50 protein-coding genes, 1 tRNA gene, 1 pseudogene and 1 riboswitch are annotated in these 56219 nt (G+C 64.2%); of the genes and pseudogenes, 36 read left to right on the forward strand and 16 right to left on the reverse strand.

Features of this window, described 5'->3' with window-relative positions; all coding sequences use genetic code 11:
* Positions 1-174: 174 nt before the first annotated feature.
* The 7 genes from AB5Y72_RS09895 to cbl all read left to right on the forward strand — a co-directional run bounded on the left by AB5Y72_RS09895 (position 175) and on the right by cbl (position 6478).
* A tRNA-Asp gene (locus tag AB5Y72_RS09895) sits at positions 175-251 on the forward strand.
* 434 nt (positions 252-685) lie between these two features.
* Positions 686-1687 carry a sulfate ABC transporter substrate-binding protein gene (locus AB5Y72_RS09900; protein WP_042078603.1) on the forward strand — a complete coding sequence of 334 codons (1002 nt, stop codon included), beginning with the start codon at positions 686-688 and terminating at the stop codon, positions 1685-1687.
* Positions 1688-1726: 39 nt separating this feature from the next.
* On the forward strand, positions 1727-2302 hold the full coding sequence (locus AB5Y72_RS09905) for an RBBP9/YdeN family alpha/beta hydrolase (RefSeq protein WP_368198934.1): 576 nt from the start codon (positions 1727-1729) through the stop codon (positions 2300-2302).
* A 281-nt stretch (positions 2303-2583) separates the two neighbouring features.
* Complete coding sequence (cysT, locus tag AB5Y72_RS09910; protein ID WP_216991654.1) at positions 2584-3423, forward strand: sulfate ABC transporter permease subunit CysT; 840 nt, start codon at positions 2584-2586, stop codon at positions 3421-3423.
* Positions 3420-4313 (forward strand): sulfate ABC transporter permease subunit CysW, encoded by an 894-nt coding sequence (cysW, locus tag AB5Y72_RS09915; protein WP_219142833.1) that lies wholly within the window; start codon positions 3420-3422, stop codon positions 4311-4313. The genes cysT and cysW overlap by 4 nt, the downstream gene beginning before the upstream one ends.
* A 32-nt stretch (positions 4314-4345) precedes the next feature.
* Complete coding sequence (locus AB5Y72_RS09920; protein WP_325783517.1) at positions 4346-5413, forward strand: sulfate ABC transporter ATP-binding protein; 1068 nt, start codon at positions 4346-4348, stop codon at positions 5411-5413.
* Between the two features lie 117 nt (positions 5414-5530).
* Complete coding sequence (gene cbl, locus AB5Y72_RS09925) at positions 5531-6478, forward strand: HTH-type transcriptional regulator Cbl (RefSeq protein WP_209794757.1); 948 nt, start codon at positions 5531-5533, stop codon at positions 6476-6478.
* Positions 6479-6558: 80 nt separating this feature from the next.
* Here the strand turns inward: cbl and AB5Y72_RS09930 are convergent, their stop codons facing one another.
* The 3 genes and pseudogenes from AB5Y72_RS09930 to AB5Y72_RS09940 form a co-directional block, all read right to left on the reverse strand.
* The gene (locus AB5Y72_RS09930; protein ID WP_368198937.1) at positions 6559-7086 is read right to left on the reverse strand and encodes a cytochrome b; all 528 of its coding nucleotides are present in this window, start codon (positions 7084-7086) and stop codon (positions 6559-6561) included.
* A 97-nt stretch (positions 7087-7183) separates the two neighbouring features.
* Positions 7184-8608, reverse strand: a complete 1425-nt coding sequence (gene gbpA / locus AB5Y72_RS09935) for an N-acetylglucosamine-binding protein GbpA (RefSeq protein WP_368198938.1) — start codon at positions 8606-8608, stop codon at positions 7184-7186.
* Between the two features lie 66 nt (positions 8609-8674).
* Positions 8675-8760, reverse strand: a riboswitch (cyclic di-GMP riboswitch).
* A 233-nt stretch (positions 8761-8993) separates the two neighbouring features.
* Positions 8994-10681 (reverse strand): annotated as a pseudogene (locus AB5Y72_RS09940) (methyl-accepting chemotaxis protein).
* Positions 10682-10976: 295 nt separating this feature from the next.
* Here AB5Y72_RS09940 and AB5Y72_RS09945 point away from each other — a divergent pair.
* The 7 genes from AB5Y72_RS09945 to AB5Y72_RS09975 all read left to right on the forward strand — a co-directional run bounded on the left by AB5Y72_RS09945 (position 10977) and on the right by AB5Y72_RS09975 (position 17651).
* The gene (locus AB5Y72_RS09945; RefSeq protein WP_368198939.1) at positions 10977-12821 is read left to right on the forward strand and encodes a M3 family metallopeptidase; all 1845 of its coding nucleotides are present in this window, start codon (positions 10977-10979) and stop codon (positions 12819-12821) included.
* A 211-nt stretch (positions 12822-13032) separates the two neighbouring features.
* Positions 13033-13509, forward strand: coding sequence for a murein L,D-transpeptidase family protein (locus AB5Y72_RS09950; protein WP_081843603.1), 477 nt, complete (start codon positions 13033-13035; stop codon positions 13507-13509).
* A 123-nt stretch (positions 13510-13632) separates the two neighbouring features.
* Complete coding sequence (locus AB5Y72_RS09955) at positions 13633-14346, forward strand: AzlC family ABC transporter permease (RefSeq protein ID WP_209794752.1); 714 nt, start codon at positions 13633-13635, stop codon at positions 14344-14346.
* Between the two features lie 2 nt (positions 14347-14348).
* Positions 14349-14690, forward strand: coding sequence for an AzlD domain-containing protein (locus tag AB5Y72_RS09960; RefSeq protein WP_368198941.1), 342 nt, complete (start codon positions 14349-14351; stop codon positions 14688-14690).
* Between the two features lie 116 nt (positions 14691-14806).
* Positions 14807-16342: a YjjI family glycine radical enzyme gene (locus AB5Y72_RS09965; RefSeq protein ID WP_368198943.1), complete on the forward strand. Its 1536-nt coding sequence runs from the start codon at positions 14807-14809 to the stop codon at positions 16340-16342.
* A complete protein-coding gene (locus AB5Y72_RS09970) occupies positions 16329-17210 on the forward strand; it encodes a YjjW family glycine radical enzyme activase (RefSeq protein WP_368198957.1) in 882 nt (293 codons plus the stop codon). The genes AB5Y72_RS09965 and AB5Y72_RS09970 overlap by 14 nt, the downstream gene beginning before the upstream one ends.
* 117 nt (positions 17211-17327) lie before the next feature.
* A complete protein-coding gene (locus AB5Y72_RS09975; RefSeq protein ID WP_209794749.1) occupies positions 17328-17651 on the forward strand; it encodes a DUF1820 family protein in 324 nt (107 codons plus the stop codon).
* Between the two features lie 18 nt (positions 17652-17669).
* Here AB5Y72_RS09975 and AB5Y72_RS09980 read toward each other — a convergent pair whose 3' ends face one another.
* The 3 genes from AB5Y72_RS09980 to AB5Y72_RS09990 form a co-directional block, all read right to left on the reverse strand.
* The gene (locus AB5Y72_RS09980; RefSeq protein WP_368198944.1) at positions 17670-18602 is read right to left on the reverse strand and encodes a LysR family transcriptional regulator; all 933 of its coding nucleotides are present in this window, start codon (positions 18600-18602) and stop codon (positions 17670-17672) included.
* Positions 18603-18666: 64 nt separating this feature from the next.
* Positions 18667-19863: an amino acid aminotransferase gene (locus tag AB5Y72_RS09985; protein ID WP_219142827.1), complete on the reverse strand. Its 1197-nt coding sequence runs from the start codon at positions 19861-19863 to the stop codon at positions 18667-18669.
* A 170-nt stretch (positions 19864-20033) separates the two neighbouring features.
* On the reverse strand, positions 20034-20309 hold the full coding sequence (locus AB5Y72_RS09990) for a metal/formaldehyde-sensitive transcriptional repressor (protein ID WP_209794741.1): 276 nt from the start codon (positions 20307-20309) through the stop codon (positions 20034-20036).
* Between the two features lie 71 nt (positions 20310-20380).
* Between AB5Y72_RS09990 and dmeF the strand changes: the two genes are divergently transcribed.
* The gene (dmeF, locus tag AB5Y72_RS09995; protein WP_368198946.1) at positions 20381-21337 is read left to right on the forward strand and encodes a CDF family Co(II)/Ni(II) efflux transporter DmeF; all 957 of its coding nucleotides are present in this window, start codon (positions 20381-20383) and stop codon (positions 21335-21337) included.
* Between the two features lie 13 nt (positions 21338-21350).
* Here the strand turns inward: dmeF and AB5Y72_RS10000 are convergent, their stop codons facing one another.
* Positions 21351-21755 carry a hypothetical protein gene (locus tag AB5Y72_RS10000; protein ID WP_209794739.1) on the reverse strand — a complete coding sequence of 135 codons (405 nt, stop codon included), beginning with the start codon at positions 21753-21755 and terminating at the stop codon, positions 21351-21353.
* A 264-nt stretch (positions 21756-22019) separates the two neighbouring features.
* Between AB5Y72_RS10000 and pulA the strand changes: the two genes are divergently transcribed.
* Positions 22020-26054, forward strand: a complete 4035-nt coding sequence (pulA, locus tag AB5Y72_RS10005) for a pullulanase-type alpha-1,6-glucosidase (RefSeq protein WP_368198947.1) — start codon at positions 22020-22022, stop codon at positions 26052-26054.
* Positions 26055-26250: 196 nt separating this feature from the next.
* Here pulA and AB5Y72_RS10010 read toward each other — a convergent pair whose 3' ends face one another.
* Positions 26251-28626, reverse strand: coding sequence for a zinc/cadmium/mercury/lead-transporting ATPase (locus AB5Y72_RS10010; protein ID WP_368198949.1), 2376 nt, complete (start codon positions 28624-28626; stop codon positions 26251-26253).
* A gap of 253 nt (positions 28627-28879) precedes the next feature.
* Between AB5Y72_RS10010 and tpx the strand changes: the two genes are divergently transcribed.
* From tpx to AB5Y72_RS10025, 3 genes are all read left to right on the forward strand, one after another.
* On the forward strand, positions 28880-29380 hold the full coding sequence (tpx, locus tag AB5Y72_RS10015; protein WP_042074074.1) for a thiol peroxidase: 501 nt from the start codon (positions 28880-28882) through the stop codon (positions 29378-29380).
* A 148-nt stretch (positions 29381-29528) separates the two neighbouring features.
* Positions 29529-30749, forward strand: a complete 1221-nt coding sequence (locus tag AB5Y72_RS10020; protein ID WP_368198951.1) for a DEAD/DEAH box helicase — start codon at positions 29529-29531, stop codon at positions 30747-30749.
* An 80-nt stretch (positions 30750-30829) separates the two neighbouring features.
* Complete coding sequence (locus tag AB5Y72_RS10025; RefSeq protein WP_368198952.1) at positions 30830-32314, forward strand: alkaline phosphatase D family protein; 1485 nt, start codon at positions 30830-30832, stop codon at positions 32312-32314.
* Positions 32315-32388: 74 nt separating this feature from the next.
* On the opposite strand, the gene AB5Y72_RS10030 is transcribed toward AB5Y72_RS10025, so the two are convergent.
* The 5 genes from AB5Y72_RS10030 to AB5Y72_RS10050 all read right to left on the reverse strand — a co-directional run bounded on the left by AB5Y72_RS10030 (position 32389) and on the right by AB5Y72_RS10050 (position 38453).
* The gene (locus AB5Y72_RS10030; protein WP_368198954.1) at positions 32389-33177 is read right to left on the reverse strand and encodes a hypothetical protein; all 789 of its coding nucleotides are present in this window, start codon (positions 33175-33177) and stop codon (positions 32389-32391) included.
* The gene (locus AB5Y72_RS10035; RefSeq protein ID WP_325783533.1) at positions 33174-34490 is read right to left on the reverse strand and encodes a sphingomyelin phosphodiesterase; all 1317 of its coding nucleotides are present in this window, start codon (positions 34488-34490) and stop codon (positions 33174-33176) included. Before AB5Y72_RS10035 ends, AB5Y72_RS10030 begins: the two co-directional genes overlap by 4 nt.
* Positions 34491-34713: 223 nt before the next feature.
* Complete coding sequence (locus AB5Y72_RS10040) at positions 34714-36273, reverse strand: PAS domain-containing methyl-accepting chemotaxis protein (protein WP_325783534.1); 1560 nt, start codon at positions 36271-36273, stop codon at positions 34714-34716.
* Positions 36274-36438: 165 nt separating this feature from the next.
* The gene (locus tag AB5Y72_RS10045) at positions 36439-36738 is read right to left on the reverse strand and encodes a hypothetical protein (RefSeq protein ID WP_325783535.1); all 300 of its coding nucleotides are present in this window, start codon (positions 36736-36738) and stop codon (positions 36439-36441) included.
* A 110-nt stretch (positions 36739-36848) separates the two neighbouring features.
* Positions 36849-38453 (reverse strand): ABC transporter substrate-binding protein, encoded by a 1605-nt coding sequence (locus tag AB5Y72_RS10050; RefSeq protein WP_325783536.1) that lies wholly within the window; start codon positions 38451-38453, stop codon positions 36849-36851.
* Between the two features lie 170 nt (positions 38454-38623).
* Here AB5Y72_RS10050 and AB5Y72_RS10055 point away from each other — a divergent pair, with 170 nt between their 5' ends.
* Positions 38624-39331 carry a ParB-like protein gene (locus tag AB5Y72_RS10055; RefSeq protein ID WP_042074086.1) on the forward strand — a complete coding sequence of 236 codons (708 nt, stop codon included), beginning with the start codon at positions 38624-38626 and terminating at the stop codon, positions 39329-39331.
* A gap of 85 nt (positions 39332-39416) precedes the next feature.
* A complete protein-coding gene (locus AB5Y72_RS10060; protein ID WP_318162011.1) occupies positions 39417-39845 on the forward strand; it encodes a DUF2753 family protein in 429 nt (142 codons plus the stop codon).
* Positions 39846-39854: 9 nt separating this feature from the next.
* Here AB5Y72_RS10060 and AB5Y72_RS10065 read toward each other — a convergent pair whose 3' ends face one another.
* Positions 39855-40598 (reverse strand): enoyl-CoA hydratase-related protein, encoded by a 744-nt coding sequence (locus tag AB5Y72_RS10065; RefSeq protein ID WP_325783537.1) that lies wholly within the window; start codon positions 40596-40598, stop codon positions 39855-39857.
* An 89-nt stretch (positions 40599-40687) separates the two neighbouring features.
* On the opposite strand from AB5Y72_RS10065, the gene AB5Y72_RS10070 reads away from it, so the two are divergent.
* The 3 genes from AB5Y72_RS10070 to AB5Y72_RS10080 all read left to right on the forward strand — a co-directional run bounded on the left by AB5Y72_RS10070 (position 40688) and on the right by AB5Y72_RS10080 (position 42588).
* Positions 40688-41128 carry a copper chaperone PCu(A)C gene (locus AB5Y72_RS10070; protein WP_128273763.1) on the forward strand — a complete coding sequence of 147 codons (441 nt, stop codon included), beginning with the start codon at positions 40688-40690 and terminating at the stop codon, positions 41126-41128.
* Between the two features lie 92 nt (positions 41129-41220).
* Positions 41221-41847: a TIGR04219 family outer membrane beta-barrel protein gene (locus AB5Y72_RS10075; protein ID WP_325783538.1), complete on the forward strand. Its 627-nt coding sequence runs from the start codon at positions 41221-41223 to the stop codon at positions 41845-41847.
* A gap of 60 nt (positions 41848-41907) precedes the next feature.
* Positions 41908-42588, forward strand: a complete 681-nt coding sequence (locus tag AB5Y72_RS10080) for an SDR family oxidoreductase (RefSeq protein WP_325783539.1) — start codon at positions 41908-41910, stop codon at positions 42586-42588.
* 195 nt (positions 42589-42783) lie between these two features.
* On the opposite strand, the gene AB5Y72_RS10085 is transcribed toward AB5Y72_RS10080, so the two are convergent.
* Positions 42784-43413 (reverse strand): PolC-type DNA polymerase III, encoded by a 630-nt coding sequence (locus AB5Y72_RS10085; RefSeq protein ID WP_216991678.1) that lies wholly within the window; start codon positions 43411-43413, stop codon positions 42784-42786.
* A gap of 195 nt (positions 43414-43608) precedes the next feature.
* Positions 43609-45333 (reverse strand): proline--tRNA ligase, encoded by a 1725-nt coding sequence (locus AB5Y72_RS10090; RefSeq protein ID WP_325783540.1) that lies wholly within the window; start codon positions 45331-45333, stop codon positions 43609-43611.
* Between the two features lie 202 nt (positions 45334-45535).
* Here AB5Y72_RS10090 and ruvA point away from each other — a divergent pair, with 202 nt between their 5' ends.
* From ruvA to pal, 12 genes are all read left to right on the forward strand, one after another.
* Positions 45536-46150 (forward strand): Holliday junction branch migration protein RuvA, encoded by a 615-nt coding sequence (ruvA, locus tag AB5Y72_RS10095; protein ID WP_042074096.1) that lies wholly within the window; start codon positions 45536-45538, stop codon positions 46148-46150.
* A gap of 75 nt (positions 46151-46225) precedes the next feature.
* Positions 46226-47236: a Holliday junction branch migration DNA helicase RuvB gene (gene ruvB / locus AB5Y72_RS10100; RefSeq protein WP_042074100.1), complete on the forward strand. Its 1011-nt coding sequence runs from the start codon at positions 46226-46228 to the stop codon at positions 47234-47236.
* A 937-nt stretch (positions 47237-48173) separates the two neighbouring features.
* Entirely contained in the window at positions 48174-49730 is a 1557-nt protein-coding gene (locus tag AB5Y72_RS10105) for a cytochrome ubiquinol oxidase subunit I (protein ID WP_325783541.1), read from the forward strand.
* Positions 49731-49742: 12 nt separating this feature from the next.
* Positions 49743-50879 (forward strand): cytochrome d ubiquinol oxidase subunit II, encoded by a 1137-nt coding sequence (gene cydB / locus AB5Y72_RS10110; protein WP_325783542.1) that lies wholly within the window; start codon positions 49743-49745, stop codon positions 50877-50879.
* A 14-nt stretch (positions 50880-50893) separates the two neighbouring features.
* Positions 50894-51010 carry a cytochrome bd-I oxidase subunit CydX gene (gene cydX, locus AB5Y72_RS10115; RefSeq protein WP_005331536.1) on the forward strand — a complete coding sequence of 39 codons (117 nt, stop codon included), beginning with the start codon at positions 50894-50896 and terminating at the stop codon, positions 51008-51010.
* Positions 50997-51308 carry a cyd operon YbgE family protein gene (locus tag AB5Y72_RS10120; RefSeq protein ID WP_042074104.1) on the forward strand — a complete coding sequence of 104 codons (312 nt, stop codon included), beginning with the start codon at positions 50997-50999 and terminating at the stop codon, positions 51306-51308. The genes cydX and AB5Y72_RS10120 overlap by 14 nt, the downstream gene beginning before the upstream one ends.
* 241 nt (positions 51309-51549) lie before the next feature.
* Positions 51550-51957 carry a tol-pal system-associated acyl-CoA thioesterase gene (gene ybgC, locus AB5Y72_RS10125; protein WP_042074106.1) on the forward strand — a complete coding sequence of 136 codons (408 nt, stop codon included), beginning with the start codon at positions 51550-51552 and terminating at the stop codon, positions 51955-51957.
* A complete protein-coding gene (tolQ, locus tag AB5Y72_RS10130; RefSeq protein ID WP_042074107.1) occupies positions 51947-52633 on the forward strand; it encodes a protein TolQ in 687 nt (228 codons plus the stop codon). The genes ybgC and tolQ overlap by 11 nt, the downstream gene beginning before the upstream one ends.
* Complete coding sequence (gene tolR / locus AB5Y72_RS10135; RefSeq protein ID WP_042074109.1) at positions 52633-53079, forward strand: protein TolR; 447 nt, start codon at positions 52633-52635, stop codon at positions 53077-53079. Before tolQ ends, tolR begins: the two co-directional genes overlap by 1 nt.
* 5 nt (positions 53080-53084) lie before the next feature.
* Positions 53085-54212 carry a cell envelope integrity protein TolA gene (tolA, locus tag AB5Y72_RS10140; RefSeq protein WP_042074110.1) on the forward strand — a complete coding sequence of 376 codons (1128 nt, stop codon included), beginning with the start codon at positions 53085-53087 and terminating at the stop codon, positions 54210-54212.
* Positions 54213-54301: 89 nt separating this feature from the next.
* Positions 54302-55627, forward strand: coding sequence for a Tol-Pal system beta propeller repeat protein TolB (tolB, locus tag AB5Y72_RS10145; RefSeq protein ID WP_042074111.1), 1326 nt, complete (start codon positions 54302-54304; stop codon positions 55625-55627).
* 50 nt (positions 55628-55677) lie between these two features.
* Complete coding sequence (gene pal, locus AB5Y72_RS10150) at positions 55678-56202, forward strand: peptidoglycan-associated lipoprotein Pal (RefSeq protein ID WP_010672877.1); 525 nt, start codon at positions 55678-55680, stop codon at positions 56200-56202.
* The last annotated feature ends 17 nt before the right edge of the window (positions 56203-56219 follow it).

Raw genomic sequence — 56219 nt, forward strand, 5'->3', positions numbered from 1 at the left:
TGCCGAACTCAGAAGTGAAACGCTGTAGCGCCGATGGTAGTGTGGCATTCGCCATGCGAGAGTAGGACACTGCCAGGCACCCAATTAAACAGCGATGTGCAAAATAACATCACTGGCTGCGAGGATGACACCTCATAGAAGCGGCAAATGATTTAGCGAAAGCTAACCGAATGCGGAGCGGTAGTTCAGTCGGTTAGAATACCGGCCTGTCACGCCGGGGGTCGCGGGTTCGAGTCCCGTCCGCTCCGCCACTAATTTGAAGGCCTTCCCTGACGGGAAGGCCTTTTTGCTATCCGGCATTTGTGCATGGGAATCGGGAATCAAGGGACAGCAAACAGGGCTTCGCCTCGCCCACTCCTTGTCAAGCCCGTCTCTGCCCACAACCTCCTGAGCCTCGTGCCCTGCCTCTCGCTCACCGCCACTGACAAACCGCCAGAACGGGCGGATCTTGGATGCCCCTTTGGCGCACCGTATTCACTGGCCCGGTCTCTCGACCGGGCTTTTTCATGCCCGGTGTGGCGGTATCTGTGGACTATCTCGGTGGTGGAAAGAGGCCGGGAACAGGCGTCCGCACTCGGAAAAGGTTTGATATACAGTAAAGAGATAAGCAAAGCGCTTTTTCTTTCTTCATGGAATATGAATAAGCGGGCATGCTGTACTCAACCCAACGATATGGAGTATCACCATGAAACTGCGAATGACCGCTTTGACCCTTCTTTCCCTGCTGGCGCTTGGCCAGGCCAATGCTGCCGAAGTGCGCCTGCTGAACGTCTCCTATGACCCGACTCGCGAGCTGTTCCAGGAGTACAACGGCGCCTTCGCCAAGGAGTGGAAGGCCAAGACCGGCGATGATGTGGTGGTGAGCCAGTCTCACGGTGGTTCAGGCAAGCAGGCACGTGCCGTGGTGGACGGGCTGGAGGCTGACGTAGTCTCCCTGGCGCTGGCCTATGACGTCGATGCTGTGGCCAAGGCGGGTCTCACTGCCAGCGACTGGGAAGGACGGCTTGCCAACAATGCCTCTCCCTATACCTCCACCATCGTCTTCCTGGTGCGCAAGGGCAACCCCAAGCAGATCAAGGATTGGGACGACCTGGTACGCAAGGATGTCGCCATCATCACCCCGAACCCCAAGACCTCCGGTGGCGCGCGCTGGAACTATCTGGCGGCCTGGGGCTATGCCCTGAAGAAGAGCGGCAGTGAAGAGGGGGCCAGGCAGTTCGTCGGCGATCTCTACAAGAACGTGAAGGTGCTGGATTCCGGTGCCCGTGGCGCCACCACCAGCTTCATCGAGCGCGGGCTCGGGGACGTGCTGCTGGCCTGGGAAAACGAAGCCTTGCTGGTACTCAATCAGCCGGGGACCAGCGACAAATTCGAACTGGTAGTGCCGTCTGTCTCCATCCTGGCGGAGCCGCCGGTCGCGGTGGTGGACAAGGTGGCCAAGAAGCACGGCACCGAAGCCGTCGCCAAGGCTTACCTCGACTACCTCTACTCCGACGAGGGGCAGCGGATCATCGCCAAGTATCACTATCGCCCGAGCAACCCGGCGATCCTGAAGGAGACGTCTGCCCAGTTCCCCACCCTGAACCTGTTCACCGTCAAGGATCTGGAAGGTGACTGGGACAAGGCGCAGAAGAAGCACTTCGCCCAGGGCGGTCTGTTCGACCAGATTTACCAACCGGGCGGCTAAGGCTGGCCGGCCCCTGTGACAACAGCGAGGAACACCAAGATGAACAAGATCCTTCTGGTTCCCGGTCTGCACAACAGTGGGCCGGATCACTGGCAGAGCCGCTGGCACCAGCAGTTTCCCCAGTGGCAGCGGATGGTGGGTCTGCCCTGGGACAAGCCGGATTTAACGGTCTGGAGCGCCAAGCTGGCGAGCAAGCTCAGGAGCCGGCGCAGCCGGGTACACCTGGTGGCCCACTCCTTCGGTGCCCTGACGGCGATCGCCGCCGCCCGGCTGCAACCGGACAAGGTCTCCTCCATCCTCATCGTGGCGCCTGCCGATCCGGCTCGTTTCGGCATTCCGGACGAGGCGCTGTCGGGATCCATAAAGGTCTCTGCCCAGCTGATCGCCAGCCGCAATGATCCCTGGATGAGCTTCGAGCGAGCCGAGTATTGGAGTCGTCAGTGGCAGGTGCCGCTGTTCGATGCCGGCGAGGTGGGCCACATCAATGCCCAATCCGGTCATGGGGAGTGGAGCCAGGGGCTCAACCTGCTGAGCACCCTTCATCGCCGGGCCGAGATGGTGGTGGAGCCCGCGTCGACCGAGTGGGATAGGCGGGCGGCCCTCAGCTTCCGTTGATATTCCATCGATATGACAAGGAGAGTTCCCGCAAGATGTCAGACAGGCTCGCCACCCTGATCCCATAGTGACGCTCTTTGCAGTTCCGGTTTCACCGCTCCGTTTTGTTAGGTCTTTTATTTATATAAAAGACCTTTTTTTATATTTATCGCTCTAAAAGCCTTGTTCCACCGTGGTTAGATAAAAAAGTGCTTAGCAAAGGCGTTATTGATGTTTGTTGTCCCTGGCCCCAGTGAGCAAAATCGCCATATCTAAAGTTATTTATAACAAACGGATGTGTTATGCGATTAAGTTCTTATTCCGTCCTGCCGGGTCTGGGGCCCACGCTGGGCTTCAGTCTGCTCTATCTGGGCATACTGGTGCTGCTGCCGCTCTCGGCGCTGGTGCTGTTCACCGTGAACCACCTGACCGCCGCCGAGTTCTGGCAGGTGATCGGCTCCCCCCGGGTGCTCGCTTCCTTCCGTCTGAGCTTCGGGGCCGCCTTCATCGCGGCGCTGCTCAACAGCCTGTTCGGCCTGATCCTGGCCTGGGTGCTGGTGCGCTACACCTTCCCCGGCCGCCGCCTGGTGGATGCGCTGATCGACCTGCCCTTCGCCATGCCCACCGCCGTCTCCGGCATCGCCCTGTGCGCCATCTTCGCCCCCAACGGCTGGATCGGCCAGTGGGTCGCCCCGCTCGGCATCGAGCTGGCCTACAACCCCATCGGAGTGGTGATAGCCCTGACCTTTATCGGGCTGCCCTTCGTGGTGCGCACCCTGCAGCCCGTGCTGCGGGAGGCGGAAACCGAGCAGGAGGAGGCCGCCGCCAGCCTGGGTGCCAATCGCTGGCAGACCTTCGCCCGGGTGCTGTGGCCGACCCTGGTGCCGGCATTGCTGACCGGTTTCGCCCTGGCCTTTGCCCGGGCGGTGGGGGAGTACGGCTCCGTCATCTTTATCGCTGGCAATTTGCCCATGGTCTCCGAGATAGCGCCGCTGATGATCATGAGCCACCTGGAGGAGTATGACTACGCGGGGGCCTCCGCCATCGCCTCCGTCATGCTGCTGATCTCGTTTGTCTTGCTGTTGATCATCAACAAGTTGCAGGCCTGGAGCTGGGCCCGCATCGGAGGGAGCCGTATATGAGCGCATCCAGTGCAAGTCTCGATCTGGCCCCGGGTGCCGTCACTGTGACCCAGGTGCGCCAGCCCCCGGTCATCCGTGAGCCGGCCTGGGTCAAATGGCTGCTGATCACCATAGGTCTGGGCTGGTTTGCCGCCCTGCTGTTGTTGCCGCTGGCCACCGTCTTCATCCAGGCCCTGCGACCTGGGCTGGCCTTCTTCTGGCACGCCATCAGCGAGCCGGATGCCCTGAGCGCCCTCGGGCTGACGGCCCTGGTGACGCTCTGCGCCGTGCCCCTGAACCTGCTGTTCGGTGTGGCGGCGGCCTGGGCCATCGCCCGCTTCCGCTTCCCGGGGCGGCAACTGCTCATCACCATCATCGATCTGCCGTTCTCGGTGTCCCCCGTCATCGCCGGCCTGATGTTCGTGCTGATGTTCGGCAGCCGCGGCTGGTTCGGCGAGTGGCTCGGCGAGCACGACATCAAGATCATCTTCGCCACCCCGGGGATCATCCTCGCGACCACCTTCATCACCGTGCCCTTCGTGGTGCGCGAGCTGCTGCCCCAGATGGAGGCGCGCGGCCCGGAGGAAGAGGAGGCCGCCATCATGCTGGGGGCGAGCGGGTTGCAGATGTTCTGGCGCGTCACCCTGCCCGGCATCCGCTGGAGCCTGATGTATGGCCTGCTGCTCTGTACCGCCCGGGCGGTGGGGGAGTTCGGCGCCGTCTCCGTGGTCTCCGGCCATATTCGCGGCCAGACCAACACGCTGCCACTGCACATCGAGATCCTCTACAACGAGTACCAGACCGGCGCCGCCTTCGCGGTGGCAAGCCTGCTGGCGCTGTTCGGGATCTTCACCCTGCTGGGTGAAACCCTGCTGGCCAGGCTGCGCAGTCAGCCGACCCAGTCCCATTGATCTCGAATTAACGGTTATCAAGAGAGGCATCCATGAGCATTCAGGTGCAAGGACTCAACAAGCATTTCAATCAGTACGCGGCCCTGGCCGATATCAACCTCGACTTTCACGACGGTGAACTGGTGGCCCTGCTGGGCCCCTCCGGCTGCGGCAAGACCACCTTGCTGCGGATCATCGCCGGGCTGGAGCAGGCCGACAGCGGCAGCGTCATCATCCGCGGAGAGGATGCATCGGATCTCCACGTGCGCGATCGCAACGTCGGCTTCGTGTTCCAGCACTACGCCCTGTTCCGCCACATGACGGTGTTCGAGAACGTGGCGTTCGGCCTGAGGGTCAAGCCGCGCGCCGACCGACCGAACGAGGCGGCCATCCGCGCCCGGGTCAAGGAGCTGCTGGATCTGGTGCAGCTCAGCCACGTGGCCGGGCGCTATCCTACCCAGCTCTCTGGCGGCCAGCGTCAGCGGGTCGCCCTGGCCCGCGCCCTGGCAGTGCAGCCCAAGGTGCTGCTGCTGGACGAGCCCTTCGGCGCCCTCGACGCCCAGGTGCGCAAGGAGCTGCGCCGTTGGCTGCGCGAACTGCATGACGAGCTGCACGTCACCAGCCTGTTCGTGACCCACGATCAGGAGGAGGCGCTGGAGGTGGCGGATCGGGTGGTGCTGATGAACGCCGGCAAGGTGGAGCAGATAGGCACCCCGGCCGAGGTCTATGACCAGCCCGCCAGCGCCTTCGTGCACAGCTTCCTCGGCAGCGTGAACCTGTTCCGCGGCCGGGTGGCCGGGCAGGGGCTCGGCATCGGCGAGCAGCAGCTGGGGGGCCCTATCCCCTCCCACCTGGCGGAGGGGAGCGCGGCCATCGCCTATGTGCGCCCCCACGAGCTGGAGATACTGCCGGCGGACGCCCCGGGGGGCATTCGCGCCACCATCACCCGGCTGCTGCCCATGGGGCCGCGCATCCGGGTGGAGCTGCGTGGTGACGGGGAGACGGGAGGCGCCCACTACGAGGCCGAGCTGAGCAAGGAGGCCGCCCGGGCCTTCGCCCCCGGCCAGGGGGTACGTCTGGTGGCTAGGCAGGCACAGCTCTACCCCGACTACCAGATTTGAGGGCGCGCCGCCCGGCGCGGCCCCCCTTTCAGGCTTGCAACCGGGCAATGATCCCGGCAATCCATAACAAGAGGACGGTGGCCCGAGCCACCGCCACTCAGCGCAGGAGGCGATGAGGTGAACTTTCAGCAGTTGCGTATCATTCGGGAGGCGGCCCGGCGGGATTACAACCTGACCGAGGTGGCCAATGCCCTGTTTACCTCCCAGTCCGGGGTCAGCCGCCATATCCGCGAGCTGGAGGAGGAGCTGGGGCTGGCGCTCTTCATCCGCTACGGCAAGCGGCTGCTCGGCATGACGGAGCCGGGCAAGGAGCTGCTGGTGATCGCCGAGCGCATCCTGGGGGACGCCGACAACATCCGCAAGCTGGCCAGCACCTTCGCCAACCGCGACTCGGGCCGGCTGCTGGTGGCGACCACCCACACCCAGGCGCGCTACGCCCTGCCCCGGGTGGTGAAGGCGTTTCGCGAGCAGTTCCCCCTGGTGCAGCTGGAGCTGCGCCAGGGCAGCCCGGAGGAGATAGTGCGGCTGGTGCAGACCGGCGAGGTGGACATCGGCATCAGCAGCGAGCAGCTCGACAAGAGCGAAGGGGTGGTGGCCTTTCCTTACTACCGCTGGCACCACAACATAGTGGTGCCGGAGCAGCATCCCCTCACCGCCGAGCGGGATCTGACCCTGGCGGCCCTGGCCCACTGGCCCATCGTCACCTACCAGGCCGGCCTCACCGGTCGGGCACGGGTGGACGAGGCCTTTGCCGAGGCGGGCATAGTGCCGCAGATCCTGCTGACCGCCCAGGACTCCGACGTCATCAAGACCTATGTCGAGCTGGAGATGGGGGTGGGCATACTGGCGGACATGGCGTTCGACCCCCAGCGGGACAAGGGGTTGGTGCAGCTGGACGGCAGCCGGCTGTTCGCGCCGCACACCGCCTGGATCGGCCTCAAGCAGGGGCAGTTCCAGCACAACTTCACCTGGCAGTTCATCCAGCTCTGCAACCCCGAGCTGGCGCTGGCGGAGATCCAGGCCAGGGCCATGAGCAACGAGCCGCTGGTCGACTACCAGATCTGAGCGCTTTGCCGCGTCCGAAAAAACAGGGAGCCATTGGCTCCCTGTTTGCTTATCCGCCTCTTCCCGGTTCCAGAGACAGGCTAGCGGCCGCTCTGGGGGCCCAGCATGCGATACAGGGTGCGATCCCCCTTGATCCTGTGGTGGTAGAGGGCGGCCGCCACGTGCAGCAGGACCAGCGCCGCCAGCGCCAGGCAGCCGACGCGATGGACGCCGAAGAAGAAGGCGTTGACGTCGGGGTCATCGATGGGGTTGGCGACCGGGTAGAGCCAGAACAGGGAGTAGCCCTGCTCCAGCATCAGGAAGCCGCTCAGCAGCACCACACACATCAGGCTGTAGAGCAGGGCGTGAGCCAGCCGGGCGGCGGGGTGGTACCGGGTCCGCTCCTCGGGCAGGGGGGCCCGCCAGTGCCGCCAGCCCCAGCGCAGCAGGAAGAGCGGGGTGATCAGGGTCGCCATCGACATGTTCAGCTCAGACAGAAATTGAAACAGCCTTGGGTGGCTGTCGATCACCAGGTGCATCAGGTAGCCCGCCAGGGTGGCGTAGAGGATGACGGCGGCCATCAGCCAGTGCAGCAGGCGGCTCAGGGGGTCATAGTAGTCTTTCGTCATGGGATGTTTCCGAGAGGGCCACGGCGGCACGAGGCCGCGGCAGCCAGGATGACAGGCACAAAAAAGAGGCCGCTCGGGCCTCTTCTGCTTGCGGGGATCAGTTCACCAGGGTCCAGGCATCCTGCCAGTTGGTGCCCACGCCGGGCTCATACTGGGTCGCGGTACTGGTCCAGATGGTGCACCAGCCGCTGTAGGGGTAGGGCTTGCACTGATAGATCCTGCCGTCCTTGGGCTGCAGCACCTTGGTGCCGGCCTGATAGGAGGACAAGCCTTCCGGGAAGCGGTACTGGTAGTCGCCACCGCTGGCCGGATCCTTGAACATCAGATCCAGGGTCTGCTGCAGAGGGGCGCCGCCCGCCTTCGGCTTGCCCTCGATCACCAGCTGGTGATGACCCGCGCTCAGGCCGCCGACCTCCATGGTGAAGCTCTGGCTGCTGTCCTTGATGTCGGCGCTGGTCTGGCCCTTGGCGGCGCCGCCGTGGTCATACAGGGTGTTGGTGACCGCGAGATCCCCCTCGGCCGTGACGGTGAAATTCAGGGTGACCTTGCCGTTGTCGAGCAGGTATTCGCTCTCCAGGCCGCTCACGCTGATGCTGTCGCTCACCGGGGGTTGCTGCTGCTCGAGCTGGACCTCGACCCGCTGCAGGTTGCTGCCCGCCTTCAGATAGACGGGATTCTGGCCGTAGACCGGGTTGAACTGGCCATCGCTGCCCTGCTGGCCGGCGCGGATCTGGCTCTGCTCGGCGTTGATCCTGGCGGCCAGATCATGGGCCCAGTTGTTCTTCTGACCCTGCTCGGCGGAGCCTATGGTCAGCACTGTCTGCAGATCGGTGCGCTCGCCGTTGGCGTCGAATACCCGGGTCCTGGCCTTGTCGCCGACCGCCAGATCGGTGGAGGGGTAGATGGTCCCGCCCTGGCTCCAGGTCAGCGGCGGCTGGGTGCCGCCATCGAACTGGGCGTCGATGAGGTTGTAGAAGCTGTTGGCAGTATCGCCCACCTCCCAGACACCGAGGATGACCTGGTAGCCGGTGCGAGCCGGCAGGGTGCATTGATGGGTGACCTGCTTGGGCGGCTGCACCATGCCCCCGTCGATGACGCAGAACGGATTGAGATCGAAGGAGTCCCGGGTCAGCGGCTGGTTCGGGTTCCACTCCTGCTTGGTGAGGTAGTAGCGCCAGTTGCGGGTGACGTGGTTGGCGGTGAAGGTCCAGCCGATGGTGAAGGGACCGGCCTGCACCTGGCGCTTGGTCCAGCGGTCGCTGGTCTGGGCGTTGAGCTCACCAAATTGCGGGTGGCCGGCCGAGGCGAGCTGGCCGTCGGCGGGGCCGCCATTGGGGAAGCCGGACGGCGCCTCCAGGCTCTGTGGCTCCCACTGGATGGCGCCGCACTGGCTGTTGCCACCCGTCTTGCACAGATAGTTGCGCGACTCCGGCTGGCTGATGTAGCCGTGGGCGAGCACGCCGCCACTGGCCAGCAGCGCCAGCGCCGCCGCGAGGTGATTGAGTTTGATCGTTGCTGCCATACATTCCTCTGTTCGGTGATGTGGGCAGTCAAGTTGGCAGGGGGAATACCCCGTGACACACCTGAGTGTGGCAACCCCGCTATCCTGGACGTCATGTCTTTAGACCGGAGGCTTTGCGTCCTGGCCTTTCAACCAGTTTGCCAAATGACTACAAAAAGGGTCATGTGCCGCCAATGGCGACCCCTCATCATGACTATATTTTGTTAAAAAATTAAGTGTAAAAATTGACAGGTCTGTCTCATCGGAGCAGCGCAATCCGGGATGCCGTCTTCCCGGGGGCTGTTCTTCGGGGCTTGGGGGAGACAGCCCGTAGCGGGCTCTCAGGGGGGATGATGAGGGTCTGTCCCCTGTCAGCCAGGCTGACAGGGGACGACGAGGTGCCACGTCAGTGGCGTGGCTGAGGGGTGACCCGATGTGCGGACGAGGAGCCCTGAATCGGCCGTGGCGCCAGATCCGGGGCTGTGCTGCCCAGTCTGAACAGGGCCAGGCGCTCGTCCAGACTGCGGGAGAGTCCGGCCAGCAGTTCGCTTTCCCGGGCCAACTGGGAGGCGGCCTGGGACATCTCGAGCGCCGAGTCGTTGATGCCGCTGACGTTGCGGTTCATGTCCTCCGCCACCATGCTCTGCTGCTCCGCCGCCGTGGCGATCTGGGTCGCCATGTCGCTGACGTGCTGGATGTGGTTGACGATGAGGGAGAGATCCTGACCCGCCTTCTCGGACTGGTTGACGCTGCTCTCCGCCAGCTTGCGGCTGGCGTCCATGGCGCTGGCGGCGGTGACCGCCCGTTGCTGCAACTGGGTGATGGTGCTCTGGATCTCCTCGGTGGAGTGACGGGTCCGACTCGCCAGCTGGCGTACCTCGTCGGCCACCACGGCGAAGCCGCGTCCCTGTTCGCCGGCCCGGGCCGCCTCGATGGCGGCGTTGAGGGCCAGGCCAGCAGGTTGGTCTGCTCCGAGATGGCGCTGATGACCGCCGTCACCTCGCCTATCTGCATCACCCCCTCCTTGAGCTGGTTGACCTGCAGGGTGGCCTGCTCCACCTCGGTGGCCAGCGCCTGGATGCCGTGCACGCTGGCATGGACATCCTGGTTGCCGAGCCCGGCCTCGCTGGTGGCGTCCTGGGTGTCCCGTGCCGTGTTCTCGGCGTGGCCTGCCACGTCGGCGATGGTGGTGCTCATCTCATTCATGGCGGTGGCGAGCTGGGCCAGCTGATCCCGCTGGCTGTTGACCGCCTGGTTGGTCTGCTCGGCGGAGGCGGCGATGCGCAGGGCGGCATCCGCCACGTTGCGGGCGCCCTGGCTCGCCTCCAGCAGGGCGTGGCGAATGGCATCCAGCCCCTGGTTGGTCGCGCTGGCGACAGCCCCCAGTTCATCCTTGCCGTGCACCGGGATGCTCACCACCAGATCCCCGGCGGCCACCCGGGCCATGGCCCGGTTGATCTCGGCGAGCGGGGTGACGATGGAGCGGCTGATGGCCAGGCCCAGCAGCCCCATCAGCAGGATCACCAGCAAGGTGGCCCCACCCATCAGCCGGTACTGGGACCAGATGGTGGCCTGGATGTCCTGCAGCAGCACGCCGGAGCCCAGGATCCAGCCCCAGGGCTGGTAACCGGCCACCAGCGACATCTTCTGAGCCGCCTCGCCGGAGGGGGAGAGCCACTGGTACTCCAGGCGCCCGCTGCGGCCACCCTTGCCCAGATCCACCATGCGCTGCCAGTGGGATTCGGCGGGCGTCCCGCCCATCTGCTGGCCGACCAGCTCCGGCTTGGCGGGATGCACCACCACATGGCGGTTCTCGTCCAGCACGAACAGGTAGTTGTCCCCGTCAAAGCGCATGCTGTCGAGCATGGCCTTGGCCTGCGCCTGCGCCTGCTCCGGGGGGAGGGTGGCGGCCAGGGTCTGGATCCGGCTCATGACCAGATCCAGCACAGCCTGCAGCCTGGCTTCCCGCTCGCTCATCAGATTGCGATGCAGGGCACTGGCCGAGATGAGCAGCAGTGCGAGGAAGCCGATCAGTGCCAGTGAGAGCAGCAGCATCAGCTTGCGACTCACGGCGATATCACCGAGCTTGAACATAGTCTTTTCCTTACTTTCCCATGCGGGTCTGGTTATGGCCGGTCTGCCGGCCGGACCTGATCGTTTTTATTGTTAACATCCATTTAACTTTCAAAGTGTTGTGATGGCTGGTTGCCAATTGGGCGTGCCGGCAACCAGTATAGTCAGCAGACAGCAACCCCCGCTTTTGGTAGCGTGATGACGCGCATCCCGTCGCACAATTTGTCCGCTCTATTTGCAAGAAGTGTGAATGAGTCGGCATCTCACCAAAAAGGAGTGGGCGCCCCCGCGGCTGCCCCATAACAAGAGGGAAGTTATGAGTTCCATTGCCAGGAATTATCTCAACCGGCTCAACGCCGACTACCTGCAGGTGCACAGGCGCAAGGAGGATCTGTTCTGGTCCGCCTACATGGGCACCAGCGACGATCAGGCCGGCTTCACCGCCGCCGAGCAGGCCTACAAGGCGTTCTGCGCCGATCCGGCGCGCCTGCCGGTACTGCGTGAAATGCTGGCCCAGGCCGAGGAGGCCGAGCTCAGGCGCGGTCTGGGGGGCTGGATCGCCTTCTTCGAGTGCAACGTCATCGAGGATCCTCAGGCTGCCGCCCTGATGGACGAGCTGGTGGCCGCCGAGGCGGAGCTCTTCGCCCGTCGCAAGGGGTTGAGGCTGACGCTGCTGGACGAGCAGGGTCGCCAGGTGCCCGGCAGTCTGCCCGCCGCCAGCACGGCGTTGGCCGCCAGTAGCGACGAGGCGGTGCGCCAGAGTGCGCTCGCCATGTTCCACACCCTGGAGCAGTGGGTGGTCGGCAACGGCTTTCTCGAGGTGGTGGCCCTGCGCAACCGCTTCGCCCGGGCCATGGGCTATCGGGACTATTTCGACTACAAGGTGCACAAGAACGAGCAGATGAGCCCGGCGCAGCTGTTTGCGGTGCTGGACGACTTCATCGCCCGCACCGAGGAGCGGCTGCACCAGAGCTTGGCCGAGCTGAAGGCCGCCAAGGGGGAAGAGGCCCTGCTGCCCCACAACCTGCGCTACAGCGTGAGCGGCGACGTGACCCGCCGGCTCGACCCCTATGTGCCCTTCTCCCGGGCGCTGCAGGACTGGGTCGAGAGCTTCCGCCGCCTCGGCATCCAGTACCGCGGCGCCACCCTGACCCTGGATCTGCTGACCCGGGAGGGGAAGTACGAGAACGGCTTCTGCCACGGCCCGGTGCCGAGCTTCTGGCAGGAGGGGGAGTGGGTCCCCGCCGTGGTCAACTTCACCAGCCTGGCCAACCCGGCCCAGGTGGGCAGCGGCTGGAGCGGGCTCAACACCCTGTTCCACGAGGGGGGCCATGCGGCGCACTTTGCCAACGTCACCGGCAACGCCCCCTGCTTCTCCCAGGAGTTTCCACCCACCTCCATGGCTTATGCCGAGACCCAGTCCATGTTCTGCGACAGCCTGCTGGACGACGCGGACTGGCTCAAGCGCTACGCCAGGAATGCGGCGGGTGAGCCCATCCCAGACGACCTCATCCAGGCCATGATCGCCGCGCGCCAGCCGTTTCGTGCCTTCAACGAACGCCAGATCGCGCTGGTGGCCTACTTCGAGCGGGATCTCTACGCCATGGCGGAGAGCGAGCGCACACCCGATGCCGTGCTGGCGCTGGCCCGCCGCTGGGAGCGCCAGATCCTGGGGGTGGAGAGCCCGCGCCCGCTGCTGGCCATTCCGCACCTCCTGAACCAGGAGTCGGCCTGCGCCTATCACGGCTACCTGCTGGCGCTGATGGCGGTGGAGCAGACCCGTGCCTACTTCCTCAAGCGCGACGGCTACCTCACCGACAACCCGCGCATCGGGCCGGATCTGGCCGCCCACTACTGGGGGCCGGGCAACGGCATGACCCACGACGAGACACTCAGGAGCCTGACCGGCGAGGGCTTCAGCGCCATCCCGCTGGCGACGGTGTGCAACCAGACAGTGGCCGAGGCGTGGCAGCAGGCAGAAGCCTGCATGGCGGCGGCACGCCAGCGTCCGCCGGCGGGGGAGGGTACCCCGCTCAACGCCCATATCCGGGTGGTGCACGGGGCCGAGCTCATCGCCGACAACCGCGAGTCCGAGGCACGCATGCTGGCGGACTTCGAGGCCTGGATCCGGCGCCAAGAGGCGCCCGCCGGGCAGTCATGACGAGACGAAGCCCCGCCACTGGCGGGGCTTCGTCATTGGGGGCCCGCGTGGCGAACGGGGCTCTCGCCAGGCTGGTCACAGATATGTTTCTCCCGATATATTGAGAATTCATGGCGATCCCATATCATGGCGCTCGCTCGCCACCAGAGAGTGGCGACATTCGGATGATTTGCTAACAAGAGAGCCCTGAAGGCTCGCAGAGGGATGGAAATTGAGAGCCGTATTGCTGTGTTTGCTGGGGCTGTGGCCCGCATTGAGTTTTGCCACCCTGTCTGCCGATATGGTGGTGGTCAAGAAGTCGAGTTATAGCCTGACCCTGATGAAGGATGGCAAGGAAGTCAAACGCTACTGGGTCGCCCTGGGCCCGGCGCCCATGGGGCACAAGCAGCGGGAAGGGGATCAGCGCACGCCGGAAGGCCGCTACACCCTGGACTACAAGAAGAGCAACTCCGGCTTCTACAAGGCGATACACATCAACTACCCGAACCTGGACGACATCAAGCGCGCCAACGAGCTGGGGGTGAACCCGGGCGGCATGATCATGATCCACGGCCAGCGCAACAGCCTGGGGGATCGCAGGGTGCAGCCGTCCAACTGGACCAATGGCTGCATCGCGGTGCTCAACCACGAGATGGACGAGATCTGGAACGCCATCGAGCCCGGTACCCCCATCATCATCGAGCCCTGATCCCGCCCTCCGACGCCCGCAGCCATGCGGGCGTTTCATTTTTGCCGCAGACCATGGCGTGACAGCCAATCCCGCCCCGTGCTAGCTTTTCCGGCTCGCATTGGCAGTGACAAGGATGATCCCATGACGTCAGGAACCCGCCTCCCCGCGCCCGAGCGCACGGGGGGGCTCTGGTGGCGCGCCACCCTGGACATACTCCCGCTCTCCATCTCGGTGATCCCCTGGGGGATCCTGTGCGGCGCCCTGGCGCTGCAGGCGGGGCTGAGCCCGCTGCAGGCCCAGCTGATGTCGCTGCTGGTCTATGCGGGCGCCGCCCAGCTCTCGGCCACCACCTTGTTCGGGGCGGGCACTCCCCTGCTGCCCATCATGGGCTCCACCGTGGTGATCACCTCCCAGCACCTGCTCTATGGCTTCACCTTTCGCCGCGACGTGCTGCCGCTCTCCCTGCGCTGGCGGGCCAGCCTCGCCTTCTTCCTGACCGACGAGATGTTCGCGGTGGCGCTCAAGGAGAGAGAGCGCAGCGGCACCTTCAATCCCGCCTACGCGCTCATCGCGGGCTTCGTCTTCTACCTGTTCTGGAACCTGGCGACCCTGCTCGGCATCGCCGCCGGCCAGTACATCGACGGGCTGGACAGTATGGGGCTGGACTTCGCCATCGCCGCCACCTTCATCGCCATGACCATACCCGCCATGAAGAACCTGCCCATGGTGGCGGCCACCCTGGTGAGCGGCGGCACGGCCCTCGTCACCAAGCCGCTGCTGGCGGAGATCCACATCATCGTCTCGGCCCTGGCCGGCATGGTGGTGGGCTATGTGCTGCACCGGATGAGGAGGTGATCATGGGCTGGCTGATGATAGGCCTGCTGGCCCTGATCACCTTCTTCAACCGCTTCGCCTTCTTCTCCCGGCTGACCCGTTACCAGCCCGGCGCCGAGATGGGAGCCTTCCTCAGCTTCTCGGCCCAGTCGGTGCTGACCGCCATCTGGCTGCCCATCGTCTTCAGCTACGAGCCGGGACACGGGCTGGACTGGGATCCGGACTACCTGGCCGCCACCCTGCTGGTGACCGCGCTGACCCTGCTGCGGCTGCCGACCCTGGTGGTGGTGGTCGTCGGCATGGGGGGCTTCTTCCTGCTGCGCTGGCTGGGGGGCGTGGCCGCGATCCTGCCCTGGCTTTGCTAGGCCCGTGATCCGGCATGGCGGATGTCGTTCTTGGATATCCGCCATGTTGGGAATGTCACTTCAAAAAAGGCCTCCAGAGTGTGAGGATTCTGGCATTCCCCTGTGAGGAGCGAGCCATGTCTTTCACCGACACCTGCCAGCGCATCGTGCGCGACCCCCTGCTCTCGCCGGCCCAGAAGCGCCATGCCCTGGCGCTCGCCGCCGAGAATGCGCTGCCCTATCCCGAGCTGCCCGCCACCGTCCAGGAGGCCATGGCGCGAGGGGTGCTGTGCGACATGTTCGAGGGGCACGCCCCCTACAAGCCGCGCTATGTGCTGCCGGACTATGAAAAGTTCCTGCGCCAGGGCTCGGCCTGGCTGGAGCTGGCGCCGCCAAGGGATTTCGATGAGGCCCTCGACGCCCTGCGCATCCTCTACCACCATGTGCCCTCCGTCACCGGCATGCCGGTCTGGCTGGGCCGGCTCGATCAACTGCTGCTGCCCTTCGTCGGCGCGCTGGATGACGAGACCCTGCATCACAAGCTGAAGGCCTTCTGGATCTACCTGGACCGGGTGCTGCCGGACGCCTTCATGCACGTCAACATCGGCCCCGATGACAACCGCCTCTGCCGCCTGATCCTGCGCATCGACGGCGAGCTCCAGCAGGCGGCGCCTAACCTCAGCCTGTTCCACGACCCGGCGCAGACCCCGGACAGCCTGCTGCTGCAGGGGGTCGAGAACATAGCCCTGTGCAGCAAGCCCCACATCGTCAACTACCCGCTGCACCGCGACACCTTCGACAGGCGCGGCTTTGGCATCGTCAGCTGCTACAACGCCCTGCCGCTCGGGGGCGGCGCCAACACCCTGGTGCGACTCTCCCTCAGGGCGGTGGCCGAGCAGAGCGCAGGGGTCGAGGATTTCATGGAGAGAATGCTGCCTCACCACTGCGAGCAGGCGTCCCTGCTGATCGAGGCGCGGGCCGCCTTCCTGCACCGGGAGTCCGGCTTCTTCGACAGCTTCCTGGTGCAGGAGGGGTTGATCGAGGAGGGGCGCTTCGTGCCCATGTTCGGCATCTTTGGCATGGCGGAGGCGGTGAATCTGCTGATGGAGAAGGCGGGGCTGGCGGGGCGCTATGGCCACGACGAGGGGGCGAACCGGCTCGGCCATCGCATCTCGGCCCGGCTTGCCGAGCTGGTGACCAGCCGGCCCCAGTCCCACGCCTGGGGCGGGCGCGCCCTGCTGCACGCCCAGGGGGGACTCAGCCTGGATCAGGGGGTCACCCCAGGGGTGCGCATCCCCTATGGTGAGGAGCCGGATCCCGCCAGCCACCTGCTGGCCCTGGCCCCCCATCACGGCTTCTATCCCTCCGGGATCAGCGAGATCCTGACCCTGGATCCCACCATTCGCCAGAATCCCCAGGCGCTGCTGCAACTGTGCAAGGGGGCCTTCGCCCTCGGCATGCGCGAGTTCAGCGCCAACGTGGCGGACAGCGATCTGGTGCGGGTGACCGGCTACATGATCCGCAAGCGCGATCTGGCCCGCTTCGCGACCGAAGGCTCGCGACTGCAGACCACCTGCCTCGGGGTCGAGGCGAGCGAGCTGACCGGTATCCGCCGGCGGCAGCCCAGGGTGGTGGCCGTCGAGGCGCTCCTGGATGACCATGGCGTGCGATGAGGAGGGCGTAAGAGGGACGGTCAGCCGCTGGCTGCCCTTCTCCTGCGTGGACGGGCCCGGCAACCGGCTGGTGCTGTTCCTGCAGGGCTGCAACTTCCGTTGCCCCGGCTGCCACAACCCGCACACCATAGGGGGGTGCGATCACTGCGGCGACTGTGTGCCCGGCTGCCCGGGCGGGGCCCTGAGTCTGAAGGATGGGAGGGTGCACTGGCAGGAGGCGCGCTGTACCCAGTGCGATCGCTGCCTGGAGATCTGCCCCCGCAGCGCCAGCCCCAAGACCCACGAGATGTCGGTGGCCGAGGTGCTGGCCCTGCTGCGCCACTACGGTCCGCTGCTCAGCGGCATCACTGTGTCCGGCGGGGAGGCGACCACCCAGCTGCCGTTCGTGATCGCCCTGTTCACGGCCATCAAGGAGGCGCCGGATCTGGCCCACCTCAGCTGCCTGCTCGACAGCAACGGCTCCCTCGCCGAGACCGGCTGGCAGCGGCTGCTGCCGGTGCTGGACGGCGCCATGATCGATCTCAAGGGGTGGCAAGCGCCGGTGCACCGTACCCTGACTGGGCGTGATCGGGATCGGGTGCTGGCGTCGCTGCGGCTGCTGGCCGCCCGGGGCAGGCTCGCCGAGTTGCGCCTGCTCCATGTGCCGGGGCAGAGCGACTTTCTCGACGGGGCGGGCGAGCTGACGGAGGGGCTGGCGGCCTTCCTGGCGTCGCTGGGCCCCGTGCCCATCCGCCTCAACGGCTTTCGCCATCACGGGGTGCGCGGGGCGGCGCTGGCCTGGCCGCAGGCCAGGGGGGATGAGCTGGTGGCCCTGGCCACCGCCTTGAAGGCCAAGGGGTTTGGCCCCGTGATGCTGCCAGCGATCTGAGCCGGCCGGCGCGTCGCTGCCCTGAGACCCGATATGACGCAACTGTGAACTCTGTCTATATGGCACGCCGTCAGTGGCGGCTAGAATGGGAAAACAGCCCACCATCAACAGATACCCATGAGTGAAGCCAACGCCTTATACCGAGTGCAGTTTATTTGTCACAACGAGCGTTACGAAGTCTATGTCAGGGAAGTGAGCCAGGGTCAGCTGTTCGGCTTCATCGAGATCGCCCACTTCGTGTGGGACAACCACACGGCGCTCATCGTCGACCCCAGCCACGAGAAGTTGAAGAGTGAATTCGCCGACGTCAATCGCACCATGATCCCCATGCACCACGTGCTGCGGGTCGACCAGGTATGCAAGCAGGGGGCCGCCCGCATCACGGATCTGGGCAGCAACGTCGCCTCCTTCCCCAGCCCCATCTACACCAAGAAACCCTGATCCCCAGGCTGTCGGGCCTCATCGGGGGGCGTCCATCTCCCGGGCCAGCTGCAGGATCCGCTGGCGGAACCAGCGCAGGGCGGGATCGCCCCCCAGGGGGCCATACCACACTAGGCTGTGGGTGACGGCGCCGTAATCGAAGGGGACGGGGCGGCTCGCCAGCCCCTGGGGCGCGGCCTGATCGGCCCAGCCCTCGATGGCGGTGAGGATGAGATCGCTCTGGCGCAGCAGGGCCGCGGCGCTGCCAAAATCCGGCAGGGTGGCGGCGATCTGCCGGCGCACCTGCAACTGGGCCAGGCTCTGCTCGAAGAAGGGGTCGGCCAGCTCGTTGTCGCGGATGGCGATGTGGCGCCAGCTCAGGTAGGCGTCAAGATCCCAGGACCCGGCCAGCGCCGGGTGATCGTCCCGCAGCAGGCAGACCAGCCTGTCCTCCCTCAGGGTCTCCCACACCAGACCGGGTTGGCCTGGGCCGGGTTGGCTCTGGTCGTGGGGCAGGATCACGAAGTCCAGCTTGCCCGCTGCCAAGGCCGCCAGTCCCTGCTCCTCCTTGTTTCTGATGACGGGCACCAGCCCGGGCACCTCCTGCATCAATTTCCCCAGCACGGGCCCCATGGGCCAGATCATGCTGCTTTCGCGCATGGCGAGGGTCAGCTCCCCCTGCCAGCTGGCCGGTGCAAACCCCTCCTGGCCGGTGAGGCCGTTCAGCTCTCCCAGCAGGCGGCGCAGGCCGGGCCCGATCCGCTCGGCAAAGGGGGTGGGCAGGAGCTGGTTGCCCTGGCGGTAGAGCAACTGATCCCCGAGCAGCTCCCTAAGCTGGTTGAGGGTCTTGCTGACGGTGGAGGGTGTGGTGCAGAGGCGCTCGGCGCTGCGGGTGACGCTCCGGCTGTCCAGCAGCAGGTGCAGGGTGACCAGGTGACGGCCGCCGAGACGGGAGAGGGAGATCAGATCCATGGCACCTCCGGGCAGGATGGCAAGGGAGAAACAAAAAGCCCCGCCTGAGCGGGGCTTGCGGGGATCACCCCTTGAGCACGGCCGCCATGGCGTCGGCCACGTAGTCCACGTTGCGGCTGTTGAGGCCAGCCACGCACATGCGGCCTGAGCGCACCAGGTAGACGGCGAACTCCTCGCGCAGTCTGTCCACCTGCTCCGGCGTGAAGCCGGTGTAGCTGAACATGCCGCGCTGGTTGATGAAGTAGCTGAAGTCGCGGCCCGGCACCTTGGCGCAGAGCACCTCGTAGAGCTTCTGGCGCATGGCCTTGATGCGGGTGCGCATCTCGCTCACCTCGCCGACCCACAGGGCGTGCAGTTCGGGCTGGCTCATCACCGCCGCGGTGATCTGGCCGCCGTGGGTGGGGGGGCTGGAGTAGTTGCGGCGCACGGTGGCCTTCATCTGGCCCAGCACCCGGCCCGCCTCTTCGGCATCCTGGCAGATGACCGACAGGCCGCCGCAGCGCTCGCCGTAGAAGGAGAGGTTCTTGGAGAAGGAGTTGCTGACGAAGAAGCTGACCCCCGCATCGACCATGGCGCGGATGGCGTAGGCATCCTCCTCCAGGCCGTCGCCGAAGCCCTGATAGGCGATATCCATAAAGGGGATGAGGTGCTTCTCGACCACCAGCGTGATGATCCTGTCCCACTGGGCGCGGGAGAGATCCACCCCGGTCGGGTTGTGACAGCAGGGGTGCAGCAGCACTATGCTCTTGGCCGGCAGGGCGCCGAGGCAGTCGATCATGGCGTCGAACTGCACGCCGCCGGTGGCCGCGTCGTAGTAGGGATAGTCGTGCACCTTGATGCCGGCCCCCTCGAACATCGCCTTGTGGTTGTCCCAGGTGGGGTTGCTGACCCAGACCTCGGAGGTCGGGAAGTAGCGCTTGAGCAGGTCTGCGCCGATCTTCAGGGCGCCTGAGCCCCCTATGGTCTGGATGGTGGCGATGCGACCGGCCTTGACCGCCTCATGGTCGGCGCCAAACAACAGGTGCTGCACCGCGGTGCGGTAGTTGGCGGCCCCTTCCATCGGCTGGTAGGGGCGCGGGGCCGGGGCGGCGGCACGGGCGGCTTCGGCCTGCTGTACCGAGGCCAGCAGCGGGATGCGTCCCTGCTCGTCGTAATAGAGGCCGATCCCCAGGTTCACCTTCTGCTCGCGGGCATCTTTGTGGAAGGTCTCGACTAGCGTCAGTATGGGGTCGCCAGCATAGGCATCGACGTGTTCAAACATGGGGGGTCCTTGCGAAATGGAATCCAGGGTATGGCGATCAATGATCGGCAGTCATGATGGCGTAAAGCGGGCGAGGGCTCAAGTCTGAAAGGGGTGGTGGACTGGAGCCGCTCTGCTGTAAAAGGGGGCCGCAGAGTGGGGGCTGCTTATCTGCCCCGCACCTGTCGGCGTTATTTCAGATAGGAACGCAGCACCCGCACCACCTGGTCCAGATCCTCCAGCCGCTCGGCCGGGGTCGCCTCCTCGGCACCCAGATGCTCGCGCATGTGTCCCTCCAGCACCTCCAGCATCAGGCCGTTGACGGCGCCGCGGATGGCGGCGATCTGCTGCAGGATGGCGGCGCAGTCGCTCCCCTGCTCCAGCGCGCTCTCCAGGGCGCCGGTCTGGCCCTTGATGCGGCGCACCCGCGCCAGTAGCTTCTTCTTGCCGTGAATGGTGTGTGACATGCAGGATCCTCTCGCGCAATAAAACTATACTGGGGTATAGTATATTGCATCCTCGTCTTCAGGAGAAATCCATGTCATCCCTCACCTCATGCCACTGCCACCAACCCGTCGTGCACCAGGGCAATCCCCTTGCGGAGCAGAAGACCCGCTGGGCCGTGCTGCTCACCGTCATCATGATGGTGGCGGAAATCGGCGGCGGCTGGTTCTACAACTCCATGGCGCTGCTGGCCGACGGCTGGCACATGAGCTCCCATGCCCTGGCCCTCGGGCTCTCCGTGCTGGCCTATCGCGCCGCCCGCCACTTTGCCCGGGATCACAGGTTCAGCTTCGGCACCTGGAAGATCGAGGTGCTGGGGGGCTTCAGCAGCGCCCTGCTGCTGGTGGGGGTGGCGGGAGTGATGCTGTTCGAGTCGGTGGCCAGGCTGCTGAATCCCAGCCCCATCCACTACCAGCAGGCGATCGGCATCGCCCTGCTGGGCCTGCTGGTCAACCTGGCGTGCGCCTGGCTGCTCAGGGACGATCACGGCCATCACCACGGCCATCACCACGGCCATCACCACGACCACCATGATGATCATCACCACGGCCATGACCATCATCAGGGTCATCAGGATCTGAACCTGCGCGCCGCCTACCTCCACGTGCTGGCGGACGCGGCCACCTCGGTGCTGGCCATAGTGGCGCTGGTGGGGGGCATGCTGTGGGGGGCCGACTGGCTGGATCCCCTGATGGGCATAGTGGGGGCCGTGCTGGTGGCGATCTGGGCCCGGGGGCTGCTGCGGGACACGGGGCGCGTGTTGCTGGATGCGGAGATGGACGCCCCCCTGGTGGCGGAGATCCGCGAGGTGATAGCCGAGCTGCCGGGCGCCGAGATCCGCGATCTGCACGTCTGGCGGGTGGGGCAGACGCAGTATGCCGCCGCGATGTCGTTGCAGATGACGACCCCCTTGCCGGCAAAGGCGATCCGCGAGCGGCTCGCCATCCACGAGGAGCTGGTGCACCTGACCATAGAGGTGGCCGGAGGCTGAGGTCCCGCCGGGCTCAGCGCTGTCCCTCGCTGCCCCCCAGATCCTGCCAGAGGGAGCCCAGCATCAGCCTGAGCAGCAATCCCGGGGGGTCATCGAGCAGTTGGCCTGGCTCCAGCAGCAGGTGGCCGTCGGCGCGAAAACCCAGGCTGGCGTGGACCTTGCCCTCCTCGCCGCACACCTGGATGAGGCCGTTCAGGGCCCCCCGTTCGCCGGGCTGGCAGCGCAGGCGCAGCTCCCGCGGCTCTCCCAGCAGGGTGAAGGCGCGGGAGAGGGGCGGACTCTCCTCGTAGTCCGGCCAGTTGAAGAAGTGGTAGCGCTCGGCGAGCGCACCGGCCTGCTGGCAGAATTGATCGAACAGCTGGGCAATCCCCTGATACTCCTGATCCAGCCGCCTCGCCTGCTCCTCAATCCGTTTCATCTCTCATGGCTCCCTCTATCCGCTTGATTAGGCATTGATTTCGCCCGTGTTCCCCATCTCTCTGCTGGTATGGGCCGAAAGTGCCTGCCGGTCTGTGAGCGCGATCCAATTTTCGTTATGAAAACGTTATCTTGTTGAAACGGGTTGGTTTTTTTTGCCCATCCGCTCACATTTACGACAATCTCCGCTGATTAATATGACACCGCTCGGCCACGACCGGGCACCTCGAGTATCGAGACCAACTACAGCGGGAATTATAAAAAAATGGATATGAAAAAGACCAAGGTGGCGCTGGTAACAGCCTCACTGCTCGCGCTTTTGTCAGGCTGTAACGACAACAGTTCTTCACCCTCCACCCCGACTCCCCAGGATGAGCCCGTCGCTCGCCTTCCCAATGTGCAACCCCCGGCCGAGCAGCTGGTGGCCGGTCCCAATGAGGCGGTCATCGCCCTGGTCGACACCCAGAGCAGCGCGGCCCGTGGCGTCGACGGCCCCTTCGCGGGTCACAGCCTGCACCTGTGGAACAACGACGCCTGCAACTCCACCGCCGACGGCGGCCTGAACGCGAGCTGGGACGACAAGAGCAAGACGCCGTCCGCGGCGGACAGCTTCGGCCCGAGCTGGGTGGTGCCCCTCAGCAAGATGGAAGGCTGCATCAACTTCATCGCCCGCAACGGCGATCTGGCGAACCTGACCGGCGCCGACATGAAGGTTGTCTTCAGCGATCACCCGGATCGCACCGTGGCCATAGTCGCCGGCAAGAACGAGATCTTCGGCAGCCGGGCCGACGCCTTCACCGCCGCCTTCGGCGTGGCGGGGGCCAGCGCCCACCTGATCGACGGCAATACCCTGATCTGGCAAGGGGGCAAGGACAAGCCCCACGTCCGCCTCTACTACACCGAGTCCGGCACCATCACCGCCAACGCCGAGGGGGTGTTCGACTTCCCCTACCTCAAGCTGACCCCGACCAGCCTGACGGCCGAGCAGCAGGCCAAGTACCCGCATCTCAAGGATGCCGCCGCCTTCGCCCTGCCGGCGGGGCAGGATCTCAAGCCCCTGCTCAAGGGTGAGCTGGTGGCCATCGGCACCGATGCCGACGGCATCCTGCAGGGCGCCACCCTGGTGCAGAGCGCCGGTGCCCTCGATGCCCTCTATAGCGATGCCGCCACCAAACTGGCCTACGGTGCCGTGGTCGAGGGGGGCAATGTCACCTTCCGGCTCTGGGCACCGACCGCCAAGTCGGTCAAGCTGGCGCTGTTCGACGAGCAGCACAACGCCATCGGTGAGCGTGCCATGACCCTGGACGAGGCCAGCGGCAGCTGGAGCGTACAGGGGGGCAGCGATCTGGTGGGCAAATACTATCGCTACGACATCCAGGTCTATCACCCGGTCAGCCGCAAGCTGGAATCCTATCAGGTGACCGACCCCTACTCCCTGAGCCTGGCCATGAACTCCGAGTTCAGCCAGGTGGTGGATCTCGACGATCCGGCCCTCAAGCCGGACGGCTGGGACAGCCTGAAGGCGCCCCACAGCCAGCAGAACCCCGCCGACATCACCATCTATGAGGCCCATGTCCGGGATCTGACCGGCAACGACGCCTCGACCGATGCAGAGAAGCGCGGCAAGTTCCTCGGCCTGACCCAGCCCGACAGCGTGCCGGTCAAGCACCTGCAATCCCTGGCCAAGAGCGGCGTCAGCCACCTGCACCTGCTGCCAGTGTTCGACATCGCCACCGTCAACGAGGATCCGGCCAAGGTGGCCAACATCGGCGACGACTTCAGCAAGCTGTGCGAGGTCAATGCCGAGGTCAAGAACTCCAAATTTGCGAGCCACTGTGGCGGCGGCCAGACCATCGAGGCCGTGCTGGCAGATCTGCAAGCCAGCGACAGCAAGGAGAACCCGGTCGTGCAGGAGCTGTACGGCTATCTGCGCGGCGTGGACTCCTTCAACTGGGGTTATGACCCCTACCACTACACCACGCCGGAAGGCTCCTACGCCACCGATGCGGAGGGGACGACCCGGATCAAGGAGTTCCGCGAGATGGTCATGGCCATCAAGCAGAACATCGGCATGAACGTGGTGATGGACGTGGTCTACAACCACACCAACGAGGCGGGCCTGGGGCCGAAGTCCGTGCTCGACAAGATAGTGCCCTGGTACTACCAGCGCCTGAACCCGGAGACCGGCTCGGTGGAAAACTCCACCTGCTGCTCCAACACGGCACCTGAACACGCCATGTTCGCCAAGCTGATGGATGACTCCCTGGTCACCTGGGCGCGGGACTACAAGATCGACGCCTTCCGCTTCGACCTGATGGGTCACCACCCCAAGGATCAGATGGTGCAGGCCCTGGCCGAGGTGAAGAAGGTCAACCCGGACATGTACTTCTACGGCGAGGGGTGGAACTTCGGCGAAGTGCAGGATGACAAGCGCTTCGTGCAGGCGACCCAGAAACACCTGGCCGGTACCGGCATCGGCTCCTTCTCCGACCGGTTGCGGGATGCGGTGCGCGGCGGCAGCCCGTTCGACGGCGGCGACGCCATCCGCAAGACCCAGGGCTTTGGCAACGGTGCCCTGGTGGATGCCAACGAGGTGGACGGCGTCGATCTCGCCACCGCCCTGCACCAGTCAGACCTGGTGCGCCTCGGTATGGCGGGCAACCTCAAGGAGTTCGTGCTGACCGACAAGGACGGCGTGCCGAAGAAGGGGTCCGACATCGACTACAACGGTCAGCCCGCGGGCTATGCCCAGGATCCGACCGAAATCCAGAACTATGTCGACAAGCACGACAACCAGACCCTGTTCGACAACCTGGTCTACAAGGCGCCGGCGGGGGCCGATCTGGTGCGGATGCAGGGGGTGTCGCTCGCTACCGCCATGCTGGGTCAGGGCATTCCCTTCACCCACGCCGGGGTGGAACTGCTGCGCTCCAAGTCCATGGAGCGGGACAGCTATGACTCCGGCGACTGGTACAACCGGGTCGACTATACCCTGGGCGACAACAACTTCGACAAGGGCCTGCCGCGCAAGGACAAGGACGAGGCCAACTACGAGTTGATCGAGCAGGTGCTCGGCCAGCACGCCAAGCCGGGTTCGGCCGAGATGGTGCAGATGGTGAGTTTCTACCAGGAGCTGTCCGAGCTGCGTCAATCCTCCCGCCTGCTGCGTCTGGGCAGCGGTGCCGAGGTGATCAAGCGGGTTGACTTCCGCAACACCGGGCCGGATCAGACTCCGGGTCTCATCGTGATGACGGTGGACGATGGCAGCAAGGCCGGCGCGGATCTGGATCCGGCCATCGACGGCCTGGTGGTGATGATCAACGCCACCAGCCAGAGCCAGAGCATCGGCGACTTCCGTGACGGCGACGATCAGCCCATCGACCTCTCCGGTCTGGTGCTGAGCGGTGCCCATCGCGACGTCGACAGTATCGCCAGCGGCGCCGCCGTGGGGAACGGTGAGCTGACCCTGGGTGCCTGGTCCGCCGCCGTCTTCGTCAAGCCGCAGAACGGCGCCCAGGGCGCGGGTCTGCCGGTGAGCAAGAAGACGGATCTGAGCACCTTGCCACCCTTCGGTGATACCGAGGTGTTTGTCCGTGGCTTCTTGGGGGCCTGGGATCCGGTCAACAAGATGAGCTTCAGTGGCAACTACACCTATGAGTTCACCACCGAAGTGACGACGGATCAGCTGGGGACGACCCAGGTGAAGATCGCCGGCAGCGACTGGGGCGGCCCCGTCAACTACGGCAAGTGCAGCGATACCGACCAGCTGGCAACCGGCCAGGTCAGCTCGCTCTGCGCCAACGGCGGGGATCTGCCGTTCAATGTGGACAAGGCGGGCACCTACAAGTTCGTCTTTACCGCCATGAACAAGGACAAGCCGACCTTGAGCGTCAGCTACACCGAGCCGGTGCAGGGCTGCAAGGTGCTGGATACGGTGGCGGGCAACCCGCTCGGCTACAACCTGTTCGTCAAGGGTGAGCTGTCTGACTGGAATCCCCAGCCTCAGTACCAGTTGAGCTACAAGGGGATGGAGGGCGATCTCGCCATCTATCAGGTCGCGTTCAACTACACCGGCACCACAGAGTTCAAGGTGGCCAACGAGGACTGGAGCAAGGAGTACCTGATCAATGGCGGTGGTGAAGTTCAGGCCGAGACAGGCTATCCGTTTGCCTTCTCCCAGCCAGCCAGCGCCAACAACAAGATCACCCTGCCGCAGGGTCTGTGGAGCGTGCTGGTGAAGGTGGATCCGGCTGCGGCTAAGCCGGGCACCGCCGTGATCCAGGAGTGCAGCGCCAGGTAAGCCTTCCCATTGAGCCCGGGGCTGGCTCGGCAGCCCAGGGTTGAATTCCGCCTCGTCAAGGGCGGGATAGCACCGAGAGAGTAAGCAAAGCGCGACTGCCGACCGGCAGGCGCGCTTTTTCTTTGTCGTCGTGGGCGAGGCAATAAAAAAGCCGCCCCACTGGGGGCGGCTGTTGGCTGTGCCGTTAAGGGCCGGCTTAGCGCTTGCGCAGCAGGCGCAGGGCGTTGGCGGTGACCAGGGCGGTGGCGCCGGTATCCGCCAGCACCGCTATCCACAGACCCGTGATGCCGAGCAGGCTGGTGACCAGGAAGATAGCCTTGAGCCCCAGCGCCAGCGCTATGTTCTGGTGGATGTTGGCGAGCGCCGCGCGCGAGAGCCTGATCATGGCGGCCAGGCCGCCGAGCTGATTGTGGGTCAGGGCCGCGTCCGCGGTCTCCAGCGCCACGTCGGTGCCGCCCCCCATGGCGATGCCGATGCTGGCCCGCTTCATGGCCGGGGCGTCGTTGATGCCATCCCCTATCATGGCCACCCTCTGGGTCTCGGCGAGTCTGGCTATCTCCTCCACCTTGCCCTGGGGCAACAGGCCGGCGCGCCAGCCCATGCCGAGTTCGGTGGCGATGGCCTCGGCGGTGCGCGGGTTGTCCCCGGTCAGCATGATGCTCTTGAGCCCGAGTTCGTGCAGCTCGCGCAGTGCGACGGCGGCCTCGGGCCGGATCTGGTCCCGCAGGGCCAGCAGGGCCGCCGGGGCGGTGTCGGGCTGAGCGAGCACCACCACCGTCTTGCCCTGCTGCTCCAGGGTGGCAATCCTGGCCTGCACCGCCGCATCTAGGGCGGCGACCCGGCTCGGTGCCAGCAGCTGCCAGAGGGTGCCATCGATGCGACCCTCCACCCCCATGCCGGGCAGGGCGCGCAGCGCCTGGGCCGTGGCGAGGCTGAGGCCACGTTCGCCGGCCGCCGCCACAATCGCCTTGGCCAGCGGGTGATGGGAGCCCTGCTCGATGGTTGCCGCCAGGGCCAGCAACGCGTCCTCGCCCCGGTCGTTCAGGGCGATGACGTCGGTCAGCTGCGGCTTGCCCAGGGTCAGGGTGCCGGTCTTGTCGAAGGCGACGGTATCGACGTGGGCCAGCCGCTCCAGCGCCGCACCTCCCTTGATCAGGGCTCCCTGCCGCGTCGCCGCCGCCAGAGCGGACGTCACCGCCGCCGGGGTGGAGATGACCAGGGCGCAGGGGCAGCCGATCAGCAGCAGCGCCAGGGCGCGGTAGATCCACGGATCCCACGCCTGGCCGAAGGCGAGCGGTGGCACCAGCATCACCAGCAGTGCGATCAGCATCATGGCCGGGGTGTACCAGCGGCTGAAACGGTCGATGAAGCGCTCTATGGGGGCGCGCTGGCTCTCGGCCTCCTCGATCAGGTGCAGGATGCGGTCGATGGCGTTGTGGCCGGGCTCGGAGACCACCTCCAGGCGCAGCACCCGATCCGCCGCCAGACTGCCGGCGGGCACCCTGTCACCCCGGCGGCGCTCCACCGGGATAGATTCGCCGGTCAGGGCGCTCTCGTCGAAGGCCCCGAGCGGGTCGAGCAGCACGGCATCGGCGGGCAGTCGGGCGCCCGGGGCGATCTCGACAAGGTCGCCGGGACGCAGCTGCTCGGCCGCCACCTCTTCACGCAGCTCCCCTTCGGGGGTCTTGCGGAGGCGCAGCGCCTTGTCCGGCACCAGGGCCATCAGGGCGGAGACCCCGGCGCGGGCGCGGCCGGCGGCGTAGGATTCCAGATGCTCCCCCAGCATGAAGAGCAGCAGCACCATGGCCGCCTCGGCGGTCTCGCCGAGGAACAGTGCTCCCACGGCGGCGACCGTCATCAGGGTCTCGATGGCGAAGGGGGAACCGCTTTGGGTCAGTGCCCAGGCCTTGCGGGCGACGGGCCAGAGCCCCCAGAGGGTCGCCAGGACAAACAGCGGCTTGCCGAACTGGGCCGGCAACAGGGCGGCGATCCCCATCAGGGCCGCCAGCGACAGGGGTTGCCCATATTTGCTGAACAAGTTGCCCAGCGTCGCCAGCCAGGGGCTGCGCTGCTTGTCATCGGCTTTTATCGCCTGGGTGTTTCCCTTGAGCTGGAAACCGGCGGCCAGCACGGCGGCGGTGACGGGATCGGGGGAGAGGCCGGGGGCCAGATCCACCACCAGCTTCTCGGTGGCGAACAACACGCGAGCCTGGGTGACGCCCTCGACCCGGCTGACGGCGGTCTCTATCTTGCGGGCGCAGCTGGGGCAGTCCATCCCCAGCACCTGCCAGCTGTGGCGGCGGCTGTCGCGGGTGGGGGCAGGCAGGGGGCCGTCGGGGGCGTGTGCATGATGCGCAGGGGGCGGGCTTTTGGCCCCGGCGGGGGGATCCTCATCCCCGGTACATTCGCCTGTGCCGTGCTCCTGGTGATCCCGGGAGGCCTGACGCTGGCAACCCTGGGTCGGGGCGGCGTTGTCGCAGCAGTGGCTGTCGTGCTGGTGCTCGTGGGGGGCGGCCTTGACGATGCCCTTGATGGGGGCGGCATGGGAATGGCCGCAGCAGGATTTGCTCATGATGAGTCCCTCTTGAGTGGATCCCGCCCCTGCGGGATCCCCGATGTCTGGACCCAGTGTAAACCTTGGTCTTTAGTCCAAGGTCAAGCCCGGTTTATGGTCTTTGTCCGGGTGACTGATCCCAAGTCCCGTGGCTGGAAAGCGCGGGGGACGGGAGCAGGGCGCAAATCCCTCTTGTTAGCGGGTGTTTGTCCCCGCCCGGCAGGCCTATACTGTGGACCCTGGATCCCACATCAATCATCAAGGACCTAACATGAGCAATACCGTCACCCTGCAAGGCAACCCTGTCTCCGTTTCCGGTCACTTCCCCGTCGCCGGCGAGCAGGCCAAGCCCTTCTCCCTGGTTGCCAAGGATCTGTCCGATGTGACCCTGGCGAACTTCGCCGGTCAGCGCAAGATCCTGAACATCTTCCCGAGCGTCGACACCCCGACCTGCGCCACCTCGGTGCGCAAGTTCAACGAGCAGGCCAGCGCCCTGAACAACGCCGTGGTGCTGTGCATCTCTGCCGACCTGCCGTTCGCCCAGGCCCGTTTCTGCGGCGCCGAGGGGCTGGACAAGGTGGTGAACCTCTCCACCCTGCGCGGCGTCTCCTTCCTGCAGGACTATGGCGTGGCCTTCTCCTCCGGTCCGCTGGTGGGTCTGGCTGCCCGTGCCATCGTCGTGCTGGACGAGCACGACAAGGTGCTGCACAGCGAACTGGTGGCCGAAGTCGCCGACGAGCCGAACTACGCCGCCGCCCTGGCTGCCCTGTAATTCGCGCCCTCTCCTGATTGCCTGACGGCCTGCCCCGTGCACACGGGGCAGGCCGTTTTCATTGCATATCCCGATCCTTTTACTTATGGGACGGCTCTGGCTAGACTTCGCCCCCACATCCTCGTTCAGCCTCTATCTGCGTAGCCCCATGACCTTTGACGAACTCTCCCTCGCTCCCACCCTGCTGGCCGCCCTGCCCGCGACCCTGCACACGCCCACCCCCGTCCAGCGCCTGGCCATACCGGCGGCGCTGGCCGGCCGGGATCTGCTGGCCCTGGCCCGCACCGGCAGCGGCAAGACCCTGGCATTCGGCCTGCCGCTGCTGCAGCGGCTGGACGCGGCCTCCGATCGGGTGCAGGGACTGGTGCTGGTGCCGACCCGCGAGCTGGCCAGCCAGGTGAGCGCCGCCCTGCAAGGGGTGGCCGAAGGATTGGGGCTGCGGGTCCTGACCCTGTGCGGTGGCGTGGCGCAGGAGCTGCAACAGGCCGAGCTGGCCCTGGGGCCGCAACTGCTGGTGGCGACGCCGGGGCGGCTGCGGGACTTGCTGGCCCAGCAGGTGCTGGGGCTGGGCGCGCTGCGCTGCCTGGTGCTGGACGAGGCGGACCGCCTGCTGGAGATGGGCTTCTGGCCCGACATCCAGTGGCTGATAAAGGCGATGCCCGCCGAGCGTCAGACCCTGCTGTTCTCGGCCACCCTGCCCGCCGAGCTGGAGAGCTTGGCCACCGGCCTGTTGCGGGATCCGGCGCGTATCGAGGCCGAGCCCCTCCACAGCCTGGTGAGCGAGATCGAGGAGCGGCTCTATCTGGTCAACAGGAGCAGCAAGGTGCCGGCGCTGATCGCCCTGCTCAAGGCGCACGACTGGCCCCAGGTGCTGGTCTTCATCAGCGCCAGGGACGACGCGGACGGAGTGGCGAAGAAGCTCGCCAGGGCGGGCATTGCGGTGGCGGCCCTGCACGGGGACAAGGAGCAGGCGGTGCGGGAGCAGGCGCTGGCCGACTTCAGGACGGGCAGGGTGCGGGTGCTTGTGGCCACGGATCTGATGGCGCGGGGCATTCACGTGGAGGCGCTGCCCCTGGTGATCAACCTGGATCTGCCTGCCCATGCCCCCGTGTATGTGCACCGCATCGGCCGTACCGCCCGGGCCGGGCGCAGCGGGCTCGCCATCTCCCTCACCTGCCACGGCGACGGCGGGGCGCTCGAGGCGATACGGGCCCTGACCGGGCGGGCCCTGCCGCTGGCGGCGCTCGACGGCTTCCCGGTGACCGATCAGCCGGCGAGCGGGGAGGGCAAGCGGGCCCCCAGGGACAAGCAGGCAAACCGGCGCACCCAGGGCAAGCGCAGCATCAGGCAGTTCAAGGGCAAGGCCTAGGCGCGACGCTGCCCGGTTGGGCAGTATCAAAGGAGGCCTGTTTCGGTATGCTCCATGGACTGGACCATGGAGGATAGCGGATGACGACCCTGGTAATGGGGCCCCTGCTGGGGCTCGAATCTGAGACACAATACAGCATCTGTTTCCTGGCGGTGGCGGGCTTCAAGGGGGCCAGCGTCAAGGTCAATGGCAGGCTGCTGACCGCCAGCAAGCAGGCGGATACCCCCAGAGGGGCGTTCTGGCGCGCCGTCTGGTCGGCGACCCCGGAGGCCCGGGCCAGCACGGTCGATTACGAGATCCTGCTGGACGGTGTGGCCGCCCGGGATCTGGCCGGGATCAGCCAGTGGCAGTTTCATCTGCCGGGGCGGGAGGAGCGGGTGCGCATCGGGTATGCATCCTGCAACGGTTTCTCCGACTTCAAGCTGCTCACCTCCACCCCCCAGCCCTATGTGATGTGGGACAAGCTGGCCGCCGAGCACAGGGAGCATCCCTTCTCGCTGCTGCTGATGGGCGGGGATCAGGTCTATGCCGACTCCCTCTGGACCTCGGTGCCCAGCCTCAAGGCCTGGAACGAGCTGGATCGGGTGGAGAAGGTCAAACGCAAGGCGACCCGGACCATGGTGGAGCAGCTCGATCGCTTCTATTGCGAACTCTACTGCCGGCAGTGGAGCCGCCCCGAGGTGGCCGCCATGCTGGCCCGGGTGCCGAGCGTCATGATGTGGGACGATCACGACATCTTCGATGGCTGGGGCAGCTATCCCGCCGACTTGCAGGGCTGCGAGGTCTATCAGGCCATCTATGCCGCCGCCGCCAAGTATTTCCGGCTGTTCCAGCTGCGCTCCGCTGCCAATGCCTCCCTGCTGGATCCTGCGAACCTGGCCCATCACTCCTGGCGACTGCGTTTTCGGGACTACCAGATCCTGGCCCTGGACAACAGGGCGACTCGCACCCAGAGCCAGGTGATGAGCCGGGAGCAGTGGGATCAGATCAACGGGGTACTGGCCGATTGCGGCGAGGGGCACCTGCTGGTCATGACCGGGGTGCCCGTGGTCTATCGCGACTTCTCCTTCACCGAGGCGGCGTTCGATGCGACCCCCTGGGAGGAGGAGCTGACCGACGATCTCAAGGATCACTGGCGCGCCAAGTCACACGAGGGGGAGCGGGCCCGCCTCATCATGCGGCTGCTGGACAACGCCAAGAACCGTCGCCAGCGGGATCCTGGCTGCAAGACCCTGATCCTCTCCGGCGACGTGCACGTGGGCTGCCTCGGGGTGATCCAGGACAAGCGGGACGGGGTGCTCAACGTGCACCAGCTGGTCTCCTCCGGCATAGTGCATCCCTGCCCCACCCAGTTCCAATGGACGGGGATCCTCGCCATGACCAACGACGATCCCGAATACCTCGACGAGAGCCGGCTGATCCGCGCCGAGCTGATCAAGCCGTTCGGCGCCCCCGTCTATCTGCGCACCCGCAACTTCGCCACCCTGCAGATGGGCAGCGACAACAAGCTGTGGGCCAACTGGCACTGCGAGAACGGGCTGGCGGCCAGCTATCCGCTGGCCTGATGATCCGGCAAACATCAAGGGCCCTGACGGGCCCTTTCTCTTGTGGCGATCAGACTCCCCAGGCCGTCGCCGGTTCAGGGCCGGCCCTGCTCCTGGGCGAAGAAGTCGCGCCTAAACTGCCCGAGCACCACCTCCCTGTGCTGCTGCCAGCTTGCCTCGTCCATGTTGCCCCGGCTGGCCGCCAGCTGCTGCTCCAGCTCGGTCAGCTGCTGCTGATAGTGGCTGCGCTGCGCCAGCTGCTGTTGCCGGCTGGCGGCGAACTGCACGGTCGCCTCGGCCTGCCCGGCCGGCAGGAAGTGGCGGGCCAGGGTCGCCAGCTCCTCGTCCCCCCACAGCTGGCGCGCCTGCTGCAAGCGGGCATCCGGGTTGAACAGATCCGCCGCCAGATCCGGATGATCCGCCGCCCACTCATCCTGCAGCCGGGTGAGGGCCGTCAGCCGCTCGGCCAGGGTTAGCTGCTCGCTCTCCTGCGCCAGCTGCTCGAGTGCCAGGGCGTAGCGCCCCTGCAGCCGAAACAGGCTCTCCCCCTCGCTCAGCCATTGGGCCTCTATCGCCTCCAGATTGGCGAGCCGCTCGGCCAGCGGCTGCTCGCTGTCGCTGACCTCGCTGGCGAGCTGCCGATTCATCTCGTCCGGCAGATCGCGCCAGCTGGCAGGGGCCTGTGCTGGGCTGGCTGGCGCGGCGGTGGTGGCAATCGGGCCGGTGACGGGGGCCAGTGGCGGCTGTGTCTGCGGTGACTCGGCGGCGGCTGGCTGAGCGCTCTGGCTGGTGAGTGCCGGCTGCTCGGGCGCCTCCTGCCAGCCGAGGTGGAGCAGCAACAGCGCCAGCACCGCCAGGGCCAGGAACCCGTAACGGCGCTTCATCGGCTGATCTCTCCCTTGACCGGGAAGTGATCGGAGAGGTTGCTGGCGGGCCAGAGGCTGCCATCGCTGCTGCGCGGGATCCAGACGCTGTTGAGGTTGTGGCTGACGGTGCCGTACTCCTGGCTCACCACCAGATAGTCCAGATACTCGACGTTGGCGCCGCCTGAGAGGGGCCCGCCGGCGTAGGGGTTGATCCTGGGATCGAAGGTGGCCTCGGTGTAGCCGCCATAGGCGGGCTCATGGGCGTTGAGGTTGGCCAGCATGCCGGCGTAGTCGTCGGCGAACTTGCGCTTGTTGACGTTGAAGTCGCCACCGTAGATGACGGTGTCGCTGGCCGGGATCCCGAGGCTGGCGGCCAGGGTGCGGATCTGGCCGAACTGGATCTGGCGCAGCCGGCGTGCCTCGTCGGTGTCGAAGCTGGCGGTGTGGGTGGCAAACAGGTGCCAGGCCTTGCCCCCCTTGATCACCTCGGCGTACATCACCCCCTTGTCGGCGAAGCAGTCGGTGCCGGTGCACTGGGGATAGACCAGCTGGGCCTCGCGCACTATGGGGTAGCGGCTGACGATCACCACGCCGCCGTCGTGGATGTTGACCCCGGGCTTGTCGAGCACCTTGGTCTGGTAGGGGTACTCCTTGGCCAGCGCCTGCAGGAAGCCCTCGCGCCGACCGTCGAACACCTCCTGCAACAGCAGGGCGTCATAGCCCTTGAGATGATCGGGCAGCAGCGCCAGCCGCTCGCCTATGCTGGCGGCGATCACCGGCAGGGCCCAGACGTTGTAGCTGGCGACCTTGAGCTTGTCTTCTGCCGGTTCCGGCTGCTCCCGCTGTTGTGGTGGGGTGAGCATGTAGTGCAGATCGTCGTAACGGCCGGTGAACTTGGCGGCGAAGGCCAGCTCCTGCGGTCCCCGGGTGCGATGCAGGGCGCGATCGATCTGCCAGCCGGAGCTGGCGGTCGGCGTCTCGCCGCCGTGCTGCAGGGTGCTGTTCCACCAGGTGCCCTCCATCCGCTGGTTGAGGCGATAGGTGTCGCCGCCGGCGGTGGTGACACGGGTTTCGAACAGATAGTGCTTGCCCGCCTGCACTCCCTCGTAGCGATTGAAGCTGAGCACCATGGCGCTCTCCCAGGGGCCCAGCTCCGTCCTGTGCTGAATCCACTGGCTGCCTGCCTGCAGCTGGCCGCTGCCGCTTTGGCTGACCGTCAGTTGCAGGGGTTCCGGGCTGTTGTTGGTGAGGTAGACATCGGTGTCGGCCAGCGCCTGCAGCGGCAGGGCGCCGGCGAGCAGCAGGGCGGCATAGCTCAGAGCGTTGTGCATCATGAAGTCCTTTTGGTTGAGGCACGATGGAAAGTGACTGTTATGGCGGGCGTTGGAGTAATTCCGTTTACATTTGTGTTACAAATGTATGAAAGGCCCCATATGGGGGTGAGAAACGGAGGAGGGGAGCGCAACCGGGTAGGGCCGGCGTCTGGCATCAAGGGGTGGTGGCGGAGAAATCGCAGCGCGTCCGGAGACGCGCCTGGCTACACGGAGGGCAATTTCAGTCGTGGAACTGGGTGATCAGGCGGGAGAGGTTTTGCAGCCGCTCCACCAGCAGGGTGATGCCATCCAGCGCCTGTCGGCTGTTGTCCGCGGTGTGGCTCGCCAGCTGATGGATCTGCTGTATCCCCTGATCCAGGGTGCTGGTGACATCCGCCTGCTGGCTGACCGCCTGGGCTATCTCGTCGCTGGTGTGGGTCACCCGGGTCAGCATCTGGTTGATCTGGTCGAGCACCTCGGCGGTAGCCCCCATGTGCTGCTGGCAGCGCTCCGAGGTTTGCGCCCCCTGGGCCATGCCATCTGACAACTGCCGGGTGCTCTGCTGCAACGCCCCTATCATCTCGCTGATCTCGCCGGTGGAGCTGCGGGTCTTCTGGGCCAGGGCCCGGATCTCGTCGGCCACCACCGCAAAGCCGCGCCCCTGCTCGCCGGCCCGGGCCGCCTCGATGGCCGCATTGAGGGAGAGCAGGTTGGTCTGATCCGCGATCTGCCCGATGACCTCCAGGATGCCGCTGATCTTCTGGCTGTCCTGGTTCAGGCGGGCCAGCACCGCCTGACTGGCATCCAGCTCCTGATGCAGCTGGTTCACCGAGGCGCGAGTGGTCGCGAGCGCCTGCCGGCCGCTCTCAGACACCTGCTGCACCTCGCTCACCAGGGCGTTGGCCTGGTGGGCGTTGTCGGCCACGTCGCGAATGGAGTGGCTCATCTCGGTGATGGCCGCCGCCAGCTGCTCGCTCTGGGCCCGCTGCTGTTGCAGGTGGGTGTCTATGGTCTGGATATGGCCCCTGTCATCCTCCGCCGCCTGCAGGATCTGCTGGTTGGTGTCGGCGCTGCGCCCCACCACGGCCCTGAGCTCGGCCTTCTTCATGCGCAGCAGCAGCTCGAGGGCCCCCAGACCGTCCTGCCGCCGGGCGTAGAGCACCTGGCACAGGGGCGTGCCCAGCTCCTCGCCGGCCATGGCCAGCAGCCGGGCCAGCCGCTTCTGTTGGTGCCAGCCATGCCCCATCTGGGCCAGCAGGCAGAGCAGGGTGATGGCGCCCCATCCGGCCTGGCCCGTCACCAGGGCGGCCCCCATGCCCGCCAGGGCCAGCCCGCACAGCAGCAGGGTGAGCTGTCCCGGCTCCAGGGTGAGGCGGCTGAGCCAGGGTAGCGCCCTGCCGGCGCGGATCCGGGCATAGAGCTGCTCCGCCCAGGCGATGTCGTGATCCTGCGGACGGGTGCGGACCGACTGGTATTCGATGATCTGCCGCCGTTCGTTGAGGATGGGGGTGACATAGGCATTGACCCAGTAGAACTGGCCGCTCTTGGTGCGGTTCTTCACCAGTCCCATCCAGCTCTTGCCCTGCTGCAGCCGGCGCCACATGTCGGCGAAGGCGGCCTTGGGCATGTCGGGGTGGCGCACCAGGTTGTGGGGCACCCCCTCCATCTCGGCGGCGCTGTAGCCGGCCACGTCGCAGAAATGCTGGTTGGCGTAGGTGATGTGACTGCTGGGATCCGTGGTCGAAATCAGCGAGATGTAATCGGGGAAACGGATCTCCCCCTCTTGTGGGTTTGTGGTCATGTGCGCATCCTGAATGAGCCAAGTAACTGATAAATTTGTTTTTATTTTTTGTGACTGTTACGGCGTCATTGTAGATGCGGGGGGTGACACCACCTTGGCTTGGGTCAACAAATCCACGGGATGAAGACTGAAAAAAGTCGTAGATGGCGGGCCTGCGCGGCGGGATCAGCTTCGGGGGGTGAAGTCGTGGATCTCCCCCGTTCTCGGCTTGAAGCGGGGATCCCGGCCCGTATCCCCGTCGACCCAGGCCATGGCCTGGCAGAAGCTCTCCTCCTTGGCGAACTCGTCGCGGGCCTGATCGATGGCCCGCTCGGCGTTGCGTCGCTCCATCTTGCTGGCCTTGCGATCGCTGAACTGCTTCTGCTGGTCCAGCATCCATTCGAGGAAGGCCTGGCGGCACTCGGTTTCACTGGCGGCCTGGGCGGGGAGGGCGATCAACAGGGCAATCAGGGGCAGACAACGCATAGGGCGATCGAATCAACGGGCTGATGGACGAAGAGAAACGGCATTCTATGCCGGGAACTTGAACGGGAACAGTGCCAGGAGGGGGCCAGACAGGCTGGCCCCTCGATTGCTCAGTGCTTGACGAGGTAGAGCTGGCGGCTGTAGGCCACGTCTTCCGGGTTGTTGATGGGATAGCCCTTGAGCCAGGGCTTGATGAGCCGGGCATTGGTGTACTGGTAGATGGGGGCGATGGGGGCCTGCTCCTGCAGTATGGCTTCGGCCTCGTCGAACAGGCGGCCGCGCTCGGCGGGATCCTGGCTGGCGGCCGCCCTGGTCAGCAGGGTGTCGTAATGGGGGTTCGCGAAACGGGCCATGTTGCCGCTGTGGCCGGATCCCCAGAGGCCGAGGAAGGCGGACGGGTCGTTGTAATCGGCCACCCAGGAGGAGCGGATCACCTCGAACTGGCCGCTCTGGCGGCTGTCGAGGTAGCTCTTCCACTCCTGGTTGGTGAGCTCGACCCTGGCCCCCAGCTTCTGCTTCCACAGGTTGGCGATGGCCAGCGCCATCTTCTTGTGGATCTCCGCCGTGTTGTACAGCAGGGTCAGCTTGAGGGGCTTGTCCGGGCCGTAACCGGCCTCCTTGAGCAGCGCCCTGGCCTGCTCGTCGAGCGCCTGCTGGCTGCGGGTGGAGATCAGGTTGGGCTTGGGCGCGAAGCCGGCGGTCACGTCCGGGGTGAAGTGGTAGGCGGGCTTCTCACCTGTCCCCAGCACCTTGTCGGCAATCAGGCCCCGATCGATGGTGTAGGAGAGCGCCTTGCGCACCCGCACATCGTCAAGAGGCGGGCGTTGGGTGTTGAAGGCGTAGTAGTAGGTGCCGAGCTGATCCGGGGTATGGACCTCGCCCGGGATCTGCTGCATCAGCTTGTGATACTGCTCCTTGGGGAAGGACTCGGTGATGTGCAGATCCCCGGCCAGGTAGCGGAGGGTGGCCGCGCTCTCCTGGTTGATGGGGACGAAGGTAACCTTGGTCAACACGGTATGGGCGCGATCCCAGTAGTAGGGGTTCGGGGTCAGCTCCAGCTTCTCGTTCACCACCCGGTGACTCAGCACGAAGGCGCCGTTGCCCACCAGCTTGCCGGGCTGGGTCCACTGGCTGCCGTATTGTTCCATGCTGGCCTTGTGCAGCGGCGACAGGCTGGGGTGGGTCAGCAGGCTCAGGAAGTAGGGCACCGGCTGGGAGAGGGTCACCTGCAGGGTATGCTCGTCGAGGGCCTTCACCCCTAGCGCCTCGGGGGCCAGCTTGCCGGCTACGATGTCGTCCACCTTGTCGAAGCGGGCAAGCTGGGCGAACCAGGCGAAGGTGGCGGCTTCTTTCGGATCGACCAGTTTGCGCCAGCCGTAGACGAAGTCGGCGGCGCGCACGGGATCCCCGTTGGACCAGCGGGCATCGGGCCTCAGGTGGAATGTGAACTGCCGGTTGCCCCTGTTCTCCCAGCGGGCGGCCACCCCGGGCAGCACCTTGCCGTCCGGCCCCTGGGTCAGCAACCCCTCGTAGAGATCCCTGAGCACCTGCAGCTCCGGCAGGCCGACCAGCTTGAGGGGGCTCAGGCTGGCCGGCTCATCCTTGAGATGACGCACGACCGCCTGTTCGGCGGCGAGTTCAGTGCCGGGCGGTACATCGGCGGCCTGGACACTGACGCAACCCAGCAGGGCCAGCAGGGGGCTCCATCCTTTCATGGCGAATCCTTCAAATTGTGTGAAGCGGGGAGAAAAGTCGGCGAGAATGCATCGCCGGCAGACGGGAAATCATGATATCCCCTTTGCTGGTCAGACCGCCAGAGTGAGTCCCATGATATCCGGGGCGGCTGTCAACGTGCGCCCGTCTGGAGCGCGAGGAGGAGAGAGTGATGAGAGCATGGATCTTGTTGGCCTGTGTGCTGAGCCAGGGGGCCTGGGCGCTGGCCCCGTGCGAGAAGGAGAGCCCGGTGGGGAGCTGGTGCGAGGTGCGCATCGACCAGCTTCATCCGACCCAGGGCGGGGTGGGCCAGCTCCAGGTGGACGCCACGGCGCAGGAGCTGGCGGACAAGAGCGAGAAGCAGCTCGACAAGTTGATGAAAAAGAAAGAGATCCCCATAGTGATTGCCCCCGATGGCGGCTACTGGCTGGTGGACAGGCACCACCTGACCAAGGCGCTGTGGCAACAGGGGGTGAAGCAGGCCAGGGTCAAGGTGATCGCCCGGCTGCAGGACAGGGCCAACTTCTGGAGCCAGATGCAGAACAACCACTGGGCCTGGCTCAAGGATGAACGGGGCCGGCCCCTGACCCCGGAGCAGCTGCCCCGGCACATCGGGGATCTGCCGGACTACCCCTACCGCACCCTGGCGGGGCTGCTGCAGGATGCGGGCTACTTCAGCAAGGGGGAGCAGGTCTATTTCGTCGAGTTCGCCTGGGCCAGCTGGCTCGGCCAGCAGATGGGCTGGCAGCCGGTCAACGAGGCCAACCTCGCGGAGCGCCTCGCCGAGGCCAAGCGCCTGGCCTGCGGCGCCAAGGCCGGCACCCTGCCCGGTTATCCCGGCAAACAGTGTCGCGTCAACCAGCCAAGAGCGGCGGGCTGAGGGATCCTGCACAAAGGCTCGGGTTGATATTTATTCTCGATTGGCCATGATACAGGTTCCACTCGTGTCGGCAGAGGAGAGGAAGATGGCGAATCAACACTGGCAACGTTACATGCTGGAGGCGGAAAACGCCCTGGGCATGGGGGCACTTGGCACGGCCATCTGCCTCTATCAGCAGGCCCTGGGCGAGGTGTATGAACTGACGTCCGGGGATCTGGACGAGCTGGCCAGCATGCGGGTCGCCACCTGTCACCGCATGGCCGACTTCTGGCGTGCCATGGACGAACCCGCCTATGAGCTGCGCTACCTCAAGCTCGCCTCCGAACTGGTCACCGCCCTGGTGCCCCAGTGCCCCAACCGGGCGTGCGAATCCCTCATCAGCGAGCTGGGCTGCTGCCGCGCGGCCCTGCTCGCCTTCCTGAAGCGCCACCCCAACCCCGAGATCGCCCGACTGATCCAGGTGCAGGACAAGGTGCAGGGCTGCGAGCTGATCGGGCGTTTTCGCCTGAACTAGCGATTGGCCTCAGCGCCTGAGCCGGTGGGCGATGCGGCGCTGGGCCTCCTCCCCCAGCAGGGCCTGTGAGAAGGCGCGCGCCTCCAGATCGATGACGAAGTGCACCGCCTGCTTGAGCTCCTGCCTGAGCAGCGCCTTGCTCTTTTGCAGCGCCTTCGGCGGCTTGGCCGCCAGCCTCAGCCCCTGCTCCCGGGCGAAGGGGAGCAGCTCGGACGCCGCCAGCACCCGGTTGGCCAGTCCGAGGCGCAGCGCCTCGGAGGCATCCATGGGGTCGGCCAGCAACAGCAGCTCTGCCGCCTTCAGATGGCCCACGGCGCGGGGCAGCAGCAGACTGGAGGCAAACTCCGGCACCAGCCCCAGCTCCACGAAGGGCAGTTGCAGCCTGGCGTTGTCCGCCAGATAGACCAGATCGCAGTGCAGCAGCATTGTGGTGCCTATCCCCACCGCCGGGCCCGCGACGGCGGCGATCACCGGCTTGGGAAAATCGGCCAGGGTGTGGAGGAACTGCAGTATGGGGTCGTCGGCCTCCAGGGTCTCCTTCCCCACGAAGTCCGCGAGATCGTTGCCGGCGGTGAAGCAGTCGGACTGTCCCTGCAGCAGCAGGGCATGCACGTGCTCGTCCCGGGCCGCCTGGCGCAGCGCGTCGGCAAGGGCCTGATACATCCCGGCGTTGAGGGCATTGCGCTTGTCCGGCCGGTTGAGGGTCAGGATGAGCAGGCCATCCTGCTGTTCGGTCAGAATTGTGAGGGGCATGTCTGAATCCTTGTTGTCGGGGCTGCCAAAAGCTTGCCATAGGGGGTAAGCTTCGCTTCGTTTAACAACATCATAAAAGGATTTCAACCATGTTCAAACGTGCGTTTTACTCCAGCCTGGCCCTGCTCTTGGCCGCACCGGCCCTGGCCAAGGTCGAGGCCGTCGACGGCTATGTGCGCCTGCTGCCACCGGGCTCGCCGAACACGGCGGCCTTCATGGTGCTCAAGAACGATGGGGACAAGCCGGTGGCGCTGGTGGCGGCGGCTTCCCCGGAAGCGGGTCGTGCCGAGCTGCACACCCACCTGCACGAGAACGGGGTGATGAAGATGCGCCAGGTGGAGCGCATCGAGATCCCGGCCAGGGGGGAGGCCGTCCTCAAGCCCGGCAGCCTGCACATCATGCTGTTCGAGGTGCGCGAGCTCTCCCAGGGGACCCCCTTCCCGCTGACCCTGACCCTGGACGATGGCCAGAGCCTGGGCCTGAGCCTGCCGGTGAAGCCCATCGAGCCGATGAAAGGCATGCAGCACTGACATTTCTGGACGCTTGTTCAGCTTTTTACTCTAGGTATTCCGTGCACTCCGGGTAAAATGATGGCCTTTCCCGTCCATGATGGAGCCTTATGATGAAGAAGACCTTGATTACCGGTTGTGTACTGGCCCTGTTCAGCCACGCCGCCACCGCCGCCGATGACTGGCGGTTCGCCGCGGGTGCCGATCTGTGGAACGCCCAGGGCAGCGGCCAGGTCAGCGGTGTGAGTGCTGGCAGCTATGACGAGAACTACAACTGGAGCGGTTACCTGCAACTGGAGCACGGCATTCTGCTGCTGCCCAACGCCAAGTTCGAGATGTCCGACTTCAGCAGCAGCGGCGGCGCCTTCAACAACGATCTGCTGGCCTATGATCTGAGCCTCTACTATCGCCTGTTCAACAACGACCTGTTCCAGATCGATCTGGGTCTGACCGGTCGTCGTTACGACGGCGATTTCAACACCCAGCACTACTCCTATGACAAGGACGTGCTGATGGCCTACACCGGCGGTGAAGTGCGCATCCCGGGGACGGGCTTTGCGGCCTTCGGCGACATGCGCGTGCAGGATGCCGACAACTACGACTACCGTCTGGGCGGTTCCTACAAGTTCTCCACCGTGCCGCTCAAGATCCGTGCCGGCTGGCGTGAGGCCGAGATGGACTTCGACCGCGTCGACCAGACCATCGACGGCTGGTTCATCGGTGGCGAGTTCACCTTCTGATCTGACGCCCCGGGCGGCGCATCACGGCTAAGTGATGGCTGGCTCTGATGAGGAGAGAAGATGGGCCATATCATAGTGACTGGCGCGGGCTCCGGGCTCGGGCGTGCACTGACCATAGGGCTGGTTGAGCGCGGCCATCGCGTCTCCATGATGGGTCGCCGCTACCAGAAACTGCAGGAGCAGGAGCAGCGCCTCGGCAGCGCCGTGGTCGGCATCGCCGCCGATCTCGCGCACCACGAAGAGGTGGACGTCGCCTTTGCTGCCGCGGTGGAGTGGGGCGGCCTGCCCGATCTGGTGCTGCACTGCGCCGGTGTCGGCGAGTTCGGCCCGGTGGGCGTCTACACCGCCGAGCAGATCCGCCGGGTGGTGGAGAGCAACCTCGTCTCCACCATACTGGTGGCCCAGCAGACCGTGCGTCTCATCGGCGAAAAGGGCGGCGTGCTGGCCAATGTGCTCTCCTCGGCGGCCCAGGCTGGCAAGGCCAACGAGAGCATCTACTGCGCCTCCAAGTGGGGGATGCGGGGCTTTCTGGAGTCCCTGCGGGCCGAGCTCAAGGGCTCGCCCCTGCGGCTGGTGAACCTCTATCCGAGCGGGATCCGCAGCGAATTCTGGGAGAACTCGGATCACCTGGACCCGAGCGGCTTCATGACTCCGGAAGACGCGGCGGCCTACATGCTGGACGCCCTGGAGGCGCGCAGCAGCTGCCATGTGACCGATCTCTTTATCGGTCGCAATGGCTGAGGCGCCGTGAGCCGGCCCTGTCGCCAGATGACACGGAAACAAAAAGCGCGCCATTTGGCGCGCTTTTTTCATTGCTGTGCAGTGCTAAATTATCTTCTTGCCTGCCTGTCTTTACGCCGGGCCATCATGGATTTGAAGGCGGGTAAAATTAATGCCGACATGGCATGAATGATTGATGATGCATGTCGGCACACGTTATTTCCGAGCCGCATATTCCCGCAGGAAGGATGGGATCACCGGTTTTGGTTTCTTGCCAAGGGTCAGCAGCAATTCAAAATCCGGGTCGATAATGCCATGTCGACACGCCAGCTCTTCCAACAAGGCAAGCCAGAGGTGGGCCGTCACCTCGGCATCCGCCAGGGCGCGGTGAAACACCCCGTCATTGGGCAGGCACCGGTATTGCACCAGGGTTCCCAGCTTGTGATCCGGGGCATCGGGAAACAGGCGCCTCGACAGCAGCAGGGAACAGGCGAACTGCCCGCGGTATTGCGCCGGCAATCGCTCTAGTTCCGCATCCAGAAAGCGCTTGTCGAAGGAGGCGTTGTGGGCGACCAGATTGTCATCACCGATAAAGTCGACGAAATCCGCCATCACCTCGTTGCAGGGTGGGGCCTGTTTCAGCATGGCATTGCTGATCCCGGTATATTGCTCGATGAAGCTGCTCACGTTGAAGCCCGGATTCATCAATGCCGAGAAACGCTCGCTGATATGGCCATCCTTGATTCTGACGGCACCGATCTCGATGGCTCTATCCCCTTGTCCGGGTGAAAGCCCTGTGGTCTCGAAGTCGAGCACGACAACGGTATTGGCTGAGGCGATGGACATGACTTCTCGGGCAAGCTGGGTAAAGAGCGCCAGTCTAGGAAATCAGCCGTGCCGTGTACAGGGCAATACAGTTATCTCAATGGTTCGCGCTGGAGGCGCATTTTTGTGCATCATGGCTGAGAGCCATATAAAAAGCCCCGAGTGCCGTGGCTCTCGGGGCTTTCCTATGAAAAGCGAAAGGCGGTGTCGGCGTTATCAGCGACCCAGCTTGCCCTTGAGCAGGGCGACGATCTCGCCGATGGCCACTTCCTGCTTCTCGCCAGAGCGGCGGCACTTGTACTCCACCACGCCGTTGTCCAGACCGCGGTCGCCGATGACGATGGCGTGGGGGATCCCCAGCAGCTCCATGTCGGCGAACATCACGCCCGGGCGCTCCTTGCGGTCATCGAACAGCACATCCACACCGGCGGCCTTCAGCTCGGCGTAGAACTGCTGTGCCTGCTCGGCCACGCGCTCGGACTTGTGCATGTTCATGGGGACGATGGCCACTTCGAACGGGGCGATGGCGTCCGGCCAGATGATGCCGTACTGGTCGTTGTTCTGCTCGATGGCGGCGGCCACCAGACGGGAGACCCCGATACCGTAGCAACCCATCTCCATGGTGACGGACTTGCCGCCCTCGTTCAGCACGCTCGCCTTCATGGCTTCGGAGTACTTGGTCCCCAGCTGGAAGATGTGGCCCACCTCGATGCCGCGTTTGAGCAGCAACTTGCCCTGGCCGCAGGGGCTGGGGTCGCCTTCCACCACGTTGCGCAGATCGGCAACCTCGTAAGCGGCGATGTCGCGATCCCAGTTGGCACCGGTCAGGTGGAAGCCGGTCTCGTTGGCACCGCAGACGAAGTCCGCCAGGTGGGCGGCGCTGCGATCGACGATGATGCGACCGGCAAAGCCGACCGGGCCGATGGAGCCTGCGTCGCAACCGGCGGCCGCTTTAATCTGCTCGTCGTTGGCGAAGGTCAGCGGGTTGGCAACGCCAGAGAGCTTCTCGGCCTTGATTTCGTTCAGTTCGTGGTCGCCACGCAGAACCAGCGCGATGACGGCCTGCTTGCCGTGCTCATCTTCCTCTGCCAGTACCAGCAGGGTCTTGGCGATGGCGGTCGGTGCCACGTTCAGGAAAGCGGCCACTTCGTCGATGGTGTGGACGTTTGGGGTGGCAACCTTGGTCAGGGCTGCGGTGGCGGCAGCGCGCTCACCAGCCGGCGCCAGCGCTTCGGCCATCTCGATGTTGGCGGCGTAATCAGAGCTGTCGGAGAAGGCGATCAAGTCTTCACCGCTCTCGGCCAGCACCTGGAATTCGTGGGAACCGGTACCACCGATGGAGCCGGTATCGGCCTGTACCGGACGGAAGTTCAGACCCATGCGGGTGAAGGCGGCGCAGTAGGCGGCGTGCATCTTCTCGTAGGTCTCGACCAGAGATTCCTTGTCGATGTGGAAGGAGTAGGCATCCTTCATCAGGAATTCGCGGCCACGCATCACGCCGAAACGGGGGCGTACTTCGTCGCGGAACTTGGTCTGGATCTGGTAGAGGTTGAGCGGCAGCTGCTTGTAGCTGTTCACCTCGTAGCGCACCAGCGCAGTGATCACCTCTTCGTGGGTCGGGCCCAGCACGAAGGGACGGTTGTGGCGGTCGGTCAGGCGGCACAGCTCGGGACCGTAGTCATCCCAGCGGCCGGACTCCTGCCACAGCTCGGCGGGCTGTACCACCGGCATGGAGACTTCGATGGCACCAGCATTGTTCATCTCTTCGCGAACAATGTTCTCGATCTTCTTCAGCACCCGCAGGCCGGTCGGCAGCCAGGCGTACATGCCGGAGGCGAGTTTGCGGATCATGCCGGCGCGCAGCATCAGCTGGTGGCTGATGACCTCTGCGTCGGAGGGGGTTTCCTTGAGAGTGGAAAGCAGATATTGGCTGGTACGCATCGCGGTAGACCTTCGCTAGTTCGGGCGGCTTGGCCCTGGAAAATTTCAAGTGCGGAATTTTAACAGGCCGAGCCTCGTGGCCCAAGGGCTAAATTCAGTCTGGTGAGGGCGAGGCCGGGGGCGGCCTATGCTGGATACTTATCCAGTTATTCTTTATGCTAGTGGCCAATTTGGAAAGAGTCTGCGTGGCGAGGAAGAGAACATGATCGGTCGCTTGAGAGGCGTCATCATCGAGAAGCAACCCCCCGAGGTCCTGATCGAAGTGGGGGGTCTGGGGTACGAGGTGCACATGCCCATGAGCTGCTTCTATGATCTGCCGGAATTGGGGAAGGAGGCGGTGATCCACACCCACTTCGTGGTGCGCGAAGATGCCCAGTTGCTGTATGGCTTCAATCACAAGCAGGAGCGGGCGCTGTTTCGCGAGCTGATCAAGACCAACGGGGTCGGCCCCAAGCTGGCGCTGGCGATCCTCTCCGGTATGACGGCCACCCAGTTCGTGATGAGTGTCGAGCGCGAGGAGATAAGCTCTCTGGTCAAGCTGCCCGGGGTGGGCAAGAAGACCGCCGAGCGGCTGGTGGTGGAGATGAAGGACAGGCTCAAGGGCTGGGTCAGCCACGATCTCTTCTCCCCGGCCGAGATCGCCCTGCCTGCCAAGGAGAGCCCGCTGCGCGCCCCCGATGCGAGCGAGGAGGCGGCCAGCGCCCTGGTGGCGCTCGGCTACAAGCCGCAGCAGGCGAGCCAGATCGTCACCAAGGTGGCGGTCGAGGGGATGTCGGTCGAGGCCATCATCCGCGAATCCCTGCGCAGCCTGGTGTGAGTGTGACCATGAACAGAGCGGATCACCCCCTGCCGCGCGCCGGTGCGAGCGGGGATGCAGCGCGTGAGGTAGCCCATGATTGAAGCGGATCGTCTCATCTCGGCGGGGGCTGCCCGCGAGGACGAGATCATCGATCGGGCCATCCGGCCCAGGAAACTGGCCGATTACACCGGGCAGGATCACGTCTGCGACCAGATGGAGATCTTCATCGAGGCGGCCCGCCAGCGTGGGGAAGCCCTCGATCACCTGCTGATCTTCGGTCCGCCCGGCCTCGGCAAGACCACGCTGGCCAACATCGTCGCCAACGAGATGGGGGTCAACATCAAGACCACCTCGGGCCCCGTGCTGGAGAAGGCCGGCGATCTCGCCGCCCTGCTCACCAACCTGGAGCCGAACGATGTGCTCTTCATCGACGAGATCCACCGCCTGAGCCCGGTGGTGGAAGAGGTGCTCTACCCGGCGATGGAGGATTACCAGCTCGACATCATGATAGGGGAGGGCCCCGCCGCCCGCTCCATCAAGCTCGACCTGCCCCCCTTCACCCTGATCGGCGCCACCACCCGGGCCGGTTCCCTGACCAGCCCGCTACGGGATCGCTTCGGCATTGTCCAGCGGCTGGAGTTCTACAACGTCAAGGACCTCACCGACATCGTTTCCCGCAGCGCCCGCTGTCTCGGCCTCGACATGTCGAGCGACGGGGCACTGGAGGTGGCGCGCCGCTCCCGGGGCACGCCGCGCATTGCTAACCGATTGTTAAGACGGGTGCGGGATTTCGCCCAGGTGAAGTCCGACGGGCGGATTGACGGACCCATTGCGGCCCGCGCCATGGACATGCTGGACGTGGACAACGAGGGTTTCGACTTCATGGATCGCAAGCTATTGTTGGCCGTCATCGACAAGTTTATGGGGGGGCCCGTGGGACTCGACAACCTGGCCGCCGCCATCGGCGAGGAGAAGGACACCATCGAGGATGTGCTGGAACCCTATCTGATCCAGCAAGGCTATCTGCAACGTACACCCAGAGGGCGGATCGCGACCCAGAGAGCCTATGCGCACTTCGGCCTGGAACGGCCGGCAGAGCAGTAAGCGCCGCGATGTGAACGAAAAAACCGCCCTCGAGGCGGTTTTTTGTTGTGCGTGTAAAAAAAAGCCCACGGCGGATGCGGTGGGCAAAGACAATTCAGGATGGATGTTCACAGACTGTGAGGGCGTCTGCAGGCCGGTCGGGAAAAAACAAAGGAGCCGTCGCGAGGCCTCAGAGTCGGTTCATTTGATAGAGTTGAACGAAAGAAAGCTTGTAGTAACGGATGGTCTTGGCAACAAACTTTTTCATCATTAATCCCAACAAACAGGTTCGAAATGTTCATCGAATACGTACCGGGAACCCGGAATGACCGGCCTGTATCCAGAGGTATGCCCTCACTGCGAGGCGCATTGTAGGAGCTCTTGCCGGGAGGAACAAACAAGAAAATCTATGGGCTTTTGATTAGATAAAGTAATGATTTCATTGGGGCGGGATATACGCATAAACATGTGTTTTTACTGGTTTTAAATTGCTTTTATGATGAGCCGCATCATTTTTTAAATAATGGAATAATGAGCGCGATTTTTATGGCTTTCACTATTTGATTAACAGAATTGAAACTATTTTGTTTCTTTATAAAATTGATTTAAATCAATAATTTATGCTCTTGTATTTTTGTGATGCGGTTCGCACAATTAATATGAATTGGCTCGTAAGTTGCCTTGAAAAGGCATGTATTGACGGTGGTTTTACATTGATTTCAATCAAATAAAGGTGATATAAAACAGCGATCATTATAGGCGGGAATAGAACCATAGTTATTGTTTTAAAGATGTTAAACATTAGCTTTTTTTGTTCTCGTATATTGCCTTGTTGTTAATGTGGTGGCAGTCGAATCCGGTCAGTCCGCGAGGGGTGATCGACCATTCGGGGACTTCCAATGGAAGCTTTGTCCTTAAAACTCAAAATAGCCGTGCCAATAATCGGTGAGGAAACATCATGATTGCTGAGCATGTGGTAGACCTATCGCGGTTCCAATTTGCCGCGACGGCCCTTTATCACTTCCTGTTTGTACCCCTGACGCTGGGAATGGCCTTCCTCCTGGCGATCATGGAGTCCGTCTATGTGATGACCAACAACACTGTCTACCGGGACATGACCAAGTTCTGGGGCAAGTTGTTCGGGATCAACTTTGCCCTGGGGGTCACCACAGGGCTCACCATGGAGTTTCAGTTCGGTACCAACTGGGCCTACTACTCCCACTATGTCGGCGACATCTTCGGGGCCCCGCTGGCCATCGAAGGGCTGATGGCCTTCTTCCTGGAGTCCACCTTCGTCGGCATGTTCTTCTTCGGTTGGGATCGCCTCAGCAAGCGCCAGCACCTGGCCGCCACCTGGCTGATGGCACTCGGGACCAACCTCTCCGCCCTCTGGATCCTGGTCGCCAACGGCTGGATGCAGAACCCGGTGGGTGCCGAGTTCAACTTCGAATCCATGCGCATGGAGATGGTGAGCTTCGCCGACCTGGTGTTCAACCCGGTCGCTCAGGTCAAGTTCGTCCACACCGTCGCGGCAGGCTACACCACGGGCGCCATGTTCGTGCTGGGCATCTCTTCCTACTACCTGCTGAAGCACCGTGACGTGGCCTTTGCCCGTCGCTCCTTCGCCATCGCGGCGGCGTTCGGCATGGCCTCCATCCTCTCCGTGCTGGTGCTGGGCGACGAGTCCGGTTACGAGACCGGCGAGGTGCAGAAGGTGAAACTGGCGGCCATCGAGGCCGAATGGAACACCGAGCCGGCGCCGGCCTCCTTCACCCTGTTCGGCATCCCGAACCAGGAGGAGATGCGCACCGACTACGCCATCAAGATCCCCTATGCCCTCGGCATCATCGCCACCCGTTCCCTGGACGGCCAGGTGACCGGCCTCAAGGATCTGAAGAGCGAGCACGAACTGCGCGTGCGCAACGGCATGACCGCCTACGAGCTGCTGACCAAGCTGCAATCCGGTGACAAGTCCGAGGATACCCGCGCCCGCTTCGACGAAGTGAAGCAGGATCTGGGCTACGGCCTGCTGCTCAAGCGCTACACCCCGAACGTGACCGACGCCACCGACGAGCAGATCAAGGCCGCCGTGGATGATTCCATCCCGCAGGTGCTGCCGCTGTTCTTCGCCTTCCGCATCATGGTTGCCTGCGGCATCCTGATGCTGGTGCTGATCGGTCTGGCCTTCTATGACAGCACTCGCCACAAGATCGGCGAGCGCAAGTGGCTGCTCAAGGCGCTGCTGTGGGGCATCCCGCTGCCCTGGATCGCCATCGAGGCGGGCTGGTTTGTCGCCGAGTATGGTCGTCAACCCTGGACCATCGCCGAGATGCTGCCGACCTACGTCTCCGCATCCAACATTCCTGCGTCCGAGATCTGGTTCTCTCTGATCGGGATCTTCCTGTTCTACACGGTGCTGCTGATCATCGAGATGTACCTGATGTTCAAGTATGCGCGCCTGGGCCCCAGCAGCCTGAAGACGGGCAAGTACCACTTCGAACAGAGCAAGGTATAAGGAGAGTGACCCATGTTTGATTACGAACTGTTGCGTCTGGTCTGGTGGGTGCTGGTCGGCGTGCTGCTGATCGGTTTCGCCATCACCGACGGTTTCGATATGGGGGTGGGCGCCCTGCTCCCCTTCGTCGGCAAGAAGGATGTGGAGCGTCGGGTGATGCTCAACACCATGGGACCGCACTGGGAGGGCAACCAGGTCTGGCTGGTGACCGCCGGTGGCGCCCTGTTCGCGGCCTGGCCCATGGTCTATGCGGCGGCCTTCTCCGGCTTCTACATCGCCATGATCCTGACCCTGATGGCGCTGTTCTTCCGTCCGGTCGGCTTCAAGTACCGTTCCCTGCAGGAAGACGCCAAGTGGCGCTCCAACTGGGACTGGGCCCTGTTCGCCGGTAGTGCCATCCCCCCTGTCATCTTCGGGGTGGCGTTCGGCAACCTGCTGCAGGGGGTACCGTTCAGCTTCAACCAGTTCCTGATGATGACCTATCACGGCAACTTCTTCGGCCTGCTCAATCCGTTCGGCCTGCTGGCCGGTCTGGTGAGCCTCTTCATGATCATCACCCAGGGCGCGACCTGGCTGATGATGAAGACCGAAGGTGAAGTGCTGGCGCGTTCCCGCTCCGCCGCCATGATCTTCTCCCTGCTGACCCTGGTGCTGTTCGCCCTGGCCGGTGTCTGGGTGAGCGGCATGGATGGCTATGTGATCGTGGGCTCCGTCGCCACCGACGCCGTCACCAACCCGCTTCACAAGGAAGTGGTGGTGCAGGCCGGTGCCTGGATGCAGAACTACGGCCTCTACCCCTGGATGATCGCCGCCCCCGTGCTGGGTCTGGCGATGTGTCTGCTGACCGCAGTGGCGGCCAAGCTGGACAAGGGCTGGGTGGCGTTCCTGTTCTCCTCCCTGGCCATCGCCGGCATCATACTGACGGCGGGCTTCTCCATGTTCCCGTTCGTGATGCCCTCGAGCCTGGAGCCGTCCCAGAGCCTGACCATGTGGGATTCCACCGCCTCCTTCAACACCCTCAAGGTGATGACGGTAGTCGCAGTCGTCTTCGTACCGACCGTGCTGGCTTACACCATCTGGACCTACATCAAGATGTTCGGCCGGGTGAGTAACAAGCAAATCGAAGACAACCAACAATCGCTCTACTAAGAAGGTGCCCTGATATGTGGTATTTCACCTGGATCCTGGGGCTGCTGCTGGCCTGTGCGTTTGGCATCATCAATGCGCTCTGGCTGGAGCACACCGAGAACCTGGATCGTCAGATAGATGAAGACAAGTGACAGGCTTGCCCGGCTGGCTGCTCCCCTGGAGCGCCAGCCATGGCAGGGTCTGATGCTGCTGGCGGCGGCCCTGTTGGCCGTCGCCATCCTACAGGCACCGAACCTGGTCGCGGCGAATACCAGTGACCACGGTCTCTGGCTCGCGCCCTGGCTGATGTGGGCGGTCTGCTGCGGGGTCATGCACGGCCTGGGATTCCATCCTCGCAGCCTGGTCGGCCGCGTGCTGTTCTTTCCCTGGCTCGCCCTGCCGAGTCTGTTGTACGGGCTCTGGCTGACCAGCAGCTATTACCTGTCATGAATGCGGAGGGGGAGGCCGGCGTTTAGCCGCCTCCCCCTGTTTTTCGTCCCCTCGGGGGTGGCGGTGTTATCCCGGCTTCAGCCCGTCTGGTATGTTCGGCGGAGTCTGTCTGGGAACGGGTTATTTCCTGCCATAAAAAACGGGGGGAGATGGGATTTCCCTGTCTCCCCCTGCTTCTTTCCTATTCAGCCCTGCGCTATGATAGCCCCCCATCTGACTGTCGAATGGATCACAGATTTTTATGGGGGAAGTCTCTGAGTTTCCGGTGCGTGTCTACTACGAAGACACGGACGCCGGAGGCATCGTCTACAACGCCAACTATCTCAAGTTTATGGAACGGGCCCGCACCGAATTCCTGCGCGCCGGCGGCATCGAACAGGATGTCCTGCTGCAGGAGGGCATCGCCTTCGTGGTGAGTCGCACCGAGATCGACTTTCGCGCCGCCGCCCGCTTCAACGAACTGCTGACCGTACTGACGCAAGTGACTGAAGTGAAACGTGCCTCCATGCGCTTTTCACAGCAGATACTGGCGGCTGATGGGCGGCTGATCACCCAGGCCATGGTTCAGATTGCCTGTGTCAGCCATCCGCAAATGAAACCTGTCGCAATACCTGAAAAAATCAAGGGAGTGCTGTTAAGTGCACGCTGAAATTTCGTTTATTGGCCTGTTCTGGCAAGCCAGTCTGTTGGTCAAACTGGTCATGATGACCCTGATGGGCATGTCGGTCGTCTCCTGGGCGCTGATCATCCAGCGTTCCAAGGTCATCAAGGCGGCCAATCTCGCCTCCGAGCAGTTTGAAGACAGATTCTGGTCCGGGGTCGATCTCAATCGCCTCTACCAGGAGTCCTCTTCCCGTCGTGACGACATCGAAGGCATGGAAGACATCTTCTACTCCGGCTTCAAGGAGTATGCCCGCCTGCTCAAGGCTGGGGCTCGCGGCCAGGATGCGGTGATGGACGGTACCTATCGCGCCATGCGGGTCTCCCTGTCCCGCGCGGTGGACGATCTCGAGTCCAACCTGCCGGTGCTGGCGACCATCGGCTCCATCAGCCCCTATATCGGTCTGTTCGGTACCGTCTGGGGGATCATGAACGCCTTTATCGCCCTGGGTCAGGTGCAGCAGGCGACCCTGCAGATGGTGGCGCCCGGCATCGCGGAGGCGCTGATCGCCACCGCCATGGGCCTGTTCGCCGCCATCCCGGCCGTTATCTTCTACAACCGCTTCACCAACAAGGTCGAGCGGCTGGAAAACGCCTACGCCAACTTCATGGACGAGTTCACCACCATACTGAACCGCCAAATCGCACAGCAGGGTGAGAAGTAATGCAAACCTATCAGCGGCTCAAACGCAAGAAGGTCGCCGAGATCAACGTGGTGCCCTACATCGACGTCATGCTGGTGCTGCTCATCATCTTCATGGCGGTGACGCCGGTGATCACGCAGGGGGTCAAGGTGGATCTGCCCCAGGCGGAATCCGAGCAGTTGCCGGAAGATTCCAAGCCGCCTTTCATCGTCAGCGTGAACACCGAGAGCGAGTACGTCATCAAGGCCGGCGAAGCCGATGACGAGCCGGTGCCGAGCGGCACGCCAGAGGCGATGCAGCAATACATCACCGAGAAGGCCATGGGCTACCTGGCCATCAACCAGAACGCCCCCGTGGTGGTGGCCGGTGACAAGTCCGTGCGTTACGAAGAGGTGATCCTGCTGATGGTGGCCCTCAAGAAAGCCGGTGTGCCTCAGGTTGGTCTGATGACGGATCCGGTGAACTGACGGAGATGGATGTGAAGCGTGGTATTTCCGGTTATCTCGTCGCGTCGCTGCTGCTGCATCTGATCATCGGCATCATCCTGCTGGTCGGCGTCGACTTCAGCAAACCCAAGCGCCCCGAGTCCAAGGGACAGATCGTCAATGCGGTCATGATGGACAGCGAAATGCTGGAACAGCAGATGCAGCAAATCCAGCAGCAGAAGCAGGCCCAGCCCAAGGCGGTGCAACAGCAGAAGGACAAGGAAGACGCCGAGCGCGTCAAGCGCGAGCTGGCACAGGAGCAGGAGCGCCTGCGCATCGCCGAGACCAAGCGCAAGCAGGCCGAGGAGGCGACCCGCAAGGCCGAGGCCGACAAGCAGAAGAAAGAGGCTGAACAGAAGCAGGCGGAAGAGAAGGCCCAGAAAGCCGAGGAAGCCCGCAAACTCGAGGAGCAGAAGACCAAGAAGGCCGAAGCCGAACGCAAGGCGGCGGAAGAGGCCAAGGCGCTGGCGCTGAAGAAAAAGAAAGAGCTGGAGAAGAAGCAGGCCGAGGAGAAGGCCAAGGCGGAAGAGGCCAAGGCCAAGAAGGCGGAGGCCGAGAAGAAGGCCAAGGCCGAAGCGGAGAAGAAAGCGAAGGCGGAAGCAGAGAAGAAAGCCAAGGCGGAGGCCGAGAAGAAGGCCAAGATCGAGGCTGACAAGAAGGCAAAAGCTGACGCAGAGAAGAAGGCGAAGGCCGAGGCTGAGAAGAAAGCCAAGATAGAGGCGGAGCGCAAACGCAAGGCGGCCGAGGAGGCCAAGCTGCAAAAAGAGATGGAAGCCATGATGGAGCAGCAACTGGCGGCTGAAGCCAATGCGCGCAGTCAGGCTGCGTCTGCTGCCGCCAAGGGCGAGGTCGACAAGTACGCCGCCCTCATCAAGGCCACGGTCGAGCGTTACATGATTTTGGATCCCACCATGCGGGGCAAAACCTGTACTATCGGTGTCAAGTTGGCCAGCAGCGGCTTCGTCATCTCGGTGGACAACGGCCAGGGCGACCCGGCTGTCTGCCGCTCCGGCAAGGCGGCGGTGCTGAAGGCCAATCAGTTGCCGGTGCCGAAGGATCCGGCGGCATTCGAAATGATGAAGGAGTTGAGTCTTCAGTTGGCTCCGCAAATTTAAGTGATTACAAAGAAAGCACTGCTGCTTTGGTTAACAATATTTTGTTGGTCAGAGAGTCGAATCTCAAATTGGAACTGAGAGTTTAAGCCATGATAAGAAAAGTGTTTTTTGCTTTGGTTGGCTGCCTTCTGCTAGGCCAGAGCGCTCAGGCGGCCTTGGACATCGTCATCACCGGCGGTATCGACAGTGCGCGCCCCATCGCCATCGCCCCCTTCAAGTGGGAGGGCAATGGCCAGTTGCCGCAGGACATCGCCGAGGTGGTTTCCAACGACCTGATGCGCAGTGGCAAGTTCAAGCCCCTGTCCCGCAGCCAGATGCCGCAGACCCCGAGCACCAGCGGCGAGATCAACTTCGCGCCCTGGGCTTCCCAGGGGGTGGAGGCCGTGGTGGTCGGCTCCATCGCCGCCGTGGGTGACGGCACCTACAAGATCAACTTCGAGCTGGTCGATGTGCTGAAGGGCCAGCTGGCCAAGGCACAGGGCGGCGAGGCGAACGGTTACATCCTGGACAGCCGCATGGCGACCATCCCGGGTGCCCAGATGCGCCAGTTCGCCCACCGCATCTCCGACATCGTCTACGAGCGTCTGACCGGTGAGCGTGGCGCCTTCCTGACCCGGTTGGCCTATGTGTCGGTCCAGCAGGGCACCCAGTTCCCGTACCAGCTGCGCATCTCCGACTACGACGGCTACAACGAGAAGACCCTGCTGCGCTCCCGCGAGCCGCTGATGTCCCCGGCCTGGTCGCCGGATGGCAGCAAGCTGGCCTACGTGAGCTTCGAGAACCAGAAGTCCGAGATCTACGTGCAGGACATCTACACTCAGCAGCGCAGCATGATCACCAGCTTCCGCGGCATCAACGGTGCCCCTGAGTGGTCGCCGGATGGTCGTCGTTTGGCTATTGTCCTGTCCAAGGACGGGCAGCCGGATCTCTATGTTGTTGATGTTGCTAGCAAGCAACTCACTCGAGTCACAAATAACCGCACCATAGACACCGAACCCTCCTGGATGCCGGACGGTCAAACTTTGCTGTTCACCTCTGAACGTGGTGGCAAACCCCAGATTTATAGCGTAAATTTGGCGACTGGCGTCACTCGCCGGATGACCTGGGAAGGGGATTCCAACCAGGGGGCATCCATCACGCCGGACGGCAAGTCCATGGTGATGGTGACCCGGGTTCAGGGACAATATCGCATCGCTCGCCAGGATATGGAAAACGGAGCCATGCTGGTACTGACTCAGAGTGCTCTGGATGAATCGCCAAGTGTGGCTCCCAATGGCAGCATGATCATTTATGCCACCATCTATCAGGGTCGTAAGAGTCTTGCATTGGTGTCGACCGACGGTCGCTTCAAGGCAGTGCTTCCGACCAGTAGCGGTGAAATTCGTGCACCAGCTTGGTCGCCCTTCTTGAATTGATAAAAAAATCGCTTGTTTTTTGTTTTGTTATAAAGGTTTAAGGAAATAGCATGCAACTCAATAAACTGCTCAAGGGTCTGGCCATCGCACTGCCACTGTTCACCCTGGCCGCCTGTAGCTCCTCTTCCGACTCCGACGCCGCTGGCGCCGAGTCCGGCATGACCGACGGCATGGGCGGTGTACAAACCGGCGGCGCCAACGGCATGTTGTCCCCGGAAGAGCAGATGCGTCAGAAGTTCGAAGCGCTGCAGCGCGACAACGTGATCTACTTCCCGTACGATGGCTACGACATCCAGGGTCAGTACGCCGACCTGCTTGATGCCCACGCCAGCTACCTGCGTGAGCGTCCGAGCGTCAAGGTATTGATCGAAGGCCACGCGGATGAGCGCGGCACTCCGGAATACAACATCGCACTGGGCGAGCGTCGTGCCAAGGCCGTTGCCAAGTATCTGCAAACCCTGGGTGTGCAGGCCGAGCAGCTCTCCATCGTCAGCTATGGCGAAGAGAAGCCGCTGGATCTGTCCCACACCGAGGAAGCCTTTGCCAAGAACCGCCGTGCGGTCCTGGTTTACTAAGGTTTGAATCGAACGAA

The organism is Aeromonas sp. R7-4, from assembly GCF_040908055.1.
Taxonomy (GTDB): Bacteria; Pseudomonadota; Gammaproteobacteria; order Enterobacterales; family Aeromonadaceae; genus Aeromonas; species Aeromonas sanarellii.

Bases quoted from the DNA above. Each gene is read 5' to 3' on its own strand.
- AB5Y72_RS09900 (WP_042078603.1), top strand. From the start codon at position 686: ATGAAACTGCGAATGACCGCTTTGACCCTTCTTTCCCTGCTGGCGCTT.
- AB5Y72_RS09905 (WP_368198934.1), top strand. From the start codon at position 1,727: ATGAACAAGATCCTTCTGGTTCCCGGTCTGCACAACAGTGGGCCGGAT.
- cysT (WP_216991654.1), top strand. From the start codon at position 2,584: ATGCGATTAAGTTCTTATTCCGTCCTGCCGGGTCTGGGGCCCACGCTG.
- cysW (WP_219142833.1), top strand. From the start codon at position 3,420: ATGAGCGCATCCAGTGCAAGTCTCGATCTGGCCCCGGGTGCCGTCACT.
- AB5Y72_RS09920 (WP_325783517.1), top strand. From the start codon at position 4,346: ATGAGCATTCAGGTGCAAGGACTCAACAAGCATTTCAATCAGTACGCG.
- AB5Y72_RS09930 (WP_368198937.1), bottom strand. From the start codon at position 7,086: ATGACGAAAGACTACTATGACCCCCTGAGCCGCCTGCTGCACTGGCTG.
- gbpA (WP_368198938.1), bottom strand. From the start codon at position 8,608: ATGGCAGCAACGATCAAACTCAATCACCTCGCGGCGGCGCTGGCGCTG.
- AB5Y72_RS09945 (WP_368198939.1), top strand. From the start codon at position 10,977: ATGAGTTCCATTGCCAGGAATTATCTCAACCGGCTCAACGCCGACTAC.
- AB5Y72_RS09955 (WP_209794752.1), top strand. From the start codon at position 13,633: ATGACGTCAGGAACCCGCCTCCCCGCGCCCGAGCGCACGGGGGGGCTC.
- AB5Y72_RS09960 (WP_368198941.1), top strand. From the start codon at position 14,349: ATGGGCTGGCTGATGATAGGCCTGCTGGCCCTGATCACCTTCTTCAAC.
- AB5Y72_RS09965 (WP_368198943.1), top strand. From the start codon at position 14,807: ATGTCTTTCACCGACACCTGCCAGCGCATCGTGCGCGACCCCCTGCTC.
- AB5Y72_RS09970 (WP_368198957.1), top strand. From the start codon at position 16,329: ATGGCGTGCGATGAGGAGGGCGTAAGAGGGACGGTCAGCCGCTGGCTG.
- AB5Y72_RS09975 (WP_209794749.1), top strand. From the start codon at position 17,328: ATGAGTGAAGCCAACGCCTTATACCGAGTGCAGTTTATTTGTCACAAC.
- AB5Y72_RS09980 (WP_368198944.1), bottom strand. From the start codon at position 18,602: ATGGATCTGATCTCCCTCTCCCGTCTCGGCGGCCGTCACCTGGTCACC.
- AB5Y72_RS09985 (WP_219142827.1), bottom strand. From the start codon at position 19,863: ATGTTTGAACACGTCGATGCCTATGCTGGCGACCCCATACTGACGCTA.
- AB5Y72_RS09990 (WP_209794741.1), bottom strand. From the start codon at position 20,309: ATGTCACACACCATTCACGGCAAGAAGAAGCTACTGGCGCGGGTGCGC.
- dmeF (WP_368198946.1), top strand. From the start codon at position 20,381: ATGTCATCCCTCACCTCATGCCACTGCCACCAACCCGTCGTGCACCAG.
- AB5Y72_RS10000 (WP_209794739.1), bottom strand. From the start codon at position 21,755: ATGAAACGGATTGAGGAGCAGGCGAGGCGGCTGGATCAGGAGTATCAG.
- pulA (WP_368198947.1), top strand. From the start codon at position 22,020: ATGGATATGAAAAAGACCAAGGTGGCGCTGGTAACAGCCTCACTGCTC.
- AB5Y72_RS10010 (WP_368198949.1), bottom strand. From the start codon at position 28,626: ATGAGCAAATCCTGCTGCGGCCATTCCCATGCCGCCCCCATCAAGGGC.
- tpx (WP_042074074.1), top strand. From the start codon at position 28,880: ATGAGCAATACCGTCACCCTGCAAGGCAACCCTGTCTCCGTTTCCGGT.
- AB5Y72_RS10020 (WP_368198951.1), top strand. From the start codon at position 29,529: ATGACCTTTGACGAACTCTCCCTCGCTCCCACCCTGCTGGCCGCCCTG.
- AB5Y72_RS10025 (WP_368198952.1), top strand. From the start codon at position 30,830: ATGACGACCCTGGTAATGGGGCCCCTGCTGGGGCTCGAATCTGAGACA.
- AB5Y72_RS10030 (WP_368198954.1), bottom strand. From the start codon at position 33,177: ATGAAGCGCCGTTACGGGTTCCTGGCCCTGGCGGTGCTGGCGCTGTTG.
- AB5Y72_RS10035 (WP_325783533.1), bottom strand. From the start codon at position 34,490: ATGCACAACGCTCTGAGCTATGCCGCCCTGCTGCTCGCCGGCGCCCTG.
- AB5Y72_RS10040 (WP_325783534.1), bottom strand. From the start codon at position 36,273: ATGACCACAAACCCACAAGAGGGGGAGATCCGTTTCCCCGATTACATC.
- AB5Y72_RS10045 (WP_325783535.1), bottom strand. From the start codon at position 36,738: ATGCGTTGTCTGCCCCTGATTGCCCTGTTGATCGCCCTCCCCGCCCAG.
- AB5Y72_RS10050 (WP_325783536.1), bottom strand. From the start codon at position 38,453: ATGAAAGGATGGAGCCCCCTGCTGGCCCTGCTGGGTTGCGTCAGTGTC.
- AB5Y72_RS10055 (WP_042074086.1), top strand. From the start codon at position 38,624: ATGAGAGCATGGATCTTGTTGGCCTGTGTGCTGAGCCAGGGGGCCTGG.
- AB5Y72_RS10060 (WP_318162011.1), top strand. From the start codon at position 39,417: ATGGCGAATCAACACTGGCAACGTTACATGCTGGAGGCGGAAAACGCC.
- AB5Y72_RS10065 (WP_325783537.1), bottom strand. From the start codon at position 40,598: ATGCCCCTCACAATTCTGACCGAACAGCAGGATGGCCTGCTCATCCTG.
- AB5Y72_RS10070 (WP_128273763.1), top strand. From the start codon at position 40,688: ATGTTCAAACGTGCGTTTTACTCCAGCCTGGCCCTGCTCTTGGCCGCA.
- AB5Y72_RS10075 (WP_325783538.1), top strand. From the start codon at position 41,221: ATGAAGAAGACCTTGATTACCGGTTGTGTACTGGCCCTGTTCAGCCAC.
- AB5Y72_RS10080 (WP_325783539.1), top strand. From the start codon at position 41,908: ATGGGCCATATCATAGTGACTGGCGCGGGCTCCGGGCTCGGGCGTGCA.
- AB5Y72_RS10085 (WP_216991678.1), bottom strand. From the start codon at position 43,413: ATGTCCATCGCCTCAGCCAATACCGTTGTCGTGCTCGACTTCGAGACC.
- AB5Y72_RS10090 (WP_325783540.1), bottom strand. From the start codon at position 45,333: ATGCGTACCAGCCAATATCTGCTTTCCACTCTCAAGGAAACCCCCTCC.
- ruvA (WP_042074096.1), top strand. From the start codon at position 45,536: ATGATCGGTCGCTTGAGAGGCGTCATCATCGAGAAGCAACCCCCCGAG.
- ruvB (WP_042074100.1), top strand. From the start codon at position 46,226: ATGATTGAAGCGGATCGTCTCATCTCGGCGGGGGCTGCCCGCGAGGAC.
- AB5Y72_RS10105 (WP_325783541.1), top strand. From the start codon at position 48,174: ATGATTGCTGAGCATGTGGTAGACCTATCGCGGTTCCAATTTGCCGCG.
- cydB (WP_325783542.1), top strand. From the start codon at position 49,743: ATGTTTGATTACGAACTGTTGCGTCTGGTCTGGTGGGTGCTGGTCGGC.
- cydX (WP_005331536.1), top strand. From the start codon at position 50,894: ATGTGGTATTTCACCTGGATCCTGGGGCTGCTGCTGGCCTGTGCGTTT.
- AB5Y72_RS10120 (WP_042074104.1), top strand. From the start codon at position 50,997: ATGAAGACAAGTGACAGGCTTGCCCGGCTGGCTGCTCCCCTGGAGCGC.
- ybgC (WP_042074106.1), top strand. From the start codon at position 51,550: ATGGGGGAAGTCTCTGAGTTTCCGGTGCGTGTCTACTACGAAGACACG.
- tolR (WP_042074109.1), top strand. From the start codon at position 52,633: ATGCAAACCTATCAGCGGCTCAAACGCAAGAAGGTCGCCGAGATCAAC.
- tolA (WP_042074110.1), top strand. From the start codon at position 53,085: ATGGATGTGAAGCGTGGTATTTCCGGTTATCTCGTCGCGTCGCTGCTG.
- tolB (WP_042074111.1), top strand. From the start codon at position 54,302: ATGATAAGAAAAGTGTTTTTTGCTTTGGTTGGCTGCCTTCTGCTAGGC.
- pal (WP_010672877.1), top strand. From the start codon at position 55,678: ATGCAACTCAATAAACTGCTCAAGGGTCTGGCCATCGCACTGCCACTG.